The 57,671-nt window shown below is 52.1% G+C and carries 57 protein-coding genes and 2 tRNA genes (2 of these 59 only partly in view); 52 read left to right on the top strand and 7 right to left on the bottom strand.

Annotated features, from left to right (window positions below):
- The 22 genes from rarD to KNP06_RS08130 all read left to right on the top strand — a co-directional run.
- Positions 1–210, top strand: the final stretch of a protein-coding gene (rarD, locus tag KNP06_RS08235; protein ID WP_233004393.1) for an EamA family transporter RarD. Its footprint begins 669 nt before the window's first position; the window shows 210 of its 879 coding nt (coding positions 670–879); its start codon lies beyond the left edge, outside the window; it ends in the stop codon at positions 208–210.
- Between the two features lie 91 nt (positions 211–301).
- Positions 302–967, top strand: a complete 666-nt coding sequence (gene deoC, locus KNP06_RS08230) for a deoxyribose-phosphate aldolase (protein ID WP_214711407.1) — start codon at positions 302–304, stop codon at positions 965–967.
- Positions 968–1,044: 77 nt separating this feature from the next.
- Positions 1,045–1,239, top strand: a complete 195-nt coding sequence (rpsU, locus tag KNP06_RS08225; protein WP_029334745.1) for a 30S ribosomal protein S21 — start codon at positions 1,045–1,047, stop codon at positions 1,237–1,239.
- A gap of 33 nt (positions 1,240–1,272) precedes the next feature.
- Complete coding sequence (locus tag KNP06_RS08220; RefSeq protein ID WP_214711408.1) at positions 1,273–1,722, top strand: GatB/YqeY domain-containing protein; 450 nt, start codon at positions 1,273–1,275, stop codon at positions 1,720–1,722.
- 136 nt (positions 1,723–1,858) lie between these two features.
- Positions 1,859–2,371: an NfeD family protein gene (locus tag KNP06_RS08215; RefSeq protein ID WP_034778122.1), complete on the top strand. Its 513-nt coding sequence runs from the start codon at positions 1,859–1,861 to the stop codon at positions 2,369–2,371.
- Positions 2,368–3,348 (top strand): flotillin-like protein FloA, encoded by a 981-nt coding sequence (floA, locus tag KNP06_RS08210; protein WP_214711409.1) that lies wholly within the window; start codon positions 2,368–2,370, stop codon positions 3,346–3,348. The genes KNP06_RS08215 and floA overlap by 4 nt, the downstream gene beginning before the upstream one ends.
- Before the next feature lie 5 nt (positions 3,349–3,353).
- Positions 3,354–3,794: a hypothetical protein gene (locus KNP06_RS08205; protein WP_214711410.1), complete on the top strand. Its 441-nt coding sequence runs from the start codon at positions 3,354–3,356 to the stop codon at positions 3,792–3,794.
- A gap of 134 nt (positions 3,795–3,928) precedes the next feature.
- Positions 3,929–4,885 carry a PhoH family protein gene (locus KNP06_RS08200; RefSeq protein ID WP_034779973.1) on the top strand — a complete coding sequence of 319 codons (957 nt, stop codon included), beginning with the start codon at positions 3,929–3,931 and terminating at the stop codon, positions 4,883–4,885.
- An 18-nt stretch (positions 4,886–4,903) separates the two neighbouring features.
- Positions 4,904–6,985, top strand: a complete 2,082-nt coding sequence (locus KNP06_RS08195; protein ID WP_214711411.1) for an HD family phosphohydrolase — start codon at positions 4,904–4,906, stop codon at positions 6,983–6,985.
- Positions 6,963–7,439: an rRNA maturation RNase YbeY gene (gene ybeY / locus KNP06_RS08190; RefSeq protein ID WP_034778115.1), complete on the top strand. Its 477-nt coding sequence runs from the start codon at positions 6,963–6,965 to the stop codon at positions 7,437–7,439. Before KNP06_RS08195 ends, ybeY begins: the two co-directional genes overlap by 23 nt.
- Entirely contained in the window at positions 7,436–7,786 is a 351-nt protein-coding gene (locus tag KNP06_RS08185) for a diacylglycerol kinase family protein (RefSeq protein WP_034778113.1), read from the top strand. The genes ybeY and KNP06_RS08185 overlap by 4 nt, the downstream gene beginning before the upstream one ends.
- Before the next feature lie 35 nt (positions 7,787–7,821).
- Positions 7,822–8,730 carry a GTPase Era gene (gene era / locus KNP06_RS08180; RefSeq protein ID WP_029595225.1) on the top strand — a complete coding sequence of 303 codons (909 nt, stop codon included), beginning with the start codon at positions 7,822–7,824 and terminating at the stop codon, positions 8,728–8,730.
- Positions 8,731–8,733: 3 nt separating this feature from the next.
- Complete coding sequence (gene recO / locus KNP06_RS08175; RefSeq protein WP_034778111.1) at positions 8,734–9,483, top strand: DNA repair protein RecO; 750 nt, start codon at positions 8,734–8,736, stop codon at positions 9,481–9,483.
- 287 nt (positions 9,484–9,770) lie between these two features.
- On the top strand, positions 9,771–10,664 hold the full coding sequence (gene glyQ / locus KNP06_RS08170; RefSeq protein WP_371743415.1) for a glycine--tRNA ligase subunit alpha: 894 nt from the start codon (positions 9,771–9,773) through the stop codon (positions 10,662–10,664).
- Positions 10,657–12,711 (top strand): glycine--tRNA ligase subunit beta, encoded by a 2,055-nt coding sequence (glyS, locus tag KNP06_RS08165; protein ID WP_214711412.1) that lies wholly within the window; start codon positions 10,657–10,659, stop codon positions 12,709–12,711. Before glyQ ends, glyS begins: the two co-directional genes overlap by 8 nt.
- Positions 12,712–12,732: 21 nt before the next feature.
- Positions 12,733–13,362 (top strand): transcriptional regulator CcpN, encoded by a 630-nt coding sequence (gene ccpN, locus KNP06_RS08160; RefSeq protein ID WP_034778102.1) that lies wholly within the window; start codon positions 12,733–12,735, stop codon positions 13,360–13,362.
- On the top strand, positions 13,349–14,197 hold the full coding sequence (locus KNP06_RS08155) for a pyruvate, water dikinase regulatory protein (protein WP_214711413.1): 849 nt from the start codon (positions 13,349–13,351) through the stop codon (positions 14,195–14,197). The genes ccpN and KNP06_RS08155 overlap by 14 nt, the downstream gene beginning before the upstream one ends.
- A 107-nt stretch (positions 14,198–14,304) precedes the next feature.
- Complete coding sequence (gene dnaG / locus KNP06_RS08150; RefSeq protein ID WP_353048607.1) at positions 14,305–16,125, top strand: DNA primase; 1,821 nt, start codon at positions 14,305–14,307, stop codon at positions 16,123–16,125.
- Positions 16,126–16,160: 35 nt separating this feature from the next.
- The gene (rpoD, locus tag KNP06_RS08145; protein ID WP_034778096.1) at positions 16,161–17,255 is read left to right on the top strand and encodes an RNA polymerase sigma factor RpoD; all 1,095 of its coding nucleotides are present in this window, start codon (positions 16,161–16,163) and stop codon (positions 17,253–17,255) included.
- Between the two features lie 132 nt (positions 17,256–17,387).
- The gene (gene cccA, locus KNP06_RS08140) at positions 17,388–17,726 is read left to right on the top strand and encodes a cytochrome c550 (RefSeq protein WP_021065699.1); all 339 of its coding nucleotides are present in this window, start codon (positions 17,388–17,390) and stop codon (positions 17,724–17,726) included.
- A gap of 97 nt (positions 17,727–17,823) precedes the next feature.
- The gene (locus tag KNP06_RS08135; protein WP_034778092.1) at positions 17,824–18,540 is read left to right on the top strand and encodes a tRNA (adenine(22)-N(1))-methyltransferase; all 717 of its coding nucleotides are present in this window, start codon (positions 17,824–17,826) and stop codon (positions 18,538–18,540) included.
- Positions 18,540–19,652: a Nif3-like dinuclear metal center hexameric protein gene (locus KNP06_RS08130; RefSeq protein WP_214711414.1), complete on the top strand. Its 1,113-nt coding sequence runs from the start codon at positions 18,540–18,542 to the stop codon at positions 19,650–19,652. Before KNP06_RS08135 ends, KNP06_RS08130 begins: the two co-directional genes overlap by 1 nt.
- 48 nt (positions 19,653–19,700) lie before the next feature.
- On the opposite strand, the gene KNP06_RS08125 is transcribed toward KNP06_RS08130, so the two are convergent.
- The gene (locus tag KNP06_RS08125; protein ID WP_214711415.1) at positions 19,701–20,654 is read right to left on the bottom strand and encodes a 4-hydroxy-3-methylbut-2-enyl diphosphate reductase; all 954 of its coding nucleotides are present in this window, start codon (positions 20,652–20,654) and stop codon (positions 19,701–19,703) included.
- Between the two features lie 120 nt (positions 20,655–20,774).
- Between KNP06_RS08125 and KNP06_RS08120 the strand changes: the two genes are divergently transcribed.
- The 5 genes from KNP06_RS08120 (at position 20,775) to KNP06_RS08100 (ending at position 26,427) form a co-directional block, all read left to right on the top strand.
- Complete coding sequence (locus tag KNP06_RS08120) at positions 20,775–22,538, top strand: sensor histidine kinase (RefSeq protein WP_214711416.1); 1,764 nt, start codon at positions 20,775–20,777, stop codon at positions 22,536–22,538.
- Positions 22,535–23,473 (top strand): sugar ABC transporter substrate-binding protein, encoded by a 939-nt coding sequence (locus tag KNP06_RS08115; RefSeq protein ID WP_034778085.1) that lies wholly within the window; start codon positions 22,535–22,537, stop codon positions 23,471–23,473. Before KNP06_RS08120 ends, KNP06_RS08115 begins: the two co-directional genes overlap by 4 nt.
- A 52-nt stretch (positions 23,474–23,525) precedes the next feature.
- The gene (locus KNP06_RS08110) at positions 23,526–24,878 is read left to right on the top strand and encodes a DEAD/DEAH box helicase (RefSeq protein ID WP_308162295.1); all 1,353 of its coding nucleotides are present in this window, start codon (positions 23,526–23,528) and stop codon (positions 24,876–24,878) included.
- Positions 24,879–24,959: 81 nt separating this feature from the next.
- Positions 24,960–25,862 carry a deoxyribonuclease IV gene (locus KNP06_RS08105; RefSeq protein WP_214711418.1) on the top strand — a complete coding sequence of 301 codons (903 nt, stop codon included), beginning with the start codon at positions 24,960–24,962 and terminating at the stop codon, positions 25,860–25,862.
- Positions 25,822–26,427 carry a hypothetical protein gene (locus KNP06_RS08100; protein WP_251129694.1) on the top strand — a complete coding sequence of 202 codons (606 nt, stop codon included), beginning with the start codon at positions 25,822–25,824 and terminating at the stop codon, positions 26,425–26,427. Before KNP06_RS08105 ends, KNP06_RS08100 begins: the two co-directional genes overlap by 41 nt.
- A 32-nt stretch (positions 26,428–26,459) precedes the next feature.
- On the opposite strand, the gene KNP06_RS08095 is transcribed toward KNP06_RS08100, so the two are convergent.
- The 3 genes from KNP06_RS08095 to KNP06_RS08085 all read right to left on the bottom strand — a co-directional run bounded on the left by KNP06_RS08095 (position 26,460) and on the right by KNP06_RS08085 (position 30,417).
- Entirely contained in the window at positions 26,460–26,630 is a 171-nt protein-coding gene (locus tag KNP06_RS08095; protein WP_021065708.1) for a DUF1427 family protein, read from the bottom strand.
- Positions 26,631–26,722: 92 nt separating this feature from the next.
- Positions 26,723–28,888: an RNA degradosome polyphosphate kinase gene (locus KNP06_RS08090; protein WP_034778078.1), complete on the bottom strand. Its 2,166-nt coding sequence runs from the start codon at positions 28,886–28,888 to the stop codon at positions 26,723–26,725.
- Positions 28,885–30,417, bottom strand: a complete 1,533-nt coding sequence (locus KNP06_RS08085) for a Ppx/GppA family phosphatase (RefSeq protein WP_214711419.1) — start codon at positions 30,415–30,417, stop codon at positions 28,885–28,887. Before KNP06_RS08085 ends, KNP06_RS08090 begins: the two co-directional genes overlap by 4 nt.
- 189 nt (positions 30,418–30,606) lie before the next feature.
- Between KNP06_RS08085 and KNP06_RS08080 the strand changes: the two genes are divergently transcribed.
- Genes KNP06_RS08080 through KNP06_RS08065 form a run of 4 tightly spaced genes read left to right on the top strand, consistent with a single transcriptional unit; the run spans position 30,607 to position 34,079 of the window.
- Complete coding sequence (locus tag KNP06_RS08080; protein ID WP_034778073.1) at positions 30,607–31,365, top strand: metal ABC transporter ATP-binding protein; 759 nt, start codon at positions 30,607–30,609, stop codon at positions 31,363–31,365.
- On the top strand, positions 31,362–32,225 hold the full coding sequence (locus tag KNP06_RS08075; RefSeq protein ID WP_214711420.1) for a metal ABC transporter permease: 864 nt from the start codon (positions 31,362–31,364) through the stop codon (positions 32,223–32,225). The genes KNP06_RS08080 and KNP06_RS08075 overlap by 4 nt, the downstream gene beginning before the upstream one ends.
- A complete protein-coding gene (locus KNP06_RS08070) occupies positions 32,212–32,622 on the top strand; it encodes a Fur family transcriptional regulator (RefSeq protein WP_034778069.1) in 411 nt (136 codons plus the stop codon). The genes KNP06_RS08075 and KNP06_RS08070 overlap by 14 nt, the downstream gene beginning before the upstream one ends.
- Before the next feature lie 59 nt (positions 32,623–32,681).
- Positions 32,682–34,079 carry an NAD(P)H-hydrate dehydratase gene (locus KNP06_RS08065; RefSeq protein WP_214711421.1) on the top strand — a complete coding sequence of 466 codons (1,398 nt, stop codon included), beginning with the start codon at positions 32,682–32,684 and terminating at the stop codon, positions 34,077–34,079.
- A gap of 36 nt (positions 34,080–34,115) precedes the next feature.
- Here the strand turns inward: KNP06_RS08065 and KNP06_RS08060 are convergent, their stop codons facing one another.
- Together KNP06_RS08060 and ispG are read right to left on the bottom strand one after the other, a co-directional pair.
- Complete coding sequence (locus tag KNP06_RS08060; protein WP_233004382.1) at positions 34,116–34,697, bottom strand: hypothetical protein; 582 nt, start codon at positions 34,695–34,697, stop codon at positions 34,116–34,118.
- A gap of 71 nt (positions 34,698–34,768) precedes the next feature.
- Complete coding sequence (gene ispG / locus KNP06_RS08055) at positions 34,769–35,890, bottom strand: flavodoxin-dependent (E)-4-hydroxy-3-methylbut-2-enyl-diphosphate synthase (RefSeq protein WP_021065716.1); 1,122 nt, start codon at positions 35,888–35,890, stop codon at positions 34,769–34,771.
- A gap of 217 nt (positions 35,891–36,107) precedes the next feature.
- Here ispG and KNP06_RS08050 point away from each other — a divergent pair, with 217 nt between their 5' ends.
- The gene (locus KNP06_RS08050) at positions 36,108–37,793 is read left to right on the top strand and encodes a methyl-accepting chemotaxis protein (protein ID WP_214788445.1); all 1,686 of its coding nucleotides are present in this window, start codon (positions 36,108–36,110) and stop codon (positions 37,791–37,793) included.
- Positions 37,794–37,808: 15 nt separating this feature from the next.
- Here the strand turns inward: KNP06_RS08050 and KNP06_RS08045 are convergent, their stop codons facing one another.
- Entirely contained in the window at positions 37,809–38,285 is a 477-nt protein-coding gene (locus tag KNP06_RS08045; RefSeq protein WP_251131565.1) for a hypothetical protein, read from the bottom strand.
- Positions 38,286–38,466: 181 nt separating this feature from the next.
- Between KNP06_RS08045 and KNP06_RS08040 the strand changes: the two genes are divergently transcribed.
- From KNP06_RS08040 to KNP06_RS07945, 20 genes are all read left to right on the top strand, one after another.
- On the top strand, positions 38,467–40,113 hold the full coding sequence (locus KNP06_RS08040) for a Na/Pi cotransporter family protein (RefSeq protein WP_214788442.1): 1,647 nt from the start codon (positions 38,467–38,469) through the stop codon (positions 40,111–40,113).
- A 129-nt stretch (positions 40,114–40,242) separates the two neighbouring features.
- Positions 40,243–40,319 (top strand) — tRNA-Met (locus KNP06_RS08035).
- 4 nt (positions 40,320–40,323) lie between these two features.
- Positions 40,324–40,397 (top strand) — tRNA-Ile (locus tag KNP06_RS08030).
- 125 nt (positions 40,398–40,522) lie between these two features.
- The gene (locus KNP06_RS08025; RefSeq protein WP_214711425.1) at positions 40,523–41,992 is read left to right on the top strand and encodes an alpha-amylase; all 1,470 of its coding nucleotides are present in this window, start codon (positions 40,523–40,525) and stop codon (positions 41,990–41,992) included.
- Positions 41,993–42,076: 84 nt separating this feature from the next.
- Positions 42,077–42,685 (top strand): superoxide dismutase, encoded by a 609-nt coding sequence (locus KNP06_RS08020; RefSeq protein WP_214711426.1) that lies wholly within the window; start codon positions 42,077–42,079, stop codon positions 42,683–42,685.
- Between the two features lie 165 nt (positions 42,686–42,850).
- The gene (locus KNP06_RS08015; protein WP_214788439.1) at positions 42,851–44,908 is read left to right on the top strand and encodes a peptidoglycan D,D-transpeptidase FtsI family protein; all 2,058 of its coding nucleotides are present in this window, start codon (positions 42,851–42,853) and stop codon (positions 44,906–44,908) included.
- Positions 44,909–45,060: 152 nt separating this feature from the next.
- A complete protein-coding gene (locus KNP06_RS08010) occupies positions 45,061–45,999 on the top strand; it encodes a PstS family phosphate ABC transporter substrate-binding protein (protein WP_214788436.1) in 939 nt (312 codons plus the stop codon).
- 83 nt (positions 46,000–46,082) lie between these two features.
- Positions 46,083–47,027, top strand: a complete 945-nt coding sequence (pstC, locus tag KNP06_RS08005; protein WP_138859246.1) for a phosphate ABC transporter permease subunit PstC — start codon at positions 46,083–46,085, stop codon at positions 47,025–47,027.
- A 1-nt stretch (position 47,028) separates the two neighbouring features.
- Positions 47,029–47,940 carry a phosphate ABC transporter permease PstA gene (gene pstA, locus KNP06_RS08000; RefSeq protein ID WP_034778052.1) on the top strand — a complete coding sequence of 304 codons (912 nt, stop codon included), beginning with the start codon at positions 47,029–47,031 and terminating at the stop codon, positions 47,938–47,940.
- A 103-nt stretch (positions 47,941–48,043) separates the two neighbouring features.
- Entirely contained in the window at positions 48,044–48,805 is a 762-nt protein-coding gene (pstB, locus tag KNP06_RS07995; protein WP_052090224.1) for a phosphate ABC transporter ATP-binding protein PstB, read from the top strand.
- 15 nt (positions 48,806–48,820) lie between these two features.
- Complete coding sequence (gene phoU / locus KNP06_RS07990; RefSeq protein ID WP_034778050.1) at positions 48,821–49,483, top strand: phosphate signaling complex protein PhoU; 663 nt, start codon at positions 48,821–48,823, stop codon at positions 49,481–49,483.
- Positions 49,484–49,601: 118 nt separating this feature from the next.
- On the top strand, positions 49,602–50,369 hold the full coding sequence (locus tag KNP06_RS07985; RefSeq protein ID WP_214788433.1) for a DUF4912 domain-containing protein: 768 nt from the start codon (positions 49,602–49,604) through the stop codon (positions 50,367–50,369).
- Positions 50,370–50,383: 14 nt separating this feature from the next.
- The gene (locus KNP06_RS07980) at positions 50,384–52,585 is read left to right on the top strand and encodes a 1,4-alpha-glucan branching protein domain-containing protein (protein ID WP_214788430.1); all 2,202 of its coding nucleotides are present in this window, start codon (positions 50,384–50,386) and stop codon (positions 52,583–52,585) included.
- Positions 52,586–52,669: 84 nt separating this feature from the next.
- Positions 52,670–52,834 carry a 50S ribosomal protein L33 gene (gene rpmG, locus KNP06_RS07975; RefSeq protein WP_255313299.1) on the top strand — a complete coding sequence of 55 codons (165 nt, stop codon included), beginning with the start codon at positions 52,670–52,672 and terminating at the stop codon, positions 52,832–52,834.
- A 54-nt stretch (positions 52,835–52,888) separates the two neighbouring features.
- Positions 52,889–53,443, top strand: coding sequence for a 5-formyltetrahydrofolate cyclo-ligase (locus KNP06_RS07970; RefSeq protein ID WP_214788427.1), 555 nt, complete (start codon positions 52,889–52,891; stop codon positions 53,441–53,443).
- Positions 53,422–54,192 carry a DUF92 domain-containing protein gene (locus KNP06_RS07965; protein WP_214788424.1) on the top strand — a complete coding sequence of 257 codons (771 nt, stop codon included), beginning with the start codon at positions 53,422–53,424 and terminating at the stop codon, positions 54,190–54,192. The genes KNP06_RS07970 and KNP06_RS07965 overlap by 22 nt, the downstream gene beginning before the upstream one ends.
- A 169-nt stretch (positions 54,193–54,361) precedes the next feature.
- Positions 54,362–55,318, top strand: a complete 957-nt coding sequence (locus tag KNP06_RS07960; RefSeq protein ID WP_034778040.1) for an L-lactate dehydrogenase — start codon at positions 54,362–54,364, stop codon at positions 55,316–55,318.
- Positions 55,319–55,469: 151 nt separating this feature from the next.
- Positions 55,470–56,522 carry a rhomboid family intramembrane serine protease gene (locus KNP06_RS07955; RefSeq protein ID WP_214788421.1) on the top strand — a complete coding sequence of 351 codons (1,053 nt, stop codon included), beginning with the start codon at positions 55,470–55,472 and terminating at the stop codon, positions 56,520–56,522.
- A 15-nt stretch (positions 56,523–56,537) separates the two neighbouring features.
- Positions 56,538–57,560 (top strand): M42 family metallopeptidase, encoded by a 1,023-nt coding sequence (locus KNP06_RS07950; protein ID WP_034778036.1) that lies wholly within the window; start codon positions 56,538–56,540, stop codon positions 57,558–57,560.
- Positions 57,557–57,671, top strand: partial view of a YqgQ family protein gene (locus KNP06_RS07945; RefSeq protein ID WP_034778034.1) — the 5' portion only. It continues 80 nt past the right edge of the window; the window shows 115 of its 195 coding nt (coding positions 1–115); its start codon is at positions 57,557–57,559; its stop codon lies off the right edge, out of view. The genes KNP06_RS07950 and KNP06_RS07945 overlap by 4 nt, the downstream gene beginning before the upstream one ends.

The raw sequence follows: 57,671 nt of genomic DNA, 5'->3' as shown, positions 1-57,671 counted from the left end.
TTCGGGTACGGGGCGCAACACATCCCGTTCACGCTTGTCGGGTTTCTTCAATTCATCGCACCGACGCTCAGTCTCGCGATCGGGGTCATCCTCTATAATGAGCCGTTCACGGGTTATCACATTTTTGCGTTCACGTGCATCTGGATTGCGATTTTCTTCTTTAGTTGGAACAGCTGGATTCAGACACGAAAACGTCGTCAACTCGTCTGAATTGAAAGCTGTTACATTTCAAGAAAACATGATAATATGTTAGATGTCAGACCTATATGTCAGACCGATACATCAGAGGAGGAATTTTACGATGGAATTAGCACGTTATATCGACCACACAGCCTTGAAGGCAGAAACAACGAAAGATCAAGTCACGAAACTTTGTGCCGAGGCGCTCGAATACAAATTCGCAAGCGTCTGTGTCAACCCGACATGGGTGAAGTACGCGGCGGAACAACTCAAATCAGATGACGACGTCAAAGTATGTACGGTCATCGGTTTCCCACTCGGAGCCAACACGCCAGAAGTGAAAGCGTTCGAAACAAAAGACGCGATTGCCAACGGTGCAGATGAAATTGACATGGTCATCAACATCGGCGCCATGAAAGACGGCGACTTCGATCTCGTCGAACGCGACATCCGCGCTGTCGTCGAAGCGGCAAACGGGACGCTCGTCAAAGTCATCTTTGAGACGTGCCTCCTTACAAAAGAAGAAATCAAAAAAGCGGCTGAACTTTCAGTCAAAGCAGGTGCAGACTTCGTGAAAACGTCGACTGGCTTCTCAACAGGCGGCGCGACGGTAGAAGATATCCGCCTCATGCGTGAGACGGTCGGACCAGATCTCGGCGTCAAAGCTTCAGGCGGCGTACGTGATTTCGAAGGCGCACAAGCGATGATCGATGCCGGCGCGACGCGCATCGGTGCATCAGCTGGAATCGCCATCGTCACAGGCGGACGTTCAGATAACGACTATTAATAACTAGTGGTTGACCGCACGACTTACTTTCACTATAATATGTTATGACGTGTGAAACACGTTTCCTTAGTCGTGTAATTCGGAGGGAGGGAAAACTAGTGGAAACTCGTGTCCGTAAAAACGAATCGCTTGAAGACGCTCTTCGTCGTTTCAAACGCGGTGTTTCGAAAGATGGCACTCTTGCCGAAGTTCGCAAACGTCGTCACTACGAAAAGCCAAGCGTAAAACGCAAATTGAAATCAGAAGCTGCGCGTAAGCGTAAGAAATTCTAATTTCAGTTTCATTTGTAGAGAGGGTGTTAGCTCATGAGTCTTCAAGAACGCTTGACGGACGACATGAAGCAAGCCATGCGCGCAAAACAGAAAGATCGTCTCACGACGATCCGAATGGTCAAAGCGTCGCTCCAAAATGAGGCCATCAAATTTGGTCGACAAGATCTTACTGAGGAAGAGGAACTCACGGTGCTCAACCGAGAGATGAAACAGCGCAGAGACTCCCTCCGAGAATTCGAAAGCGCTGGTCGTGAAGACCTTGCATCTAAAGTAGCTGACGAGATTGTCGTACTAGAGGCCTATATGCCTGATCAACTTTCTGAAGATGAAGTCACGGCGATCGTGAAAGCAGCTATTGCTCAAACGAATGCCACAGGCCCGTCAGATATGGGTAAGGTGATGGGCGTCGTCATGCCTCAAGTTAAAGGCAAGGCAGACGGTGGTCTTGTGAACCGCATTGTCAAACAACAATTGACGAATTAATGAAAGAGACAGGAGCTTTTGGGTCAAACCAAAAGTTTCTGTCTTTTTTTGCGTATTCTGAAACCACAAGCAAACTTGTTTCGTATACACTAGAGATAAGAGGTAGCTTGTGAACTCGGAAGGGGGTTGCAATACGATGACATTTGGTCTCGGAGTGATTCTGACGGTGTTTTTTGTCGGGATCGTCCTTCTAGGAATTGAAGTGTTCGTTGCCGGTTTTGGATTGTTCGGCGTGCTAGGGATCGGGGCGGTCGTCGCCAGTTTGATTATGGCGGGCGCCACGATCGGGCAACTATGGTTGTCGCTCGGTTTAGCCACGGCCATCGTCGCTGGACTCGGATTTTGGGCATATCGTCGCCTGCAGTCCAATCGTTCGCTCATGTATAAAGGGTTGATTTTGACCGATTCGACGTCATCAGACAAAGGGTATCTGTCTCACGATGACCGCAAACGGTTACTCGGGAAAGTCGGGGTCACATTGACGCCGCTGCGCCCGGCGGGTACCGCTGAGATTGACGGAGAACGGATTGATGTCGTGACAGAAGGTAGCTATCTCGATTCGCAAACGAAAATTCAGGTGTATAAAGTCGATTCAGGGCGCGTTGTCGTCCGTAGCTTTATAGAGCCGAAGGAGGATGTAACAGAATGACACCAGAACTATTGACCACGTTACTCATCTCAGGTGGAGGATTGATTGCGCTCGCCGTATTCTTCACGTTCGTCCCGGTCGGGCTGTGGATCAGCTCGTTCGCCGCTGGCGTCCACGTCTCGATTTTCACATTGATCGGGATGCGACTCCGTCGCGTCGTCCCATCGAAAATCGTCAACCCGCTCATCAAAGCGGTCAAAGCCGGTATTGGCTTAAATACGAACCAGCTCGAGAGTCACTTCTTGGCTGGGGGTAACGTTGACCGTGTCGTCAACGCCTTGATTGCGGCCCACCGTGCCGATATCGAATTGTCGTTTGAACGTGCCGCAGCAATCGACCTTGCCGGCCGAAACGTGTTAGAGGCTGTTCAAATGTCCGTCAACCCGAAAGTCATCGAAACGCCGTTCATCGCCGGTGTGGCTATGGACGGGATTGAAGTGAAAGCGAAAGCCCGGATCACGGTTCGTGCCAACATCGACCGTCTTGTCGGGGGTGCCGGAGAAGAAACGATTATCGCCCGTGTCGGTGAAGGGGTCGTCTCGACGATCGGTTCGCAACATAACCATAAACACGTTTTGGAAAATCCGGATATGATTTCACGTACCGTATTGACGAAAGGTCTTGATTCAGGGACCGCGTTTGAAATCTTGTCCATCGATATCGCCGACATTGATATCGGTAAAAACATCGGAGCGGTTCTTCAGACCGACCAAGCCGAGGCTGATAAGAAAATCGCGCAAGCGAAAGCGGAAGAACGCCGTGCGATGGCGATTGCCCGCGAGCAAGAGATGAAGTCATCAGTCGAAGAGATGCGCGCGAAAGTTGTCGCGGCCGAGGCTGAAGTCCCACTCGCGATGGCAGATGCGCTTCGCCACGGCAAGCTCGGTGTCATGGACTACGTCAACTACTTGAACGTCCAAGCCGATACAGAAATGCGTAAAGCGATCGGTCACCCAGTCGAATCTGACAACGAGTGATCGGGATGGATGGACTTTGGGTACTACTCCTCGCCGCATTCGGGATCGCTTCGACGGTCATGAAGCGGATGGAGAAATCATCTTCTACTGGAGAACGGCCGCCGAGTACGGATTTGAAACGCTATCTCGATACGGTCGGTGACATGATGAAAGAAGTCGAGGCGACATTTGACGAGCCGCGCGATGGCAAGGAAAAACCGACGCCGCAAAAACTGCGTCGTCGTGTCGCTGCCCCAGCTGAATCAAGAGAGTCTCAGCCGCCGCGCCGGCGGGAAGAATTACCGCACGTGAGTGCGCAGTTCGAACAGACGGTCAAGATTCCGCCGATTTCGGAGGCAACCGAGTCGCGGCCGCAACCGCAACCGCGCATGTCGATGAAGCAAGTTCGGCAAGCTGTCGTTTGGAGTGAAATTTTGCAGCCGCCGGTGTCGAAACGCCGTCGCTAAGTCTGAAGCAGTGACATTGAGTCACTGCTTCTTTTTGTGGCCAAAACGGACGGTCTTTCTTTCACGAACGGCTTGATAGTGCTAAAGTAAAGAAGGAACAATCTACTGATGGGGAGGAGAAACAACCATTGATTATGACTGATAAGATACCGTTCGTCATGGAACATGCGAACGAAGCACAGGCACTCCTCGGGCCGAAAGACGAGGTCTTTCACGCTATCGAGGCAGAACTCGCGGTCGCACTCACTCCTCGTGGAGAAGAATTGATCATTCAGGCCGATACTGCTGACACACTTGAATTGACGAAAACCGTCATCAAGACGCTACAACAGCTTGTCAAAAAAGGGGCTCGCTTGAACGAGAGTGATGCCATCAGCGTGATTCAACATATTAAGGTCGGCAAAGGCGATGAACTGCTCGAGCATTATGAGCGGGTCGTCTTCACGACGAACAAAGGCAAACCGATCCGGGCGAAAACAGTCGGACAAAGCCGCTACGTTCGTGCCATTGAAAAACGCGATCTTGTCTTCGGAATCGGGCCGGCCGGGACCGGAAAGACCTATCTGGCCGTCGTTTTGGCAGCACGGGCATTGAAAGAAGGACAAGTCAAACGTATTATTTTGACGCGTCCAGCCGTCGAAGCAGGGGAAAACTTGGGTTTCTTGCCAGGCGACTTGAAAGAGAAAGTCGATCCATACTTACGTCCGCTCTATGACGCCTTGTTTGACGTCTATGGCGTCGAGCAGACGAATCGGTTGCTCGAACGTGGCACAATCGAAGTCGCCCCGCTCGCCTATATGCGAGGACGCACGCTTGAAGATGCGTTCGTCATTTTAGATGAGGCGCAGAATACGACGAAAGAGCAGATGAAAATGTTCTTGACGCGACTCGGTTTCGGGTCGAAAATGGTCGTCACCGGCGACTTGACGCAAGTGGATTTACCTAAAGGGAAGGCGTCAGGTCTTCAAGAGGCGTTACACCTGCTCGAGCGAGTCGAAGGGATTCATTTCGAACACTTCACGTCGTCCGATGTCGTTCGACATCCGCTCGTCAAGAAAATTATTAACGCTTATAGTACCGAACTCACATAACAAAAAGGGGGGGCACTGATGCAGCAAGCACGTCATTGGACGGTCGCGACAATCTCCGTCCTCTTTTTTCTCATTCTAGGCGCGATTCTCTATTTTACGGTGCGCCCATCTATTATTAGCGTCGAACCGCTCGGGATTGCCGAACAGGATATCCGCTCGCCCATCACGGTCGAGGACCGAACGGCGACGGAACGGTTGCAACAAGAGGCCGTCAATGGCGTCGGTAGTCAATTTTCGCTCCGACGCGAGTTTGCCGATCAACAAATCGCCAAAGTCGAGCAATTGTTCGCGGCGTTCGAGGAGACGGAAGAAGAGACCGAACTCTCGGATATTAAGAACCGGTTGAACTCGACCGAAGTGAATGGCTTTCTCGGTGACGACGAGTTGAATCTATTGCTCGAGGCGACTGAGAACACGCGTCGAACGGTCGAAGACGTCACCGTGACGGCGCTCCAAGAAGTAATGGGCAACCGCATCGAGACGAGCTCACAGTCGATTTCAGAAGCGAGAGACCGGGCCGAGACGCTCGTCGACCAATCCCCGCTCTCACTCGAGTTCCGGGCCATCGCCAACAGCCTGAGCGATCAATTGATCGTCCCGAACTACGTGTTCGACTCTGAGGCGACGCGCGAGAAAGAACAGCAGGCGCTCGACGCGGTCGAGCCGGTCATCATCCAAGAAGGACAATTACTCGTCAATCAAGGCGAGGTCGTGACACGTGAGATTTATCGGAAGCTCGAATTGACCGGTGCGATCGACCCGAACCGTTCGTTCGCACCGCTGTTCGGGGCTTACTTACTGAGCGGACTGTTGACGACCGGATTTCTGTTCATGTTGATCCGGTCGAAGATTCAACAGTTGTTGCTTCGTCCTAAAATTTTGATTACCGTTTACGGGTTGTTACTGCTTCAACTCGGCATCTTTTTCGGGGTCGGCTATATCGGCATCGAGTTTACGACGTACGCATACGTGCTCGCACCGACGGCGTTCGTTGTCCTCTTGCTCCGTATCCTTGTCGATGAGCGGGTCGCGCTCGCCTCGGCACTCATTACGATGATCGCCGGATCGATCGTGGCGAGTTTCGGGCAAAACACGAGCTTCATGACGGTCGTCTATTTTGCGACCGGTAGTTTCCTGGCTGTCTTCCTCGTCGAACCAAAGATTCAGCGGAAACGCTTATTCTTGTCAGGTGTCTTGCTCGGCATCATCAACATCATTATGGTGCTCGCGCTCTTGTTCCTGCGTAACACGGTAGTGACATGGGAGATGGTCGCGTATCTGTCAGGCTTCGCGATCACGAGTGCCCTGTTATCAATCGTGCTCACGTTCGGCTTCCTGCCGTTCCTCGAGCCGTGGTTCGGCGTCTTGTCAACGGGTCGCTTAATCGAATTGATGAGCCCGACGCACCCGCTGTTGCGGAAATTGTTGATGGAGGCACCGGGTACGTATCATCACAGCATGATGGTCGCCAACCTGGCTGAATCGGCTTGCGAGGCGATCGGCGCCGACGGACTGCTCGCACGGGTCGCTAGTTATTACCATGATCTTGGGAAGACCGAGCGGCCGCTCCACTTCATCGAGAACCAACAGAGCGGCGTCAACCCGCACGACCGGCTCACGCCGGAAGAATCGGCCGACATCATCATGGCCCATCCGTATGACGGTGCTGATCTGTTGCGCCGCTACAAGCTACCGAAAGAAATCATCGATATCGCCGAGCAACATCACGGTACGTCATTGTTGAAGTTCTTTTATGTGAAAGCGAAAGAGACACGAGATGTCACTGAGTCGCGCTTCCGTTACCCGGGACCGAAACCGCAGACACGCGAGGCGGCGGTCGTCATGATCGTCGATTCGATTGAGGCGGCGGTAAGGTCACAGAAGCAGCCGACACCAGAACGGATCCGGCAGCTCGTCAGCGCGATCATCCGTGACAAGTTGCAAGACGGACAGTTCGAAGACTGCGAGTTGACGACGAAAGAAGTATGGCGGGTCGGGGAGAACGCGTGTGAGACGTTGACCGGCTTGTTCCATGAACGGATCGAGTACCCAGAACTGAAGAAAGAAGGCGAATTACATGCAAATCATTTCGAACGATGAGCACGGGTTGTTGACCGATGCTCAAGTCGAGCTCGTCGAATCTATTTTGATGCACGCAGCGCTCGAAGAGGACATTGAAGAACCGAGCGAACTGTCGGTCACCTTTTTGACGAACGACGAGATTCAAGCAATCAATCGGGAATGGCGCGGGAAAGATGCGCCGACCGACGTGATCAGTTTTGCTTTTGACGAGATGGGCGAAGAAGAGATGGATTTCATGCTCGATGAAGACGAGCCTCGTCTCCTTGGCGATTTACTCATCTCGGTCGAGCGTTGCCGCGAACAGGCGGCCGACTATGGCCACTCGTTCGAACGAGAACTCGGATTTTTGGCCATTCATGGCTTCTTACATCTCCTCGGCTATGATCACATGACGCCTGAAGAAGAAGCGGAGATGACGGCGCGCCAAGAACAAGTGCTCGCTCACTTCGAGCTGAAACGAGGCGAAGTGTGAAACCGTTCTGGTTCGCCGTGCACGGCATCGTGCACGCAGTGCGGACCGAACGCAACATGCTGATTCATCTCGCATCGAGCCTGCTCGTCGTCGTATTTGCCTGGTGGCTCCCAACGACGAAACTCGAGAACTTGATTCTGTTCGGTTGGGTCGTACTCGTCATCGCGCTCGAGCTGATGAACACGGCAGTTGAGCGCACGGTCGACCTCGTCACGAAAGACATCAAACCGTTAGCGAAGCAAGCGAAAGACGTCGCAGCCGGATCAGTGCTCGTTGCCGCCATCGGGGCCGCCATCACGGCACTTTTCATTTTTGGCCCTTATGTAATCGACAAATTCGTTATATGATTGAACGTATTGGAAATTTAGAAAGCAGGTGCACTATGTATCAAGAAGATTTTAAATCAGGGTTTGTGTCCATCATCGGTCGTCCAAACGTCGGGAAATCGACGTTCTTGAATCGGGTCATCGGACAAAAGATTGCCATCATGTCAGACAAGCCGCAGACGACGCGCAACAAGGTCCAAGGTGTATATACGACGGATGATTCGCAAATCATCTTTATCGACACGCCAGGGATTCATAAGCCGAAACACCGCCTCGGCGATTTCATGATGAAAGTCGCGACGAACGCACTCCGTGAAGTCGACGCGATCCTCTTCATGGTCAACGTCACGGAACCGCGCGGCGCCGGCGATGAGTTCATCATCGAGAAGTTAAAAGGGCTCGATACGCCAATCATCCTCGTCATGAACAAAATTGATTTGATTCATCCGGACGAGATTCCGGCTGTCATCGAGCAGTATACGAACCAACTCGATTTCGCGGCGTACGTCCCGATCTCGGCACTTCAAGGCAATAACGTCGAACCGCTCCTTAAAGAAATCAAAAAGTTGCTCCCGGAAGGACCGATGTATTACCCGGCCGACCAAGTGACAGACCACCCGGAACGGTTCATCATCTCTGAATTGATTCGCGAGAAAGTGCTCCATAAGACGCGTGATGAAGTGCCGCACTCAATCGCGGTCGCCATCGAATCGATCAAGAAACGGGAAAACTCGGAAATGATTGATGTCGAGGCCGTAATCATGGTCGAGCGTGATTCGCAAAAAGGAATCGTCATCGGCAAAAAAGGTGCGATGCTCCGCGAAATCGGGACAGAAGCACGCCACGACATCGAGGCGCTCCTCGGGACAAAAGTGTATTTGAACCTATGGGTGAAAGTGCAAAAAGATTGGCGTAACAAGATGGGCCAACTCCGCGACCTCGGTTTCCGCGACGACGAGTATTAAGCCATGTTGCAAAAGGTCACGGGAATCGTCATTCGGACGGTCAATTACGGGGAGTCGAACAAAGTCGTCACGTTGTTCACCGAAGAACTCGGGAAAGTCGCCGTCATGGCGCGCGGTGCGAAAAAGCCGGGCAGTCGCCTGCATGCGTCGAGCCAGCCTTTCGTCGAGGCGGTGTATATTTTCCCGGCGAGCCGTGGCCTCGGTCAACTGAAGTCGTCGGATGTGATCACGTCCTATCCGGAAATCCGGAAAGATGTCGAGCGCATGGCGTACGCCATGTACTGGCTCGAGCTCGTCGACCGCACCGTCGAGGACCGGGTGCCGAACCGCCCGCTCTATCGCATCTTGAACGACGCCCTGCAGGCGCTCAATGCAGGGATGGACCCGGATGTGATCACGCACCACTTTGAACTGCGCATTTTGCACTTGCTCGGGGTCGCACCCGTTTTGACCGGGTGCATCCGTTGCAACGATGTGACCGACCCGATGTATTTTTCAGTGGCGGCCGGTGGTTTTCTTTGCTCGCGTCACCAAGAAGAAGGGTCGGCCCGGATGAGCGAACGTCTAGCGAAGCTCCTCTATTTGATGAGCCGACACGAGCTGTCCGAATTCAGTAATGTCCCGCTCACAAAAGAGACGCGGATTCTGCTCAGGCAGCTGTTCGACGCCTATATGGAATCATACAGCGGCTTGCGGCTGAAGACGAAACGTGTCCTCGATCAAATGCAGCGCCTTTACTTGAACGATGATTGACTTTTTCGACAAGATTCGATACCATAATCTACGATTAGACAAATGAAATAGCGTGCGCAATGAAGGAAACGAGTAGCTTTTACGCCATGGGTACAGCGAGTTCGGGGAGGTGGGAGCCGAACGCCAGGGGGAAGTGAATGGCAATTCCGGAGCGCCCACAGTCCAAAGAGTGGCCTCATCTCGAGGCAAGTAGGGTGGAACCGCGGGTAATCCCGTCCCTATGTGCATGGCACATAGGGGCGTTTTTTGTCGTTTCAATACTTTTGGAGGTGTCACATATGAAGCACATGACCGTGCAAGAAATTATTTTGACGTTACAAAATTTCTGGGCGTCGAAAGGCTGCTTGACAATGCAAGCGTATGACGTTGAGAAAGGGGCCGGTACGATGAACCCGATGACGTTCTTACGGAGTCTCGGACCAGAGCCGTGGAACGTCTGTTACACGGAGCCATCACGTCGTCCGGCGGATGGACGGTACGGTGAAAACCCGAACCGTTTGTATCAGCATCATCAGTTCCAAGTCATCATGAAGCCGTCACCGAGCAACATCCAAGAGCTTTACTTAGAAAGTTTAGAGTTGATCGGAATCAATCCGCTCGAGCACGATATCCGTTTCGTCGAAGACAACTGGGAAAACCCGACGTTCGGCGCGGCCGGTCTAGGTTGGGAAGTTTGGTTGAACGGGATGGAGATCACCCAGTTCACGTATTTCCAACAAGTCGGTGGCATCGAGTGTGACCCGATCGCCGTCGAGATCACATACGGTCTCGAACGTCTCGCGTCGTACATCCAAGAAGTCGAGAGCGTGTTTGACCTCGTCTGGACGGACGGATTCAAGTATGGGGACATCTTCTACCAGCCCGAGTATGAACACTCAAAATATACGTTCGAACTTTCAGACGTCGACATGTTGTTCACGTTGTTCGATACGTACGAAAAAGAAGCGAAGCGTGCCCTTGACGAGAACCTCGTCTTCCCGGCTTACGACTATATCCTCAAATGTTCGCATACGTTCAACCTACTCGATGCGAAAGGCGCCATCTCGGTGACGGAACGGACCGGTTTCATCCAACGTGTCCGCAACATGTCCCGTGCGTGTGCTGCCAAATTTATCGAAGAGCGGGAACGTCTCGGTTTCCCACTTTTGAACCAAGAGAAAGCAGGTGCCCTTGATGCGTGACCTTTTATTAGAAATCGGACTTGAAGAATTACCAGCGCAATACGTCCTCCGTTCGGAGAAACAATTGGCAGAGCGTGTGACCGCCTTCTTGACGGACGCCCGTGTCCAGTTCGGGACATTGACCGTCTATTCAACACCGCGCCGTCTCGCCGTTCTTGTCAAAGACGTCGAAGAGAAGCAACAAGACTTGACGGAGACGCTTCGCGGACCGGCGAAAAAGATCGCTCAAGACGCTGAAGGAAACTGGTCGAAAGCAGCCGCTGGGTTTGCCCGTGGCCGCGGTCTCTCGGTCGACGACTTGTACTTCGCTGAAGAGAAAGGTGTCGAGTACGTGTTCGCAGACCGTCACGAGTCAGGTCAGGCGACGGGCACGCTGCTTCCGGCACTCGAAGACGTCGTCCGTGGTATGACGTTCCCGAAAAACATGAAGTGGGGCACGAGCAGTCTCCGCTACATGCGTCCGATTCGTTGGCTCGTCGCGTTGTTCGGTGCCGAGCAAATCGATTTTGAAATCGAAGGCGTAAAGACAGGAAACGTGACACGTGGTCACCGCTTCTTGAGTAAAGGTGACGTCACGATCGCCGAGCCGGCCGCCTACGCCGAGACGCTCGAACGCGAATTCGTCGTCGCGTCATATGAAGACCGTAAGGCCCGCATCGAACGTCAAATCGACGAGTTGGCTTCTGAGCAAGGGTGGACGGTTCCGCTCGACGCGTCGTTGCTCGAGGAAGTGACAAACCTCGTCGAATGGCCGACCGCGCTGTTCGGTGAATTCGATGCAAGCTATCTCGAACTTCCGGAAGAAGTATTGATCACGACGATGAAAGAGCATCAACGCTATTTCCCGGTCTATATCGGTGAAACGCTTAAAAACTATTTCGTGACCGTCCGTAACGGGAACGCGGACCATCTTCAAAACGTTGCCAAAGGGAACGAGAAGGTCATCCGGGCCCGCTTGGCAGATGCCGTCTTCTTCTATGAGGAAGACCAAAAGACGAAGATTGACGATCAACTCGTCCGTCTCGACCGCATCGTCTTCCATGAGAAGTTGGGGACGACGGGAGACAAGGTCCGTCGGGTGGAACAACTCGCCGGAACGCTGGCGCCATTGTTCAATGCAAATGCAACCAAAGTCGCCCGGGCTGGAGCCATCCATAAGTTCGACCTCGTCAGCCAAATGGTGTATGAGTTCACAGAACTCCAAGGGGTGATGGGTGAGAAGTATGCGCTCCAACAAGGTGAGGACAAAGAAGTGGCCGCAGCCATCCGTGAACACTATATGCCACGCTTTGCGGGCGACGCGTCACCATCGACGCCAACGGGTGCGGTTCTCGCACTCGCCGATAAATTGGATTCGATCGCTGCATTCTTCGGAATCGGCATGATTCCGAGCGGTTCGCAAGACCCGTTCGCGCTTCGTCGTCAAGCCCAAGGGGTCGTCCAAATTCTAGCGGATTGGAAGATTGCGCTCCCACTCGACAAATTACTTTCACAAGTTGTCGATTCGCAACTTCAGGCAGGACTTTATGATGCCGATAAAGAACAAGTCAAGGCGCAACTAAAAGACTTCTTCATGCTTCGCCTGAAGTATCGTCTCCAAGAACGGCAAGTACGTTATGACGTCATCGACGCCGTATTGACGACAGAGCTCGCCATCAACCGGCTCGATGCCCGAGCGGACGCGGTTCAAGCCATGCTCGCAAACGATGCGAAACTACTCATTGAGCAATTGACGCGTGTCGTCAATATCGCCAAGAAAGGTGAGGCTGGAGAGGTCGATCCGGCATTGTTCGAAAACAAAGAAGAGAACGAACTCCATGTCGCCATCGAAGCGACGCTACCGGAAACGGAGCGAGCCGTCGAGGATGGGGATTATCATCAAGCGATCGCGTCATTGCGCGTATTGGAACAACCGATTAGCGCTTATTTCGAAAATACAATGGTCATGAGCGACGTTGAAGCGATTCGCGAGAACCGTCTGCGCGAGATGAAACGACTCGCCATGACAATCGAGAGCGTCGCCGACTTTAGCGCGCTCGTACTCTGACCAAACTTGAGGGGGTTGGCTATGCAGCTGAATGAACGCCAACAGAAGATCGTTGAGATCGTCAGGGTCAACGGACCGATCACGGGTGAGCAGATCGCGCAAGAGCTGTCGCTCACTCGCGCCACGCTCCGTCCGGATCTGGCCATCTTGACGATGACTGGAATACTAGAAGCCCGGCCACGTGTCGGCTACACGTTCGTCGGCAAACGAAACTCATCCCTGCTTCGGGAAAAATTGGATTCATTGACGGTCGGCGACTTCATGTCGTCCGCGAAAGTCGTCAGTGACGAGATGACGGTGTATGACGCCGTCGTGACCTTGTTTTTAGAAGACGTCGGTTCGCTGTTCGTCGTCGGCAAGGACAACGAGCTCGTCGGTGTCTTGTCACGTAAAGACTTACTTCGGGCCGCCATCGGCAATCAAGACTTGGATCAATTGCCGGTCAACGTCATCATGACCCGCATGCCGAACATCACGGTGTGCGAGAAGAGTGAGACGTTGATTCGGGCCGGGATGAAGCTGATCGAGAAACAAATCGATGCCATGCCAGTCGTCGAAGAGAAAGACGGCAAGCTGATCGTGCTCGGTCGCATGACGAAGACGAACATGACGAAAGTATTGATCGCACTCGCCAACGATGAGTCGTTCTGAGGAGGAATCTGGTTTGACACTGACACAAAAACAACTCGTATTTGTCGTGAGCGATTCGGTCGGGGAGACGTGTGAACTCGTCGTCCGCGCCGCGAGCATCCAGTTCCACGAGAATGCGATTGAGACGCTTAGAATTCCGTTCGTGGAAGATGAACAGACGATTCACGATGTCGTGACACAAGCGCGTGCCCAAGGAGCGGTCATCGCCTTCACGTTGGTCAACGAGGAGCATCGGGCCCTCCTCGTTCAACTCGGACGAGAGCATGACGTGAAGACGGTCGACTTGCTCGGCGACTTACTCGACGTGCTCGCCGGTCAACTCGGAGAGAGTCCACGCGAGAAACCGGGACTCATCTATCGTCTCGATGAGGATTACTTCCGGAAAATCGAAGCGATGGAGTTCGCGGTCAAGTACGACGACGGACGTGACCCAAGAGGCTTGAAAAAAGCTGATATCGTCCTCGTCGGCGTATCACGCACATCCAAGACGCCGCTCTCACAATATTTGGCGTTGAAGCGGTATAAGGTCGCCAACGTACCGCTCGTGCCGGAATCACGCCCGCCGGAAGAACTGTTCGATTTGCCGCCTGACAAGTGCGTCGGGTTGATCATCTCGCCGGATAAGTTGATTTCGATTCGGATGGAACGGTTGAAGTCGCTCGGTTTGAAACCGGAGGCCGACTACGCCCAACTCGAACGCATCAATCGTGAACTCGAGTATGCCCGAGGGATTTACGAACGAATCGGTTGCGAGGTCATCGACGTGACGAACAAAGCCGTCGAAGAGACGGCAGGCATCATTTTACGGATGCTCGACCAATCGAAAGACGATTGAGTACTCGGATTAGTAATCGACTGGTGTTAACGGTATAATAGAGTATTGACATTACAGTGAAACGGAACGTGGTGAGCGTTCCGTTTCGTTGCGAGTTTGGATAGGGAGTGGTCGAGTTGCCGCGAATACCGGATGAAGTCATTGCGGAAGTGAAACAAGCCACAGATATCGTTGATTTAATCAGTGAACGCGTTGAATTGAAGAAGCAAGGCCATCGCCTCGTCGGTCTCTGTCCGTTCCACTCGGAGAACAGTCCATCGTTCTCCGTGTCCCCGGAAAAAGGGATGTACCATTGTTTTGGATGTGGAGCCGGCGGGAACGTATTTACGTTCGTCATGGAGACAGAAGGTTTGTCGTTCCCTGAGACGATTGAACGTCTCGCGACGCGGGCGAACATCGCCATCGAGGGCGGGGTGTCTGGGGATGAGGAGTTGTCACGAGACCAAGTCATTCGTAAACAGATGCGCGATGCCCATCGTGTCGTGGCGGATTTGTATCATGAAGTGTTGATGAAGACCGAAGCGGGCGAAGTCGGATTGACGTATTTGCAAGCGCGCGGTCTACAGGAGACGACGATCGGACAGTATAAGATCGGTTATGCGCCTGATCATCGCCGTTTTACCGTTGATTCACTGGAACGAAGAGGTTTCGACCTCGAGGTCATGGTGGAGGCGGGGTTGATTTCTAAGTCGAGGTCCGGTGAATATTTTGACCGGTTCGAAGGCAGAGTCGTCTTTCCGATTGCGGATCGAGACGGCACCATCGTCGGATTTAGCGGACGGGCGATCGATGAGCGACAGCCAAAGTACGTCAACACGGCGGATACGCCCTTGTTCAACAAGAGCGAACTCCTCTTCGGCTTTTCACAGGCACGGGCCACGATGCGAAAGCAAAAACGGGTCGTGCTCGTGGAAGGGAACGTCGACGTCTTGCAAGTCGCGCAAGCCGGGACGAAGGAAGTCGTCGCGTCGCTCGGGACGGCGTTTTCGACGCAGCATGCCCGTGCGTTAGCACGCATGGTCGAAGAAGTGATCATCTGTTATGACGGTGATACGGCCGGACAAGAAGCGACGATGAAAGTCGTCCGCTTGCTCGAGGGCTACCCGCTCGATGTCCAGGTGCTGATGTTACCTGAGAAGACCGACCCGGATGATTATATTCGGACGAATGGGGCGGAGCAGTGGCACAGACTTGTCGAATCGGAGCGTTTATCCGTCCTCGATTTCATGAACCGGACGCTACGGCGTGGGAAAAATATGAATCGAGAAGGAGAACGGATTCGTTTTATTGAATCTATGCTTGTGGAAATCAGTAAAACGGACAATTCGATTCGCCGTGATTTATATGTGAGAAAGCTGGCCGACGAATTTGAGATTCCAGTCGAGACATTGTTGTCACGGATGCCCTCGACAAGACCGAAAGAAATCGCACCCCAACGAGTTCCGGAAGCTGAACCGGTTCGCCGGCGTTCATCTAAGACGAATGAACCGCGTTATGTCAAAGCCGAAAAGCTGTTACTTCGGGCCATGCTGAGTGGTCCGGAGCGGGTCCACTTCGTCAGGGACCGCCTCGGGCTAGCCTATCAGGACGAAGTGCATCGCATGCTGGCGACGGCCCTCTATGAGATCGTCTCGGAGGACATGACGCATGAAGAATTCGAACAAGTGGCGCCCCCGTTCATGGAGCGCTATTGTGACCAACGTCCGGACTATGCGAATCGGTATGCCGAGATTCGGCTCATGTCCGCACCGGACGAACTGACCGAAGAGGTTTTAGATGAATACATTAAGGTCATAAACAGTTATGAGGAACAGCGTCAAATCGAACGAGCGAAAAGGGAAATCGGACAAGATGCCGAAAGTATAGTAGACCAGGCATCCAAGTTACAAGAATTGATTACCCGGAGTCGTCGTCTTCGTGAACGATGAACGTGAAGGAAGTTTGGAAGGAGTTGAACTGCTAGATGGCAGAGAAGAAAAAAGAGGATTTATTTAACGCCATAGACGAACTCGAGAAATTAGGTAAGAAAAAAGGCGTCGTATCCATGCAAGCAATCCAAGATCGCCTCAGCCATTTCGAGGTGGATTCGGACTTTATCGATAACTTCATTGAAGACTTAGAAGGTAAAGATATCCGCGTCACAGAAGATGCGGCCGATGCCGAAGAAACACCAACCAAAAAAGAGGACGAAGAGGTCGATTTGAACGACTTGTCCGTCCCGCCAGGTATTAAGATCAACGACCCGGTCCGCATGTATTTGAAAGAGATCGGCCGCGTCGATCTCCTCAGTGCGAAAGATGAGACCGAACTCGCGAAACGGATTGAACAAGGGGACGAAGAGGCGAAGAAACGTCTTGCCGAAGCCAACCTCCGTCTCGTCGTCTCAATCGCGAAACGTTATGTCGGGCGCGGTATGCTCTTCCTTGACTTGATTCAAGAAGGAAACATGGGCCTCATTAAAGCCGTCGAGAAGTTCGACTACATGAAAGGGTTCAAGTTCTCGACGTACGCGACGTGGTGGATTCGTCAAGCAATCACCCGCGCCATCGCCGACCAAGCTCGGACAATCCGGATCCCGGTCCACATGGTCGAGACGATCAACAAGTTGATTCGTGTTCAACGTCAACTGTTGCAAGACCTCGGGCGCGAACCGGCACCTGAAGAAATCGCCAAAGAGATGGAACTCACACCTGAAAAAGTGCGTGAGATCTTGAAAATCGCCCAAGAGCCTGTCTCGCTCGAGACACCGATTGGGGAAGAGGATGATTCGCACCTCGGCGACTTCATCGAAGACCAAGATGCGATGGCACCCCAAGACGCCGCTGCCTATGAGCTACTCAAAGAACAGCTCGAAGACGTGCTCGACACGCTCACGGACCGCGAAGAAAACGTGCTCCGTCTCCGTTTCGGTCTCGATGATGGCCGTACGCGCACGCTCGAAGAAGTCGGGAAAGTGTTCGGCGTCACCCGCGAGCGGATTCGTCAAATCGAGGCGAAGGCGCTCCGGAAGCTCCGTCACCCGAGCCGTTCGAAACGCTTGAAAGACTTCCTTGATTAATTGTGTTTTTGAATAAAATGTGAAGTTTTAGAAGAAAGGAAGGAAAATGAGTGATTTTCCTTCCTTCTTTATTATTTTTTGAGTAAAATAGTGATGGGTAGAAATTTGGAATGAACATGAGGGGGAAATACAATGCGTAATCCATTGTTACCGTTTGCAGCGATCGCGATCGTCGCAATCATTGCCATGGTCTCATTATCGTATTTTGGCGTGAACCAAGCTCAGCAGGCTGCTGAAGGTCCGTCGGTCACTGAGATGAACCCGGAAGACTTGTATGCGGCGAAAGGCTGCACAGGTTGCCACGGTGGAAATCTCGAAGGTGGCGTCGGTCCTGCGTTGACAGGCGTCGGCGAACGTTTATCGGCGGAAGAGATCACAAACATCATCGTCAACGGTAAAGGTGCAATGCCAGCCGGTCTCGCGACTGCCGAAGAAGCAGACGTACTCGCGACTTGGTTGCTCGAACAATAAGGGTGAAACGTACTCCTTCTGGGGTACGTTTTTTATTGTCCTGGATATAAATATTCGTTACCCTAATAGTGAAGAAGTAGAAAAAGGAGTTGTCCCTATGCAAGAACAAGTGACGTTAGACCGCCGACTGAAGCAAGTCGTCGATTTCATTCCGAAAGGCAGTGTAGTGGCGGACATCGGCTCTGACCACGCCTACGTGCCATGCTATCTCGTTCAGCAAGGCATCGTCGACCGCGCCATCGCAGGCGAAGTGAACCGTGGACCGATGGAAGCGGCCAAAGCTCAAGTCGAGCTCATCGGAGCGACCGAAAACATCGACGTCCGTCTCGGTGACGGGCTCGCCGTCCTCGAAGCAGATGAGGCGACATGCATCTCGATTTGCGGGATGGGCGGAAGTTTGATTCGGTCGATTTTAGAGAGCGGCCGTGACAAGTTAGGTGCTGTCGAACGGCTCGTCCTGCAACCGAACGTGGACGGGCAACACGTCCGCGAATGGTTGCTCGACGCAGGATTCGTCCTAGTCGCGGAATCAATCGTTGAAGAGAATGACAAAGTATACGAGATTCTTGTCGGCGAACGTGGCACGGAGACATGCTATAGCCTAGATGACACAGAACGCGCGTGGCAGCTCATGTTCGGACCGTACTTGCTCACGACACGCCCAGAGGCGTTCAAAATGAAATGGGGCCGCGAGGCGGACAAGCTCGATTATGTGCTCGGTCAGATGGCAGCAGGTGCCCAAACCGAAGCGCTCATCCGCAAACAGGAGGAGTTCAAGACGCTACGTGACAAAATGAGAGAGGTGAGCAACTGATGGCGAACGGAAATCATGTCATTCAATTGTTTGAGGAGTTCGCCCCGAAACATCTCGCGGTCGAGGGCGATAAAATTGGTCTTCAAATCGGTACGTTGAATAAACCGGTACGACGAGTCATGGTGACGCTAGACGTTCTCGAGTCGGTCGTTGATGAAGCAATCGAGCGAGACGTCGATTTGATTATCGCCCATCACCCGCCCATTTTCAGCGCGCTTGCGCAAGTGAACGATCGCAGTGCCGCTGGCCGGATCGTTATGAAATGCATTCGGCATGACATTGCCGTCTATGTCGCCCATACGAACTTGGACGTCTGTCAGGGCGGGGTCAACGACTGGATGAGTGAGGCACTCGGGTTGGTCGATCCGACGGTGCTCATTCCAACTTATGAAGAACCGGTGTATAAGCTGTCCGTCTTCGTCCCGACGACGCATCGGCAAGCCGTGTCGGAGGCGCTCGGCCGGGCCGGAGCCGGTCGTCTCGGAGATTATGGGGACTGTCAGTTCACCGTCTCGGGAGAAGGTCAGTTCACACCACTCGAAGGGTCGGACCCGTATCTAGGCCAACACGGCAAGACGGAACATGTCGAGGAAGTGAAAATCGAGACGATTGTCACGGAGAGCCAAAAGAAAAGAGTGCTTAAGGCGATGACGGACGCGCATCCATACGAAGAGGTGGCCTACGATTTGATTCGTGACGACATTGACGGGCCCGTGTTCGGCCTCGGTCGTATCGGACGTCTCGAGGTGCCTCTCACACTTGAGTCGTTCGCCGAACACGTCAAGACGAGCTTTGACGTCGAAGCCGTCCGTGTCGTCGGCGATCCGAACCGGATCATCGAGAAAGTGGCGGTGCTCGGCGGGGACGGGAATAAATACGTATCGGCAGCCCATTTCAAAGGTGCGGATGCGTATGTGACGGGCGACCTGTACTTCCATGTGGCCCACGATGCAATGGCGCTCGGACTTTCTGTCGTCGACCCGGGTCATCACGTGGAGAGCGTGATGAAGCAAGGCGTCGTCGACGTGATGCGCGAGAAGTGTGAACGTGCGAAACTCGATGTCGAATTGTTTGTTTCGGAAGCCGATACAAACCCGTTCCGCTTCTACTGATGATTAAACGAAAAACCCCCGGACCTCATGAGAGGACGGGGGTTCATGTCATTTACGGAGCGCCTTCACTTTCGGAAGAATGCTGCGCAGTTCAAGATATGGCGTCTTATCGTGTGTGCTCAAATCGAGCGGGTCATATTGGGTCAAGAAGTCGATGACTTTTTTTGTGATTGGTGTCGGTGTCGACGCGCCTGACGTGACGGCGACCGTTTCGACACCTTCGAGCCAAGTCAGGTCGAGTTCGCTCAAGTCGCCGATGCGGTAGGCGTTCGTGCCTGCAATCTCTTTCGAGACCTGGGCTAAACGGTTCGAGTTGTTCGACTTCGGGTCACCGACGACGATCAATAGTTCACAGTCACCGGCTTGTTCAGCGACAGCTTCTTGCCGGACTTGGGTCGCGTTACAGATCTCGTTGTGGACCTCGACATGAGGATACCGTTCTTGAATCATCTCAATCAAGGCCGAGACGTCCCATTGGCTCATCGTCGTCTGGTTCGTGACGAGAATTTTTGCATCATACAGGTGAGCCGGGAGCGCCTCGAAGTCACTCTCGTATTGGACGAGGTGAACTTTTCCTGGAGCGACGCCCATCGCGCCTTCCGGTTCCGGGTGGCCATGCTTGCCGATGTAGATGACTTCATAACCGACAGCCGTCTTTTCGCGAATCAAATCGTGGGTGACCAGTACATCCGGGCACGAGGCATCGACAATCGTCAAGCCTTTCTCAATGGCACGCTTACGCACGAGCGGCGAGATGCCGTGGGCGGTAAAGACGACCGTTCCACGATCAATTGTCTCGAGCGCTTTCATTCGATCCTCACCGTCGACCGTCTTGACGCCGAGTTCCTCGAATGCTTGGGTGACATGACGGTTATGGACAATCATGCCAAGTATATGGATAGGACGCGGTAAATCTGGGTTGGCCACAGCTTCGTTGGCGAGCTTCATGGCATCGACGACGCCGTAGCAATATCCGCGTGGACTAATTTTTTTAACTTTCATTTTGTAAGGAACGCTCCTTTCGCGATGCTTTCATACGTATTAGTCTAACATTGTTTCGAAAATACGAAAAGATTTCCGTGTATTCATGCTATAATCTTAAGGTTAGAAAGGAGGGACACCGTGGAACGCCTAAGAACATTGCTTGAAGTTCGAAAATCGTACTTCTTTCAGATTACATTTATTATCTTCATTATACTAGGACTTGTCATCTCTTCATTAGCCTTCTCTGCCGACCGCGTGACGGTGTCCCGCGCGGAAGAACTGGCGAAAGAACAATTCGACTACGCGATTGACGGGAGTATCGAAAACCTGGAGACGCGACTCGGTAAACTATACGAAGACTTGGTCTATCTCGGTGCTTACGTCGGGAATGAGACGTATATCGAAGAGCGGATCCGCACCGGTTATTTGAATCAGCGGACGAGCTTCACCTCGATTTTTTATTACGATTTAGAAGGCGATGCGTTCACGTGGTACTCGCAACGCCAAGTACCGGCGCTGACGCTCAAGAGTGATCCGAAATTTAAAGAGGTGCTCACCGGCGGCAAGAATGACTTGTTTATGAGTGACCCGATTTCGATTTCGGGTGACGTTGGGACATATTTATACGTACCGGTGCTTGAAGACAACCGGATGATCGGGATGTTCGGCGGTAGTATCAGCGTGCTCAATTCAGATTTATATCGTCGGATGCTCGAATCGGCAAATGATGACATGATTCTCTACTTGTTGAATGAACGGGGCGAAGTATTGTCGACCTCGTTCAATCTCGTCACGGACGCAGAACGGCGTTTGTCCCGGTCCATCATCGAAGCGACGGACGCCTACGACGTCCGTTCGGTGTTCAGCACGAAAGACGATGTCCTCATGTTTGAGCCCGATGCGCGTGTCAACGGATGGAGCGTCCTCGCAAAGCATAGTACCGATTCGGTCTACGAAGCGGTGTACGCGACGCGTTGGCAATACTTGATGATTACGCTCGTGACATTCTTCTTGAGTATCATGGTCGGTCTACTGTTGTCGAAGACGTTGACAAGTCCGCTGCTTGAACTTGTGCAAAACATCAAGAAACAACAGTCGCTCGAACCGATCCAACTCGAACGGACCGGCTCCAAAGAAGTCGAGACGCTGCTCGATACGTACAACGATTATTCCCGCCGCATGGAGACGGCCCGACGCGAACAGCTCAGTCAACAGCAACTATTGTTGCAACAAGAGAAGCTCGCCTCGCTCGGACAGCTCGCGGCAGGGATTGCCCACGAGATTCGCAATCCGCTCACGCCGGTCCAAATCACGTTGCAGATGGTGAAAGAAGGGCACAGTAGCAGCGACATGCTCGATCTCGCGCTTTCAGAACTTGATCGGGCCAACCATTTGATCACGACGATGCTCACGCTCGCGAAGCCCGACCAGGCGAAGCTACAAGAAGAGTGGCTCGACATGACCGAGTTTGCGAAACGCCTCGAATTCTTGCTCGACGCCGAATGCTATAAGCGGGTCACGAACTGGGAGTTGAACGTCCCGAACGATATGCCGCCGTTTTACTGCTCGAACGACATGCTCGTCCAAATCATCTATAACTTGTTCAAAAACGCGGTCGAGGCCGTCGATACGAAAGGTGCCGACGGCGTCGTGACGGTCACGATTCAATTCACGGAACGGGACTACCGCTTCTTGATCGAAGACAATGGGATCGGGATGACCGAATCTCAAGTCAAGTCGGTCGGGTCCGCGTTTTATACAACGAAAGAGAACGGCAACGGCTTAGGGCTCTACATGATTCGGGAATACTTGAAAGCCGTGAACGGTCACATGGAAATTGAAAGTGTTGAAGGAGAAGGTACGGCCATGATGATTAAAATCCCAAGGCGGTCGCACCCATGACGAAAGGGTTCAAACATTACTGGCTTTGGCTGCCGATCGTCTGGGCGCTATCGATTCTATTGATTACGTCAATCCAATTACCGGAACGGGCGCGAGAAAATAATGAAGTCGGTTTCGTATTCGTCAGTGAAAAGCATGAGCATGCCAATAAACTGTTGGCCGCGTTCGTCCGGACGGCGAATCAAAAAGGTTTTATCCCTGTCCCGACGACGAGTGAGGATTCACGTGTCCTGGAGAAAGAAAAATTGGACGCGCTGATCGACCGCGGGGTCGAAGCGATTTTCGTGACGACGCTCGATGAAGCATTCATCCGGCCATCGCTCGAACGGGCCGAACGGGAGGGTATTCCGATTATCGCCATCGATCGGATGATCGACCATGACAGCGTCTTGACGTCGGTCATGTCCGATAACGTCGAGATCGGCCGGATGGCAGCGAACCATATCGCCGCCCAACACGCTGGGCTCGACCGTCCGATTCGTGTCGTCGAAGTGAGAGGGACCGCCAAAGTCCGTTCGACGATCGATCGGAGCCTCGGGTTGACGGAATATGACAAAGCCAACGACAACCTGCAAGTCGTCGCCTCGATCACGGGTAATTACGACACGTTCCAAGCCGAGATCGAGATGTCTCGGTGGCTCGATGCCGGTATTCCGTTCGATGCCGTCTTTTCTCACAATGATGACAATACGTTCGGTGTCGTCCGGGCCCTCGAAAGTCATGGCCTCAGTGACAAAACGCTCGTATCGGTCGACGGTGTGACCGGCATTTATCCGCTGATTCATAGCGGGAAAGTCGATGCGACCGTCGTCCAATCACCGAACGAAATGATCGAGGTCGGATTCAAGGCGCTCGAACATCATTTGAACGGCAAGAAAATTGCGTCACACTACTATTCGTCGAGCTATTTGTACGAAGGGCTCGCAAAAGATTAATTGACAAATGATTAGATTCCGCTATGCTAGGAAAAGTGGAAAGAAACAGGAGGTGTATCGATTGAACAGCTTCCAACAGTTCAAATTGTTACCGTTTATCGTCGATGCCTTGACAGAAAAGCGCATCACAGTACCGACGGACATTCAAGCCCGGATTATTCCGGCTGCGATGAATGGCCGCGATATCATTGGGAAATCACAAACCGGGACGGGGAAGACGCTTGCGTTCCTCTTACCTATTTTAGAAGCAATCGATCCGAAAGAAGAATCGGTCCAAGCCATCATCGTCGCACCGACGCGCGAACTCGCATGGCAGATTCACGAAGAGTTGAAAACGCTCCTCGTCAAACAGCCGGACTACATTAAAACAAGTCTGATTGTCGGAGGAACTGACCGGGAACGACAAATCGACAAGATGAAAAACCCACCACAACTGATCATCGGGACACCAGGTCGTCTACTCGACTTGTTGAAAGTCCAAGCGTTATTCCCGCACAAAGTCACGCATTTCGTCGTCGATGAAGCCGACCAAATGCTCGACATGGGCTTCTTGCCTGAAGTCGACCGCATCGCGCAGTCGTTGCCAGAGAAACTTCAAACGATGGTCTTCTCAGCGACGATTCCTGAGAAGCTACAACCGTTCTTGAAGAAATATTTGCATGACCCGCGTTACGCGGAAGCGAGTGAAGAGCACCGCGTCGTTCCGAAAATCAAGCATCACGTCATCCCGGTCCGTCACCGGGACCGCAAGGCATTGACGGTCGACATCGCAAAAGCAATCAACCCGTTCGTCTGTCTCGTGTTCACGAACACGAAACAAGATGCGGATGAGTTGGAGACGTCGTTCCGCGAGGCGGGACTCAACGTCGGCACGCTTCATGGGGACATGCAAGCCCGTCGCCGGAAGCAAGCGATCAAAGACATCAACGACGCGAAATATCAGTTCGTGATTGCTACCGACTTGGCGGCGCGGGGCATCGATATTAAAGGTGTGTCGCACATCATCAACTTCGGCATTCCGAAAGACCTCGACTTCTATACGCACCGTGTTGGCCGGACGGGCCGCGCTGGTGAGACTGGCGAAGCGTACACGCTGTATGAAGATCACGAGAACGGTCCAATCAATCGACTCGAAGAGCGTGGATTCACGTTCAAGCACGTCGATTTGAAGAACGGATCGCTTCAAGAGATCAAGACACGCAAACGCCGCACGACCGACCGGAAGATGAAAGTCTCGCAAACGGCGCACAGCCGGATGGCGGGTGAAATCAAGAAGGCGAAGAAAAAGGTCAAACCTGGTTACAAGAAGAAGTTCAAGTATAAATTGAAAGAGACGGCCTCACGTGAGCATATGCAGAGCCAACGTAAGGAACGTCGCGAAGTTCGTAAAAAGAACCGACGCTAAGCAAAAGAAGAATCGACTTCGTGGAGTCGATTCTTCTTTTTGTGTACACTAAGGACAGATGAGAATGAAGGAGAAATGACTATGTTAAAAATTGGTTCCCACGTTTCTGTATCCGGTAAGAAAATGTTGCTCGCTGGCAGTGAAGAAGCCGTCTCATACGGCGCTAACACGATGATGGTATATACGGGTGCGCCCCAAAACACACGGCGCAAGCCAATCGAGGATTTGAATATCGAGGCGGCGCTCGCCCATATGGCGGCGCACGACATCAACGAGATCGTCGTCCATGCCCCGTATATCATCAACTTGGGCAACACGACGAAACCGGAGACGTTCGAACTCGCCGTCTCGTTTTTGGCCGCCGAAATCAAACGGGCCGAAGCGCTCCAAGTCGCACGTCACGTCGTCCTTCACCCGGGCGCGCATGTCGGTGCAGGGGAAAACGTCGGCTTGGCCCGCATCATCGAAGGCTTGAACGAGGTGCTCACCGGTGACGAGACCGTGAAAATCGCACTTGAGACGATGGCCGGAAAAGGCAGCGAACTCGGCAAGACGTTCGAAGAACTGGCAACGATCATCGACGGGGTGACGCACAACGACCGGCTCTCGGTCTGTTTCGACACATGTCACGTTCATGACGCGGGTTATGACCTCGTCGGCGATTTGGACGGTGTCATTGAACAGTTCGACCAAATCGTCGGACTGGACCGTCTCGGCGTCATCCACGTCAACGATTCGAAGAACGTGCGCGGCGCGAAAAAAGACCGTCACGAGAATATCGGCTATGGCGAAATCGGCTTCGACACGTTGAACCGGATCATCCACCACGAGGCGTTCACCCACTTGCCAAAAATTTTGGAGACGCCGTATATCCCGATCAGTGAGAAAACGAAAGTGGCACCATACAAACAAGAGATCGAGATGTTCCGGGCGAACCGATTCGATGCCGAATGGCGCGAACAGTTCACGCTCGCGCACCAATAAGATGAACATCATCCGAATCGATCCGAACGAGTATGATGTCTGGTCCGCGCTCCCGATCTACTTTCAGGAAGCGAGCCCGTTCTATGTGGAAGGCCGGATCGAAGAGGGGACAGCTTGGATTGAGATTCTCGGATACGGTATCGTGGCTGAAGTCGAAGTCATGCTCGTCGAGATGACCAAGCGCCCGGCCGACCGCTATTGGCGGACGGAGGCGGGACCAGAGACGAAGGCGTATAGCCTCGTCGACGTGGTCGGTCTTGATTTCCATCATCCGTTGCTTCAATCAGGTATGTACGAGGAAGACACGGACGCTGTCATCCGCACCAAATGGGAGCAAGGGTACCGCGTCCCGTCTGCCAAGTGGACCCGGGAGACGTTCACTGCTCACTTGACCGAAGAGCAGGCAGTGTCACAGCTCGCCCCGACAGCCAGCTGTGAAGCGTGCGGGGATGACATGAACCGTTTCGGGCCGACCGGGATTCGTTTGATGGAGTACCATCTCGAAGCAGGGAGCGGCACGTGGCTCTGCCCGACGTGTCACAAAGCGAGACATTATGATCTATAAAAAAACGAAGCCCGCGGGCTTCGTTTTTTGAATTAAAAGGGCCAGTTCGCGAGTGCGAATTGATATACTTTCATCCCAAGAAACACACCGAAGATGCCGATGACGCCCGGTAAGACCGGCGGGGCAGGGAGCGGCAACTTCAAGGCCGTGAAAATCATGCCACAAATGAGACCAGCGAGCAATGACAATAGGATTTCTTGCATGAATGATTCCTCCATAATCGAAATGAAAACGCTTAACTAACAGGTAACCGAGTTCATTATACAATGTTCATTCTCGTTTGAGAAGTCTAACATCAGTCATCTGTCATTTTCTCGTTTTCGGCTCGCAAGCGGAGGACTTCCCGTTCGGCCCAGTTCGACGGTTCGCGCTCAAACACGCTCGGAATGTTGTTCCAACGTCCGCCCGTGTATTGATGGATGATGATTTGTGATTGGATGCGCTCTTGTCCGGCCTCTTGTTTCAAATAGACGTAACTGCCGTCAGCACGCTGGATTCTCGCTTTCACGTTATCGACGAGTTGCAGCGCGAGCATATCTTTGATGTATGACTTGTGTCCCGCGTCAAGAATCGGGAAGAGGATCTCGATCCGTTTGCGCATGTTGCGCGTCATCCAGTCGGCTGATGAGCAATACAAGTCTTCTTTCCCGTTTTGATAGAAGTAGAAGATGCGCGAGTGCTCCAAATACCGGTCGATGATGGACACGACGCGGATATTATCCGAGATGCCTTTGATCCCGGGACGTAAACAACAGATGCCACGGATGATCAAATCGATTTTGACCCCGGCCTGTGAGGCATCATACAGTTTTGTGATGATCGGCTTGTCGGTGATCGAGTTCATCTTGGCGACGATGCGACCGTTCCCGTATTTCTCATGCAGTTTAATCTCTTCGTCAATCTTTTGAAGGAAGAAGTCGTGCATGTCGTCCGGTGACGTCTCGAACTTGTGCCATGACGGGCGTTCGCCGTAACCGGAGAGCCAGTTGAAGAAGTTGGTCGCATCTTCGGCGAGTTCTTCATTTGTCGTCAACAAACCGATGTCTGTGTACAGTTTGGCGGTCGAGTCGTTATAGTTGCCGGTACCGAGATGAACGAACCGCTGCAGCACCCCGCCTTCTAAGATGCGGACGACGAGCGTGATCTTCGAGTGTGTCTTCAACTCTTTATAGCCATAAATGACGTGGGCGCCGGCCTTCTCGAGCTGTTTCGCCCATTGGATGTTCTTCTCCTCGTCGAACCGGGCCTTCAATTCGACAAGAACGGTCACTTGTTTCCCGCTCTCGGCGGCGTCGGTCAACGCTTTGATAATCGGTGAGTCACCAGAGACACGATAGAGCGTCTGCTTGATGGCGAGCACGTTCGGGTCTTTGGCGGCTTGGGCGATGAAGCGGACGATCGGGTCGAACGAATGGTACGGGTGGTGGAGCAAATAGTCGCGTTTGAGTAACGCTTGGAACAAGTCTTTCCCCGGCTCGAGTCCTTCTGGGACGAACGGGATGAGCGTCTCATTGATCATGTCATCGTATTCGATACCAATCTTGTTATACACCCCAAACAGGAACGTCAAATCGATTGGGCCGTCGACGAGGAAGATGTCGCGGTCATGCAAGTCGAGCACGTCTTGAAGCATGAACAATAGCTCTTTACTGAGCGACCGTTGCTGAACCTCAAGGCGTATCGCGACACCATAACGCCGTTTCTTCAACTCTTTTTCAATCTGTTTAAGGACGTCGCGGCTTCCTTCCTCATGGAACGGCATATCCGCGTTCCGTGTGATCCGGAACGGCATAGTCGACTCGACTTCAAAACCTTTGAACAGCGAGTCGATGAACTGGATGATGACGTCCTCGAGCAACATCAAATCGGTATGGTCCTCGTCCTCTGTCGGCAATTCGAGATAACGCGGCAACACGGCAGGTACCTGGACGAGGGCGAGCCGTTTTTTGCCTTCATCGGTCGAGGCGATCTCGACGGCGATATTGAGTGATTTGGACAACAGCATCGGGAACGGTCGATAAGCGTCGACGGCAATCGGCGTCAACACCGGGAAGACGTGGGTCCGGAAGTATAACTTGACGAAGTCGAGCTGTTCTTTGTTCAAATGTTTCGGCCGTAGGAAGCGGACGTTCTCCGAGGCGAGCTGTTTGACGATTTTCTTATATGTCGCGTACTGGACCTCCACGAGTTCCTGAGCTTTGATGGAGATGGCTTTGATTTGCTGTTTCGGTGTCAACCCGGCCTTGTCTTCCGGACGGTTGAAGCCGGCGAGCACTTCATCTTTCAATCCGCCGAAACGGACCATGTAAAACTCGTCGAGGTTCGAACTGAAGATGCCGAGAAACTTCAACCGTTCCATGAGCGGGTTGCGTTCGTCCATCGCTTCTTGGAGGACGCGTTCGTTGAAGCTCAGCCAACTGAGCTCGCGGTTATTGAAATGTTCGGGTAAGTAGATGGTCATGAATCTCTCTCCTCTACACGTAACTCGATGGTTTGGTCGATGGCACGTTCCAAATGTTTTTTATGACGGATGCCGCGCTGGACTTCAAAACGCGGCGAGCTGTGCGTATGAAGCGTGAAGACGAGTCCCTCGTCCGTCGAAGAGACGTCGATGTCCTCGACGACTTGACGTTCGGTCAAATCGAGCGCATCGACGAGTTTGACGATCGAGCCGAGCAGCTCTAAGCTCTTCAACATCTTCGAGTCGAACCATTCCGGGAAGCCCTCGATGTGTTGTTCGAGCAGGCGGCGCGATTTATATGACGTCACCAAGGCGAGTGCGAGCCGGTCCTCATGGTTCATCCCTTTAAAGTCGTTCGTCGTGATCAAGTGGAACGTGTGGTCACTCTTGTTGTTATGGTCGATATATTCCCCGAAATAAGCGAGCCGGCACGCCCCTTCTAAAAGACCGGGTTCGAACGGTTTCGGCTTAATCGTCTTCGTCTCAATCAAGCCGGTGTAAATTTGGCGGGCGAGATGAATCAAGTGTTGATGACGAACCGGGTCGACGGCATACTGCTTCTCGAAATGACGGAAACTTTCTTCTTTGACGTCACCGAAACGGACCAGATTGTTTTCCTTTAAGTAGTACTCATAGAACAAGCCCTCGCGTAGTCCGTTGTTGCTCATCATGAACTCGGGCACTTTCAAATATTTCGCCAGTTCATCGATGGCGGTCACAGCCGGGGCGATGATATCGATTCGGTCTTTCGACAACCCGTCAAGCCGGCCCAACTGTTTACTCGACATATCGATGAGCTCATCGACGACTTCATGCAAGCGGTCGGCTCCGATCGTGTATTGATGGATGCCTTCGAGCGGGAACAACGATAGCGACTGTTCGACCCGGACGAGGTTTCGAGCCGTGCCTCCGACACCGACGAGCGGTATACCGTGCGGCTCGAGCCAGTCGATCTCTTTGAACGACTTTTTCAAGAACGTCGTCAATTGTTTACGCTCGTCTTTCGTGAGCGTGTCACCCTTCATGAAGTCCTCGGTCAATGTGACGGCTCCGAACGGGAAGCTGTGATAGAAGACGAGTTCACGATCTTTGAAGTACGTCACTTCCATTGAACCACCACCGATATCGACTGAATAGCCGTCCTCGATATACGTCGAGTTGATGATGGCCGAGTAGCCGTAAAACGCCTCCTCATAGTCGCTCAACAACCGAATCTCCATGCCGGTCGCTTGCCGGACTTCTTCTAAGATGGCCTCGGAATTGCTGGCGTTGCGGATGGCGGCCGTCGCGACGGGCAACACTTCTTTCACTTCGTGATGCTTGTTCAAGCGATTAAAGTGATTCAGCGTCTCGATGAGCGCCTCGATGCCAGACTTGGACAGTTCATTGTCATCGGTGATATGGCTCGACAGCCGTGCCACTTCTTTCACGTTCAACCGTTCAAAATACTGACCGTGGCCGTTCACTTCAAAAATGACGTTACGAATCGAGTTGGACCCGATATCGATGACTGCTAGTTTTTTCTCCACGGAAAAACCCCCTCTGCGTTATCTCTAGTGTACAACGAAGATCATAAAATTACATACGGATTTCAGTTCGTGCGCCGCCAATCAGCTCGCATTGCCTCTATACTTGAAGCATAGACTGATATTCTGTATAATACAGACGCCAAGCAAGTAGAAATGATTACGATTTATAACACGAGAGAAGGGTAGCTTATGACGACATCCGTCGTAAAATTAAATCATGTTTCCTATCACTACGATGGGACCGCCGCGCTACAGGACGTGTCCATCGATATTAAACAAGGCGACTTCGTTGCTGTCGTCGGGGAGAACGGATCCGGGAAATCGACATTGATTCGAACGATTCTCGGACTGTTATCCCCACAAACCGGGACAGTGGAACTGTTTGGACGCCCTCAAGGCCAGTTCAAAGACAAGTCCCGTATCAGTTACGTTTCCCAAAAAGCGGCATCGTTTAACTCGGGTTTTCCGGTGACGGTCGAGGAAGTCGTTGCCATGGGCCGCTATGGACGGCTCGGTTTGTTCAAGCGTTTGAACATCGAGGATAAGGCGGCCATTCAAAACGCCCTTGAGACAGTCAACATGTGGCAGTTCCGACATCGGAAAATCGGCAGCCTGTCCGGCGGCCAGCAACAGCGCGTCTTTATCGCTCGAGCAATCGTCAACCAACCGGACCTGCTGATCTTGGATGAGCCGACGGTCGGCGTCGACCAGAAGCATTTGCGCGACTTCTACGAAGTGCTTCATCTGTTGCGTGAACATACGACATGTACGTTCATTCTGGTCACCCATGACTTGAACGTCGTCACCGACCTCGTCACGAAAGTCGTCCATCTCGACCATGGACGGATGGCGTGCAACTGTGGATTGAAAGAATATAGTGAACTCGGCGAATTGACCGCGATCAAGCCATATCCGGTCAAAGTGCTCGTCCATGAAGGTACGTCATGATTGCGGATCTGTTTACGTACAGCTTTTTACGTTATGCGTTCATCGCAGCCGTCGTCATCGGGTTCACCGCACCGCTCATCGGCTCATTTGTCGTCGTCAGACGGATGAGCCTGATTGCCGACGCGCTATCCCACATGACGCTTGCCGGAATATCGTTCAGTCTATTTCTCGGACAGTACGTTTTACTGTTCAACGAGTTGAATCCGCTTTACCTCGGGACGCTCGTATCCGTCCTCGCAGCACTCGGGCTGAACTGGCTTCGCGGGAAATATGTGCACTTCCAAGAGTTGTCGATTCCCATCATGATGTCGGCAGGGATGGGGCTCAGTGCCATCTTCATCTCGCTATCGCGTGGATTTTCAATCGATTTATCGACGCTGTTGTTCGGATCGATTTCTGCGGTCAGTCTGTCGGATATTTGGTTGATTTTGGCGGTGGCCGGTATCACCTTGCTCGTCATCGTCATGTTTTATAAACAGCTGTTGTTCTTGTCGTTCGATGAGGAACAAGCCAAAGTGTCCGGTTTGCCGAGCACGATGTTGCATGTGTTGTTCATGTTCGTCGTCGCACTCGTCATCGCCGTCAGCATGCGCATCGTCGGTACGCTTCTCGTATCGAGTCTCATTACGCTGCCGGTCGCGGCTGCACTCCGGTTCACAAACAGCTTTAAACAGACGATTCTTTGGTCGATCGTCTTCGGTGAGGTTGCGACAATCGGTGGGCTCGTGCTCGCCTATGAACTTGATGTCGCCCCAGGCGGTGTCATCGTTTTGCTCGCCGTCTTGATTTTGGCCGTCGTCATGTTGGCCGAGCGATTCGGGATCGCCCGGAAAAAGGAGGTTCGCTATGAAAGAAACTGAACAGTTGGCCCGCTTGCAGTCCTCGTCGCTCAAAGTGACGCCGAAACGGATCGAGATGTTTGCCTTTCTCGCAGCGGAAGAACGCTATGTCAGTGCGAAAGACGTCCTCGATTATATGCGCTCAAAGCATCCGACGATGAGTTTTGACACGGTGTACCGCAACTTGAAATCGTTCGCCGAAGAAGGTCTGCTCGAGGCGACCGAGTTGAACGGGGAAAAAGCGTTCCGTGTCACCTGCGGATCGAATCATCACCATCACCATCTCATTTGTCGAGGTTGTGGTAAGACGAAGTTGCTCGAACTCTGTCCGATGCGCTACGTCGAGACGCTCGACCCTGATTTTGAAGTCGTCGATCATAAATTCGAGATTTATGGGTATTGTAAACAATGTAAGTGACCAAAAAGGGATTGTTCATGCAATCCCTTTTTTGTCGAATCACGAGAGGGGGAGTCGGAATGATTTACACGGCAGCTGAAATCAAGCAGGCCGATGAGACGGCGCTCCGACATGGCATGCCGGCTGACGTCTTGATGGAACGGGCGGCCTCGGCCTTGGCGGCACGTCTTACCTTCAAGTCGAGAACGTCCGTCCTCGTCGTCTGTGGAGCGGGCAACAATGGGGGAGACGGTTGGGTCGTGGCGCGCGAATTGGCGCAACGAGGTCATGCCGTCACTGTCTATGCCCCGTTCGGTGAACCGAAATCGACAGAAGGCAGCAGGCATGCACAGTACGCGCGACAGTTTGTCACGGTCAGCGATGAGCCGCAAGACGCCGATCACGTCATCGATGCATTGTTCGGAGTCGGTTTCCATGGTCCGGTCACGGGTAAGGCCCGTGACGTGATCACATGGATACGCAAGCAACAAGCACCCGTCGTGGCAATCGATGTCCCGTCCGGAGTCCCGAGTGACGACGCAATCAACTTTGACGGTCACGCCGTTGAGGCGGAGATGACGTTTTCGCTCCACGGCTATAAGCGAAGCGCGTTTTTAAAACGGACCGCGCCGTATTACGGCAAGGTCGAGGTCGTTGAGATCGGACTGCCGCATACGTCAAGATGGCGCGTGCTGACCGGATTAGACTTTGACCGCAACCTACTCGAACGGGATTCCTATAGTCATAAAAATACGTATGGCCACGGTCGCTTGATTGGCGGAAGTCGTCATTTGATCGGCGCCCCGTTCTTGGCGGCACGGTCGGCGCTCCGGACGGGAGTCGGTCTGCTCGATTTGGCCATCCCGCATGAGGCGCTCGCGCTCGCCTCGAGTTTGCCGGAGGCAATGTATTACGACATCGACGAGTTGCCGGACAAGGACTACGCTGCCACGGCGATCGGTCCTGGCCTCATCGATGACGAGCGTCTCGAGCGATTGTGGCCACTCATCAGCAATGTGAGCGCGCCGCTCATCGTCGATGCCGGAGCGCTGACGAAAGAGCGTCTCGAGGCATCTGGCCCGCTCACGCTGACTCCGCATCCGGGTGAACTGGCGCGCTTGATCGATAAATCAGTCGACGAGATCGAAGCGAATCGATTTCAGGTTGCCTCAGAATTTGCGATGACGCACGGGATCCATCTCATCTTGAAAGGGACGTTTACCCTCATCGTCAATCCGGATGGTACCGGGGCGGTCAATACAGTCGAGGCTTCAGCGCTCGCGAAAGGTGGTAGTGGGGACGTGTTGACGGGGATGTTGCTCGCGTTATGGGCGAGAACGGACCGCTTACAAACCGACAAGTCCCCGAATGAGCAAGCGGTTCTCTGGCATGCGCTCGCGGCGAGAAAGGCGAGCGAACAGGTTCATCCGGCGAGCGTGCTCGCGACCGATGTCATCGAAGCGATCGGACGCATCTAAAAAAGAGGAACCCACTCGGGATTCCTCTTTTTTAGTTTAGATGGTGATCGAATTCGTCGTCTCGATGTGACGCACGATGTGTTGGGCCTCGCTCCACGTGGAGATCCGTTTCACGCCGGTCGGCAACGGCTTACGATTATACGGGGCGTCGAACAACAGCACCGGAATCGACGTCTGTTCATGGATGGAGATCGCGTTCTCATAGCGGTCTTCCATAAACAAGTCGAGGTCGAGCTGTTTGACGACACCGACCTTGTCATGACTCCCCGTCATGATGAGGGAGTCGAGTGGGAGTTCATGCTGTCGAATCCACTCCTCGGTGACGGCGCGCACGGCCTCGCTCCGAGCCGTGACGTAATGGAGGCGGTGCGACTTGCGCATATTCCATAAGACGGCGTTCACTTCGGAATGCGGAAGTGAGCGACGATAAATCGCTTCCTCATGACCTTGTTCAATCATGAAGCGCCAAAACGCTTCTTGTGTCATATCTGTATAAGTATGCAGCTCGTATTCGGTCGCCTGATGATAATCGATGGCGTATCCGAGCGCATCGTTCATATAATGAAAACAACTTTGCGGATCCGTGACGGTTCCGTCGAGGTCAATTCCAATGTGCATATTCGTCCCTCCTTGCTCATAACCCTTATTGTACCAAAAGCCCGCTCGGTTGCAACCGAGCGGGCAAAGGATTAGTTAGATTGGTTGGCGAGCTCTTGCTCTTCGAGTTCACGTGCGGCCAATTTTTCAGCGACGATGGCGTCGATTTCTTTTTTCAATTCTTCGACCATCGTGGCTTCGGGTACTTTCCGGATGATTTTCCCGTGACGGAAGAGAAGGCCTTCGTTGCGGGCGCCGGCGATCCCGATATCAGCTTCACGGGCTTCCCCTGGTCCGTTTACTGCACAGCCGAGAACGGCAACTTTAATGTTGACGTTGATGTTTTGGATATACTCCTCGACTTCTTTGGCGATCGAAATCAAGTCGATCTCAATGCGTCCACATGTTGGGCATGAGATGAGTGTCGCTGCGTTAGCCGCGAGACCGAACGATTTGAGCACTTCTTTGGCGACTTTGATTTCTTCGACCGGGTCGTCAGATAGTGAGACACGGACCGTCGAACCGATACCGAGCGAAAGAATTGCCCCGAGGCCGGCAGCAGACTTGAGTGATCCTGAGAAGAGCGGGCCTGATTCCGTGATTCCGACGTGGAGCGGGTAATCGAACGTCTTGGCTGCGAGCGTATATGCTTCGAGGGCGAGGTTTACGTCAGATGCTTTGAGCGAGATGATCGTGTTATAGAAACCGAGATCTTCCAAAATCTTGACGTGGTGCATGGCACTCTCGACCATTCCTTGAGCCGTCGGATAACCGTACTTTTCAAGGAACTGCTTTTCGAGTGAGCCGGCGTTGACACCGATTCGAATCGGGATACCTTTTGCTTTAGCAGCGTTGACGACCGCTTCGACTTTCTCGCGGCGGCCGATGTTACCCGGGTTGATGCGGATTTTATCGACACCGCTCTCGATGGCTTTGAGCGCCAATTTGTAGTCAAAGTGAATATCGACGACGAGCGGGATGTTGATGCGGCTCTTGATTTCAGCGAGGGCGTCAGCCGCACGCTCGTCAGGACAAGCGACGCGTACGACTTGGCAACCCGCTTCTTCGAGACGTAAAATCTCAGCGACGGTTGCTTCGACGTCATGAGTTTTTGTTGTCGTCATCGACTGGATGACGACTTCATTGGATCCACCGATGATGAGGTTGCCGACACGGATCGGACGGGTTAATGAACGATGCAAAATTTCTGACATATACGTAATCTCCTTCTTTTGGAAAGGTTCCAATCGATTTAAGATGAGTGGTTTCCTTATTATCATAACGAAATGTTTGTGAAAAAGCACCCGGCAAGCGCTTGATCGGTGTGCTCTTACAAAACGCTAACGTTATCTTAACAGATGCTTCATAATTTTCCACCGTCTCAGGACCGATATATTCAAAGAAATGACGTCTGAAAAGGTGGAATGTATGATGTTGGAACGATTGAAACGAATATGGAGTAGGAAGCAACAGGCGGAGAAGACGGTGAGCCATCGCTTGCTATGGACGTTGATGCCGGTCATGCTCGTCCTGTTTTTAACCGTGTTCGGCTGGTTCGCCTTGAAAGCGGAGCAGTTGTTGACGAGCGAGGTTGAGAAACGGCTACATCGTGAAGCGACCGTCGTCCGCGAAACGGTCAAGGCGACGTATGGGGCGTACGTCGCGAATGAGAAAGTGCTGAACCGGGCGTTGAAGTCGATGTATATGCAACAAGCTTCCATTTTATCGGCGGATGGTTTAGAAGCGAGTCAATATTTATTGCGCGACACACAAGTCGAGCAATTGAGCGGTCGACAAGTGGAGGATCGGTTTATGAACCGTATGGATGACATCATGGCGAACGATGTGAGTGTTAGCGAACAAAAAGACGTGTTTATCGTTACGGCACCGATTCCCGAGTTGAAAGCCCATTATGCGATTGTCGTCATGAAGCAGTCGGTGCTCGGCACGATGTGGAATTTAAGAGAACTTGTTTTCGTCGCAATCACGGTCATGCTCGTTATGATGATTGGCTTATTCTCGTTCATGATTCGGCGTGAAATCAAGCCGTTGACGGCATTTGCGGTCCGGCTTCGCGAATCAGTCGCCACGCGTTCGTTCTCAGAGGTTGAACTTCACGCAAAATCGTTTGAAATGCGAAGTTTGGAACGAGAGTACAACACGTTTATCGGACTATGGAAACGTTCGTTGTTGACGATGCTCGAGACGTCGACCGCTTTTGAATCGAGTCTACCGGTCTTTATGCGACAACTTGAAGCGAATCAACAACAAGTGACGGGGTTCAAGCAAGTTGCTGCGACCGTCGCGTCGACGAGTCAATCTTATCAGTCGTTCACGAACGAATCGACGCATCGTTTTACAGATTTGGCGGGACATGTCCGTTCGCTCGAACAAGAGATTGGTTCAATTGATCAGCGAGCCGAGACGTTGAAACAGACGATCACGACTGAGATTGAATCATTCTCGACCGTCAAAGGAGCCAGTGAACGATTCGCAAAGAAAGCGAGTGCGGTTCAGAACCGGTTGCTAGAAAGTGAAGCGACGTCTGAACAGGCGGATGACGCACTTCAGAAGATTTTGTCTGTCGCGGCTGCGACGAAGATGTTGGCACTCAATGCCTCGATTGAAGCGGCACGGGCTGGAGAACACGGCAAAGGATTTTCCGTCGTCGCCCATGAGGTCGGCCAGTTGGCGAAAGTAACGAACGAATCGACACTGTCAGCCGTGGCTGCCATTGAAGCCATTCGATTGGAGCGGGCCGAGATCTTCAATGAGATGAAACGCTTCGAAGAAGATATCCTTTATTTAGGCGAGACGTTGAGCCGGGTTGAAGGCGGGATTGAAACAATTGACCAGGAAATGAGAAGACAAATGACGCAGTTCCAATCCATCACCGAGCAAACAACTGCCACCGGACATCAATTACTACATATGGCGGAAGCAAATGAGCAATTAAAAGAAGTCGGCGTGGCGCTCGAACGCAAATTAGACGAATTATATGAAGGAGTCGAGGGTTGGTCGGACGTACAACAGACGTTACAAGGCGCAGGGGTCGACTTAGGCAAACAAAGTCAACGGCTTCAAACCGTATTATCTGATTTGGCACCGACGTTATAACGATAGAAAGCCGGTTCAACGCAAACGTGCGTTGTCCGGCTTGTTTGATGACTTCGATTTGACGGGGATATGACGCAACGGAACAATCAAATAGACGAGGGATAAGAGAACTCCGAGCCAAGTCAATGGAGGCGCGACATGGTACAAGATAACCAGGAGGAGGACTGGAAGCATCGTCATCGCGACTGCGTACGGCCAAGCCTGGCGATAGGGCCACGTTTTCTTCGTGCGCCATTTCGTGGCGAGTTGGACGAGAAGGGCACTGAGCGCGACGAACCCCATATAGAAGAAGAAGATGGCGAAGCCATGTAAAAATATCCACATCGGCCAAAAGAAATCGGGCTGTAATACGATGTAATCGAGCAACGTGATCACAACCGTCAAGACGAGACTCGCCAACATATAGGCGTGGAGTGGGGCGAGGCGCAACCGTAACGCCTGCTTGGACGGGAAGAGGCAGTGGCGTAGAAACTGGGCCGTCGTTTGGAACATAAAATCAAACTCCTATCTGTTATAGTACAAATCTAGTAAAACACACGTAAATCATACAGTGGTTTAATAAAACCTTAACATTAAACCTGTTTACATCGAATGGGGGATGCGGGCATAATGAGTAGGGCAATAAAAACCAAGCAAACACAACTAATTCACAATCAAAAGGAGTACAAAAATCGTGGAATACAATTTGCAAGAAATGTTATTCATGTTTTTTGGAGGATTAGGGATTTTCCTCTTCGGTATCAAATCGATGGGAGACGGCCTTCAAAAGTCAGCAGGTAACCGCCTGCGCGACATCCTTGATAAGTATACATCGAATCCGTTCCTTGGAGTACTAGCCGGGATCATTGTAACGGTCTTGATTCAATCATCGTCAGGTACAACGGTCATCACGGTCGGTCTCGTCAGCGCCGGCTTCATGACGCTCCGTCAAGCAATCGGTGTCATCATGGGGGCGAACATCGGGACGACAGTAACCGCGTTTATCATTGGTTTCGATGTCGGCGCCTACGCGTTGCCGATTATCGCTATCGGTGCGGTTCTCCTTTTCTTCTTCAAAAAAGAGAAGTTGCAACATTTAGGTCAAATTTTCTTCGGTTTCGGGATGCTGTTCTACGGTCTTGAACTCATGGGAAGCGGAATGAAGCCGCTTCGCTCGAGCGAATACTTCATCGATTTGACGCAATCGATGAGTGACAACCCGTTCCTCGGCGTCGTCGTCGGTACGGTCTTCACGGTCATCGTTCAATCGTCATCAGCAACGATCGGGATTTTGCAAGAGTTGTATGCCGGTGGCTCGATTCAACTCGACGCCGCACTCCCGGTCTTATTCGGGGATAACATCGGGACGACGATCACGGCAATTCTTGCTTCGATTGGTGCTTCGGTCGCGGCCCGTCGTGCAGCCGCTGCCCACGTTATCTTTAACTTGATCGGAACAACAATCTTCATGATCTTGTTGATTCCGTTCACGCAATATATTTACTGGATCACAGATCTCTTAGCAATCGAAGACAAGATGCAAATTGCCTTCGCTCACGGGACGTTCAACGTCGTCAACACGTTCATCCAGTTCTGGTTCATCGGAACGATTGCATGGATCGTGACGAAAATGGTTCCTGGTGAAGATTCAATCGTCGATACAAAAGCACAGCATTTGGATCCAATTTTCATCCAACAGTCGCCATCGATTGCTGTCGAGCAAGCTAAATATGAAGTCATCCGCATGGGCGATTTCGCGAAACTTGGTCTCGATGAAGCACGCAAATATATGGCAACTGGTGATAAGAAACATGCTGAGAAGTCGGCGCACATCGAAGACGCGCTCAACTCACTCAACTCAAAAATCACGGATTACCTCGTGAAGCTTGCCGCTGTCGATTTGACAGAACAAGAATCACAAGAACACAAGACACTCATGCATGCGATCAATGATATTGAACGAATCGGTGATCACGTCGAGAACATCATCGAGTTGATCGACTATAAGACGGCAACGCGCGTCAATCTCTCGGCCGACGCTCAAAAAGAGTTGACGGAGATGTACGATTTGACTCGTTCCACGCTTGAGAAGTCGCTTCAAACGCTTGCGAGCGGCGACATGGTCGAAGCCCGTCAAGTCATCGAGATGGAAGCGAAACTCGACATGCTTGAACGTCAATTCCGTAAAAATCACGTCGTCCGCTTGAACACAGGCGAGTGCGACGGTCAAGCCGGGATGTTCTTCGTCGATATGCTCTCGAACTTGGAGCGCATCGGTGACCACGCGATGAACATCACAGAAATCACGCTTGAAGATGCTGCCAATGAAGTAACGGTCTAACACATGATTGGTTCCTCTCGCTCATCTGAACGAGAGGGACTTTTTGGTTAGATGTGACTTTTTGGTTAGATGTGACTTTTGATTGACAGTGGGGACTTCATTCAGTATATTATTACTGTATAACAACGTGGCGGTGTAGCTCAGCTGGCTAGAGCGTACGGTTCATACCCGTGAGGTCGTGGGTTCGACTCCCTCCGCCGCTACCAATTAGGACCCTTAGCTCAGCTGGTTAGAGCAGACGGCTCATAACCGTCCGGTCGTAGGTTCAAGTCCTACAGGGTCCATTTGTGAACAGCTTTCAGATGAAAGCTGTTTTTTTGTTTTCATTTTTAGTTTTCAAATCCGAAGTCCTGGGTAAATATCCGTTAGCATTTTGTTTTTTGAAAAATATGAAATGAGGCGAAGCGAGATGGAACGAAATCATACGATGATGCAATTTTTTGAATGGCACGTCCCGGCTGACCAGAAGCATTGGAAGCGATTGAAAGAACGGGCTTCCGAGTTGAATGAAGCTGGAATCACCGCATTATGGTTGCCCCCGGTCACGAAAGGCCAGAGCGACGAGGATACGGGATATGGCGTGTACGATTTGTATGATTTAGGAGAGTTTGACCAAAAAGGAACCGTCGCGACTAAATATGGGACGAAACAAGAACTGCTCGAGGCGACAAAACACGCGCAAGAGCTCGGCATGCAGATTTATATGGATGTCGTCTTGAACCATAAAGCCGGTGCCGATGCGACCGAGAAGTTCGATGTGCTCGAGGTCGACCCGGAGGACCGTACGAACGTACTTTCAGAAGAGCCGTTCGAGATCGAAGGATGGACGAAATTCGATTTTGAAGGCCGCAAAGATAAATACTCTTCATTTAAATGGAACTTCCATCATTTCAACGGGACGGATTATGACGCTGCGAACGACAAGAGCGGCATCTTCTTCATCATGGGTGAGAATAAGAAGTGGAACGATAACGTCGACGACGAGTTCGGCGTCTATGACTATTTGATGTTCGCCAATATTGACTATCATCACCCAGAAGTGAAGGAAGAGGTACTCAGCTGGGGCAAATGGTTTATCGAAGAGACGAAGTGTGACGGGTTCAGACTCGACGCGATTAAACACATCAACTATGATTTCGTCAAAGAGTTCAGTCAGACGATGAAAGCTGAAAAAGGTGAGAACTTCTATTTGGTCGGTGAGTTTTGGAAGTCAGAGCTCGAGGCATGCCGTGAGTTCCTCGACAACATTGACTATCATGTCGACTTGTTCGACGTGCCGCTCCATTACAACTTGCAACGCGCCTCGACCGAAGGAGAATCGTTCGATATGCGGACCATCTTTGACGATACGCTCGTCCAGTCCCACCCGCTCCATTCGGTGACGTTCGTCGACAACCACGATTCACAGCCAGAAGAGGCGCTCGAGTCATGGGTCGAAGATTGGTTCAAACAGATTGCTTACGGGTTGATCTTGCTTCGCCAAGACGGTTATCCGTGTGTGTTCTACGGTGACTATTACGGGATCAACGGTCCGCATCCGGCCGAAGGGAAAAAACCGGCGATTGATCCGCTTCTTTATGCCCGTCGTGAAAAGGCATACGGCCAGCAAGATGACTACTTCGATGACGAGCACGTCATCGGCTGGGTCCGTCACGGCAGTGAAGAGATCGAGCGCTCAGGATGTGCTGTTGTGATTTCGAACAGCGAAGCAGCTGAGAAGCAGATGTTCGTCGGCGAACAACGAGCCGGTGAGAAATGGGTCGATTTGACGCAGACCGTCGATGAGGTCGTCGAGATTGACAAAGACGGAAAAGGGGTATTTAAAGTGGCGGCAGGGTCGATTTCCGTATGGGCGTTGCCGGAACAAGACGTCGAGTGAGGCATTACAATTGAGTCAGCCGTCACAAATCTGTTACATTTAAAGCGAACGTTGTTCAAACCAATTTTAAGGGGGATTTTAGTTATGGCTAAATTTGAATTACCACAACTTGATTACGCATACGATGCACTTGAACCACACATTGACGCACGCACGATGGAAATCCACCACACGAAACACCACAACACTTACGTCACGAACGTGAACAATGCACTCGAAGGAAAAGATGTGGAATACTCTTCGCTCGAAGACTTGCTCCAAAAAATCGATTCGCTTCCTGCTGACATTCAGACAGCTGTTCGCAACAACGGTGGCGGTCACTGGAACCACTCATTCTTCTGGAAATTGTTGAAGAAAAACGAGAACGGCGCACCGACAGGCGAACTCGCTTCTGCCATCGATGAGGCGTTCGGTAGCTTTGATGCCTTCAAAGAGGAGTTCACGAAAGCAGCAACAACTCGCTTCGGCTCTGGTTGGGCTTGGCTCGTCGTGAAAAATGGTAAACTCGAAGTCACATCGACACCAAACCAAGATTCACCGATCATGGAAGGCGTTCAGCCAATCCTCGGTCTTGACGTTTGGGAGCATGCGTACTACTTGAACTACCAAAACCGTCGTCCGGATTACATCCAAGCGTTCTTCCATGTCATCGACTGGGATTACGTCGCGAAGCTCTACGCAGACGCAAAATAATGACACTGTCCCGGGATTCTATTGAATCTCGGGATTTTTTCTACATTTCATTATTTTGTAAACAAATTATGATATAGTGAAAATCGAGTCTAAAAATAGAAATATCATCGACATATATGTCACCTATACTTATAGAAAGAACGAGCCAGGAAGGAGACAACTGAATTGGCCAGACACCGTGTGAAAGTGCCAAAGAAACGGCGCAACCACCTGCCCTTGCGATTGAACTTATTGTTTTTCATCGTGTTCATCTTGTTCGCGACGCTCATTTTTCGTTTAGGCGTCGTTCAAATCGTCAACGGCGAGTTGATCGCCCGTGAAGTGCAAAAGACGGAATCGAGTAAAATCAAATACGAGGTGCCGCGTGGCAAGATTTACGACCGGAACGGGCAAGTGCTCGCCGATACTATCTCAAACTATTCGGTCATGTACCGTCGTTCGCAAGTGACAAAGACGGAAGAACGGCTCGATGTCGCCATCAAGCTCGCTGAGATCGTCGACGTCCCAGAGAAAGACCGCAAAGTGACGGAGCGGGACCGCAAGGATTATTGGATCGCCATCGATCCTGAGCGCTCGCAAGAACGCGTCCAAAAGCTATTGGCCGATCTCCCGGAAGAAGAGCGGGCCGCCTTGTCGAACCAAGACGTCGACCAACTGCTGCTCGATTCCATCACAGAAGCGGAAATCACGTTCGATGATGCGACCGAGGAAATTATCGCCATCAAACATAACATGGAGTCAGGTTACGCCCTCGACCCGCAAGTCATCAAAATCGGGGCATCTCCGAAAGAGATGGCACTGATTGAAGAAAACTTAGAACTGCTCCCTGGCGTCAGCGTCGAACCGTATTATCAGCGGGATTATCCGTTCGGTGAGACGTTCCAAAGTTTCCTCGGAAGTTATCGTCAAATCCCGGCCGAGCAACGCGCCTCATATCAAGCGAAAGGCTATGGCTTGAACGACCGCGTCGGCACATCTTATCTCGAACAACAGTATGAGGACGTGCTACGCGGAACCCCGGCCTATGACGTCTTCACGACGTATAAAGGAGAGCCGGTCGGAGAACCGACTCGTGTCAGTGGGAACCCAGGGAAAGATATCATCTTGTCGACGGACATCGAGTTCCAAAAAGAAATCGATGAGATTTTGAAGAAAGCGATTCGAGCCGGCCGTTCTGGAAGCCCGAACTTTGACCGTGCTTTCGCCGTCGTCATGAACCCACAGACGGGTGAATTGCTCGCCCTATCGGGACAAGAGCTCGACTATGAAACGAACGAATTCAAAGATGTCTCGACCGGGACGGTCCTGCGAGCGAGTCAAATCGGCTCGACGATCAAGGGAGCGACGGTCGCGTTCGGCCTTGAAGAAGAAGTCATCCAACCGGGTGAATACATTTATGACACGCCGATTCGCATCGGCTCGTCGCTCAAGTCGTCGTACCGAAACATGGGGAACATCAACGACCTGGATGCCCTCGCTTTGTCATCGAACATTTATATGTTCCAAATTGCCCTACGGCTCGCCGATTATTACTCGACCGGCCAAATCGTCGGCGACAACGTGACCGAGGCGTTCAATACGATGGAACATTACTACAAACAGTTTGGCCTCGGAATCGAGACAGGGATCGACCTCCCGTATGAATCAATCGGATTCCGTAGTGTACCGGACCGTGTCACGCTCCTCATGGACATGTCGATCGGTCAGTTCATCTCGTATACGCCGATTCAATTGGCGCAGTATACGTCGACGCTCGCGAACGGTGGATACCGGATTCAACCGCATCTATTGAAAGAAATCATCGAACCGGGTTCGCTCGACGAGTCGAACAAGCAAGTCGTCAGCACGTTCCAACCGAATGCGCTCAATAAAGTCGACATCCGTGATGAATTCATTCAACGGGCGCGCCAAGGCTTCCGACAAGGGGTCGAGAGCGGAACGTCTCGTATCCTGCAACAGACAGGAATCACGGCGGCCGGTAAGACCGGTACCGCTCAAGCGATCGCAGAAGGGCCGGATGGTCAAGCGAAGCGCAACGCGAACGGGGAACCGATCAAGACGCTCAACTCGAACCACGTCGGCTGGGCGCCGTATGATGACCCGGAAATCGCCTGGGCCATCATCATGCCAGGGCTCGAGGCAGAAGGGATCAACACCCGTGTCGCGCACGACATCATGAAGGCGTACTTTGATTTAGAAGACGTCCAAGCACAGCTCCAGTAAAGAAGTCACTTCGGTGGCTTCTTTTTTTGTCTTTACAATTCTTTTACGTTCCGTTTATTTCTCGTTAATAGTAGTTTATTAGGATGTTAATTGTAGGACAGAGCAAGGAAGCTACAACACAAATCAAAGCAAACTCAAGGAGGACGTCAGAAATGTCTTGGATGAAAAAATCAGCTTTAGTCGCTTCAATCACTTCGGTGGCCATTATCGGTGCCGCGTGTGGAAACAATGAAGAAGGAAACGGCGCAGCCGAAGGTGAAGGACTTTCAGGTAAAGTCGTCATGGATGGTTCGTCTACCGTATTCCCAATCATGGAAGCTGTAGCGGAAGAATACTCAGCTGAACAGCCAGACGTTGAAGTGACGGTCGGGGTTTCAGGTACAGGTGGCGGATTCAAACGTTTCGTCACTGGTGAGACAGACTTCTCGAACGCATCACGTGAAATCAAAGAAGAAGAAGCGGCTGAAGCCGAGAAGAATGGCGTTGAGTACACACAACTCGCTGTAGCGCTTGACGGTCTCTCGCTCGTCGTCAACCCAGAGAACGATTGGGCCCAAGACATCACAATCGATGAACTCAACAAAATGTGGACTGATTCGAACGTGAAGACATGGAAGGACGTCCGTTCAGACTGGCCGGATGAAGAAATCTCATTCTTCTCACCTGGTAAAGATTCAGGAACGTATGACTTCTTCAACGAAGCAGTCCTTGAAGATACAGACATCCGCGAAGACGCACAATTGTCAGAAGACGATAACGTCCTCGTAACAGGTGTCGCCGGTACGAAAGGTGCGATCGGATTCTTCGGATATGCGTATTACATTGAAAACAAAGATACGCTTCGCGCGATGAACGTCGAAGGCATTGAGCCGACGACTGACACAATCAATGATCTTTCATACCCGCTCTCACGTGAAATCTACACATACGTGAACAACGCGTCATTGAAAGATAAGCCACAAGTCGCTGACTACACACGCTTCTTGAATGAAAATGCAGCAGCCCTTTCAGAAGAAGTCGGATATGTCGGAATGGAACAAGCACGATACGATGAGAACGCTGAAGTGATCGACGAGATCGCTGGCGAGTAATAGCGCAGAAGGCAGAAGGTGAGAGTCGCTCTCGCCTTCTCGCCGTGCTTTCTAGTATGAAGAGGTAGGGAGCGATACACGAGATGAATCAACCAAACAAAGGGCTGTCAATTCGAGAGATGATTGAAGCCAATAAGAAAAAGAAATATAGTACGACGAACGTGTTTGATAAAGTCATGCCGTTCTTATTATTCTTGAGCGCATTCGTTTCGGTCGTCACGACGGTCGGCATCGCGTTCACACTTGGTTTTGAACTGTTCAAGTTTTTCGAGCGCGTACCGGTCGCCGAGTTTTTAGGCTCGACCGAATGGTATCCGCTTAGTGCCGATCAACGGTTCGGCGTCTGGGCCCTCGTCATGGGAACACTCCAGATCACCGTCATTGCCATGATTGTCGCTGTCCCACTCGGTTTGGCATCGGCGATTTATTTGAGCGAGTACGCATCTGAGCGTGCCCGCACCATTTTGAAGCCGATTCTTGAAGTGCTCGCTGGCGTTCCAACGATTGTCTTCGGATTCTTCGCTTTGTCGTTCGTTACACCGATTTTGCAAGCGTTGATTCCGGGGCTTCAAATCTATAACGCACTCAGCCCGGGGATCGTTGTTGGAATCATGATTATTCCGATGATCGCTTCTATTTCGGAAGACTCGATGAGCGCCGTACCGAAAAAGATTCGGGATGGAGCCCTCGGTCTTGGCGCGACACGTCTCGAAGTCGCCATCAAAGTCGTTATGCCAGCCGCGCTCTCAGGGATTATCGCCTCAATCGTCCTCGGGATGAGCCGTGCCATCGGTGAGACGATGATCGTAACGATCGCTGGTGGGTCGCAGCCGAACTTCGAGTTCAACCCGCTCAACGCGATTCAAACGATGACGGCGTATATTGTCCAAATCGCCAAAGGTGATGCAGGATACGGGACAATCGAATACTACAGTATCTATGCGGTTGGTGCGCTATTGTTCGTCTTCACCCTTGTGATGAACCTATTCGCGAACTGGGTGACGCGCCGCTTCAGAGAGGAGTACTAATATGGCATTGCCGAACAGTGAGTTCAAGAATACGAAGAACTTGATGGATCGTGATTCGGTTTCACAACGAATCAAACGCCGTCTTCAATTGAATGAGATTTTTAAATATATCTTCTTAGCGGGGCTCGTTTTCGCCCTGCTCGTCTTGTCGACGTTGATTTATGACGTCGTTTCTAAAGGTGGCGGCTGGGTGAATTTGGATTTTCTCCGCAACTTCCCATCCCGTCGTCCTGAACAGGCCGGGCTGTATCCTGCCTTGATTGGGACGTTTTGGTTGATGCTTCTCATCGTCCCGATGGTGTTTGTCATCGGTGTCGGTGCCGCGATTTATCTTGAAGAGTACGCACCGAAGAACCGCATCACGTCGTTTATCGAAGTGAACATTTCGAACTTGGCCGGCGTGCCGTCAATCGTGTTCGGTTTGCTCGGATTGACCATTTTTGTACGTGTCATGGAACTCGGGAATTCGATTATGGCCGGAGCCTTGACGCTCGGACTGATGAGTCTACCGATTGTCATCGTCGCGTCGCAAGAAGCGCTCCGCTCGGTCAAAATGGAGTTGCGTCACGCATCGCTCGCGCTCGGAGCCTCGAAATGGCAGACGACGTTCAACGTCGTCTTGCCGTCGGCGATTCCAGGGATTATCACAGGGATCATCTTGGCCGTATCACGTGCGATTGGCGAGACGGCTCCATTGATCATGGTCGGAGCGGCGACGTTTATTTCGACGACGCCGAGCAGCGTATTCTCGGACTTCACAGCGCTCCCGATTCAAATCTATAACTGGACGAGCCGTCCGCAAGCGGAATTCCAAAACTTGGCCGCTGCCGGTATCATCGTTTTGATGACGATGTTGATCATCATGAACTCGGCCGCCATCTATATCCGTAACAAATATACGAACCGACATTAAGTCGTAGCAGTAAACGAGGAGGACTCTCGAGATGATGAAACAAAAAGAACTCAAAGGAGATCATGAAGTGAATACAACGACCACCCAACCGAACGAAACGGTGATGCAGAAAGACAGTGCCTATGTCGTGAACAACTTGAACTTATGGTATGGTGACGATCAGGCGTTGATTGACGTCAATCTCGACATCAAGCAAAACGAAGTGACGGCCATCATCGGTCCGTCGGGTTGCGGGAAGTCGACGTTCATCAAGACGTTGAACCGGATGGTCGAGCTCGTCCCTTCGGTGCGTACGAACGGTGAGATTCTTTATCACGGACGCAACATCTTTGACCGCGATTATCGGGTCGAAGATCTTCGGACGTCGGTCGGTATGGTATTCCAACAGCCGAACCCGTTCCCGAAATCAGTGTATGATAACGTGGCATACGGGCCGCGCACACACGGGATTAAAAACAAGAAAGTGCTCGATGAGATCGTCGAACGTTCGCTTCGCGGCGCGGCGATTTGGGATGAAGTGAAAGATCGTTTGAACGAGAACGCCTATGGCCTCTCGGGTGGTCAACAACAACGTCTCTGTATCGCGCGTACGCTCGCCATCGAACCGGACGTCATCCTCATGGATGAACCGACGTCAGCGCTTGACCCGATTTCGACGCTTAAAGTCGAAGAGCTCGTCCAAGAGTTGAAAGAGCAGTACTCGATCATCATCGTCACACACAACATGCAACAAGCGGCTCGTGTATCGGATAAGACGGCGTTCTTCTTAAACGGAGAAGTTGTCGAGTTCGATGCGACCGACAAAATCTTCTCGAATCCAACTGATAAACGGACTGAAGATTATATTTCTGGCCGGTTCGGTTAAGAAGGGGAGAGAATCATGGCACAAAATCGCACATTCTTTGATATGAAGTTAAACGAATTAGAAGATAAAGTCGTTCGCTTGGCGAACTTGACGATGCGCCAGACGGCGACCGCCATCGAGGTGCTTGAGAAACGTGACCTCGAGCTCGCCCAGACGGTCATCGACAACGATAATGAGCTTGACGACCTCGAGCTCGAAATCAACGACGAGGCCATTCTATTGATCGCGAAACAGCAACCGGTCGCAACCGACCTCCGCCGCTTGATCGTGACGATGAAATCGGCGACGGACCTTGAGCGGATTGCGGACTATGCGACGAACATCGCCAAAGCCGTCGGCCGTATCGAGCACGTCCCGTACGTCCTCGACATCAAACCGCTCAAACAGATGGCCGAGCAGTTGATCGACATGCTCGAGCTCGCGACGCGCGCTTACCGGAAGGGCGAGGTCAGCCGGGTGCGTGAATTGAATGAGATGGATAAAGTCATCGATGATTTGAACTTACAGACAATCAAACAATACATGGGATTCGTTCCGAATATGACGGTTGGAACGAACGACGTGTATGAGTTTTCGAACATCGCCCGTTATTTAGAACGGATGGGTGATCACGTGACCAATTTCGGAGAACATCTCATTTTCCTTGAAAAAGGGAAACATTATGATTTAAATCAGTGACAAGAGTGGTAAAGAACAACAGACCAGTTGTTCTTTACTTTTTTTTGTGCAGGAATTCACGGATAAGGAGCGAATAGTAGAACACATGGATTTTTTTTAGGAAGGGAGCCACACATATATGGAAGAGAAAATCGTTTCCTTGAAACAACAAGGACTGACGTTAAAACAGATTGCAGAACAATTAGATATGCCAATCGGGAAAGTCCAATACGCTTGGCGTAAATGGCGTTCCCAACATGGGGAGCCAGCGAAGCCGGTAGCCGCACCAAAACGAAAGACTGAAGGGAAGAAAGCAATGACATCTAAATCGAAGCAAGTACCCGCCTCGTCTGTGAAACAGGTCGCTTCGACACTGCAACATGAGCTGCCGGTCCAATCACCCCTGTTAGATAAAGGTCCAGACGGATTCTGGAAGCTCCCAGACCGCTACGATCAAGATGTGATGCATGCGGTCGTCCAATCGCCGAACGCGGTGTACGTCTTCTGGGAAGTGTCGGACAGCGTCAAAGAGACGTTGTCGATGCAGTTTATGCGTCCGTGGGAAGATTTGCCGAAGGCGTTCCGGATCCTCGACGTGACATTGCTCGATTACGCGAGCGGACATGCGAACCGGTCGTATACGTTCGAATTGCCGGAGATGACGAACAGCTGGTTCGTTCGACCGCTCGATCCGAACACGACGTACGTGTTCGAGTTTGGGATTCGGACGATGGAAGGGGAGTTCCTCCCGTTGCTCGCAACTTCACCGATCGACACGCCACGGGCGGAGCCGGCCGGACATGGTCGTTTCGCCGAACCGGTGCGACGTTGGCAATATGGGGAAGTCGAGTCTCCTGAATTACTCGATACGTTACCAAAATATTCCGCATACCGATTCGTGCGCTGAGGAGGATTTATTTGATGAAACCAGGTTATTTTTCACTCGTCCTTCATGCCCACCTTCCGTACGTGCGACATGAAGAGAAACACCGCTTAGAAGAGAGATGGGTGTATGAGGCCATCTCCGAGACATATATCCCAATTCTTTGGCAAGTCGACCGTCTGCAAAAGCCGCTTCATTGGACGGTCAGCATTTCACCGCCCGTCGTCGAGATGCTCGCCGACCCGCTCGTCCAAGACCGTTACGTGGAACATTTGGATGAGATGCTCGAATTGATCGACATCGAACTCGCTGAAGAGCGGAGCGAACCAGAAATCGAGACGCTTCATTTTTATCGTCAGCGCTACAATGACTTAAAAACGACGTTTCTTCATTGGGAGAAAAACTTGAACCATGCGTTCCGTACATATCGTGAGCAAGGGTTCATCGATATGGTCACGTGTACGGCGACACACGGCTTCAACCCGCATTTGTTCACGGAACAGGCCGCCCGCGCGGAAATCCGTACCGGCTTGAACTGTTTCGAGCGTCATTACGGGTTCCGCCCGACCGGAATCTGGTTACCGGAGTGTGCCTATACCCCGGGTGTCGACCGCATCTTGTATGAAGAAGGTGTCCGCTATACGTTCGTCGATGAGCACGCCTTGCTCGATGCCGATCCGACGCCGGACAAAGGCATTGGCGCTCCGGTCTACTCGCCACATGGCGTCGCCTTGTTCCCGCGTGACCAAATCATCTCCGGAAAAATCTGGAGCTCGATGATCGGGTATCCGGGCCATCCGGACTATCGCGAGTTTTATCGTGACCTCGCCTACGATCGCGACTGGGAGTATATTGAAAAGTTCATGCATCCGGAAGGAATTCGCTTCGATACGGGCTTGAAGATGCACCGCATCACGGGCGACTCGGATGAGAAAGACTATTATGTCCGCGCCTGGGCCGAACATCAAATCGACAACCACGCCCTCGATTTTGCACAGACGCTCGAAGGGCATCTCGAGGCCCACGGTGGACAGATGTTCCCGCCGTTCCTCGTGACGGCACCGTTCGATGCTGAGCTGTTCGGACACTGGTGGTTTGAAGGACCCGAGTTTCTCGGGAAAGTCGCCGAACGGCTCGAAGAGTTTGGCATCGAGACAATCACGCCAGCCTTGTTCCTCGAGCGTCACTTCCAAGACCTCGAGACGGTCCACGTATCGATGAACACGTGGGGACGTAAAGGGTACGGCGACGTCTGGATCAACGAACGCAACGAATGGATGCTACGTCACTTACACATGATGGAGACGCAACTCGTCAAAGACGTGGCCGACTATCGTCACAAGTCGCCACTCGTCGACCGGACACTGATCCAACTCATTCGCCATTACGTACTCGCTGTGTCGAGTGACTGGGCGTTTATCCTCGACGGGCAGACTACGGCCCAATATGCGGCAGAACGGTTCCGCGAGCATACGCGATTGTTCGCCGAGCTCGAGACGGCACTTTATCAAGACAAGCTATCGGACGAGTTGCTCGCTGAACATTATCGCGCGTATCCGTTCCTTGACGATGTGGACATCGACATCGACACGTTCTTGTCGCCACACGACTATTATGTGACTACGGAGCGTGGCCAAGAGGACGAGGCAATCCTCGTCTTGACGCCTGAATATACAGGCAACGTCGTCGGGGACCTCGGTCGTCGCGTCATCGACGAGGTCGAGGCACGAGCAGCGGACGGGGAGACAGTGTACGTCTTGACACCGTTCAAAGAAGGATTGCCGGAATATGAACGCCACAACCGTGTTCATGTGTACCGCGTTCGCCTGACGAGCCCGTTCTTGGAGCATGTGATGAACCAAGTTGCGGCTCAAAACGTGGCCTACGTCAAACTTGCACAAGAGCTTGTCTCGAAAGTCACCTTCAAAGCGATCCATCAATTCGATTGGATGACGATTACAGCGGCACGTTCACTTGCGAAAGCACTACAAGTTCCGTTATACTCAACTATGTTGTCATTTGAAACGACTCGCAATCCGCATGGACACGGCGGACTGTTCGACGCAATCCATCGAATCGAGAGCAGCATCCTCGCTGAAGCCGATACGGTCTTTATTTGCGAACAACTGTCGACCGAGGAAGTCGGAATGCGCTATCCGATTGGCGATAACGTAAAAACCTGCCTGCCGCTCGATGCTTCGCCATACGGGCAGAAACGTTTGAAAAAGAACACGAAATAACCTTGCTTTTTCAAATAAAACTTGGTAGGATAATTGAGTATGCTTAGACTGTAAAGCAAAAGCACTTGATACAACATCAGTAAGATGGGAGTGAAAGAAATGCGCGTTAAAATCACACTAGCTTGCACAGAAACAGGCGATCGCACGTACATCACGAAGAAAAACAAACGTAACAACCCAGAGCGCCTCGAATTGCGCAAATACAACCCACGTCTCCGTCGTCACACGCTTTACCGCGAAGTGAAATAATGAGACTGGCCGTCACTCATGTGGCGGCCTTTTTTTGAACAAGGGGGAATTGAAGTGATTGAAAAGAAACTACTCCGGCAAAATGTACATCGTCAAATCCGTGAACTCGACGACCGACCGGACCGGGACCGCGTCATCATACATACATTGACCGAACTGAAGGCGTGGCGAGAGGCGGATACGGTGGCCGTCACGCTCGCCCTCGATTTAGAGATTGATACGTTGCCACTCATTCGCTTAGCTTGGCAGGCAGGAAAATCGGTGTTCGTGCCGAAAGTTACAAAACAGGGACTTACGTTCCATGAAATTCATTCGTTCGAAGACCTTGAGCCGGGCGTCATGGGTATTTTAGAGCCGACGACGGTCGCGACGACGCGGACGATTGACGTCTGTATCGTGCCGGGACGTGTCTTTGACCGATCCGGGTATCGGATCGGTTGGGGTGGGGGGTATTACGACCGTTTTTTAGCGACGTATGAAGGTGTCACCATCTCGTTGGCCTATGACGTCCAACTGCTCGATGACATCCCGATCGAGCCACACGACATTCCTGTCGAATTTATCGTGACGGAAAGGGAAACGATTCTATGCTCGCCATCTTTCTCGTAACTTGTCTGGTAGCCTTCGCCGGCTATCGTCTGCGCTCACTGACCCGTTCTGGGGCTGTCTTGACGGTCGTGACGGGTACAGTCATTGGGTACGGATTCGGTTGGTTCGGGCTCTATTTGCTCGGTGTCTTCTTTTCGACGTCATCGCTCGCCTCGAAATACCGTTCCCGCGACAAAGCGCCTGTCGATGAGGTCGTTGAGAAATCGGGACCTCGTGACTTCGTTCAAGTGCTCGCCAATGGTGGTATCGGGATGGCGACGGCGCTCGGTATGTTGCTTACACCGAACGATGCCTGGTTATTCGCGTACATCGCTTCGATTGCGGCGGCGACGAGCGACACATGGGGCTCCGAGTTCGGGGTGCTCGCCAAACAAAAACCGCGCTCCATTTTGACGTTCCGCGAAGTGGAGCCGGGAACGAGTGGCGGGGTGTCTCCGTTCGGGACGTTCATGTCGGTCGCGGGGGCCACGGTCATTATCGTCGCTTCGTTGCCATTTATCGATATCAGCTTACGGTTCGCCGGCTTGTTGATTGCTCTCGGGTTGACCGGAAGCGTTGTCGACACTCTCCTTGGGGCGACGGTTCAACGCAAGTTTCGCTGTCGTGTATGCGGTAAGCTGACCGAGAAGAAAGTCCATCATCACGAGCCGACGACTTACGTTTCAGGCTGGCGCTTTCTCGGCAATGACGCCGTCAACTTTTTGGCGATCGCCTCGGCGGCGGCGATTAGTTTCCTCTTGCTGCGATGAGGGTAGTACAGTCAGTGAAGATGTTTCAAATGAATGTGAATATTGTCACAATATTGCCAAACTGAAAACGGTTTCCCTTGTAGTGAGTGTTTGTGAATGATGTTACAATCTTTATGTAACAGACAAAACAAAAACATGAAACAGATTGTTCGAAGGGTGGAGAATCAATATGGAAACATTAAATCATGCTAAAGTAACACGCGTCGCGCTCGTCGGGGCCGGAGCGGTCGGTGCCAGCTTTGCTTACCAATTGACGACAGCTAGTCTCTGTGAGGAACTTGTGATCATCGATATCAACAAATCGAAAGCTGAAGGGGAAGCAATGGACTTGAATCACGGTGTCTCGTTTGCCTCTTCACCGATGCGCGTCTGGGCAGGAGACTACACAGACTGTGGTGCAGCAGATATCGTCGTCATCACTGCCGGCGCACCGCAAAAACCAGGTGAAACACGTCTCGACCTCGTCGAAAAGAACGCCAAAATCATGAAGTCGATGATTGGGGACATCATGGCATCTGGTTTTGATGGCATCATCATCATCGCCTCGAACCCGGTCGACATCATGACCCACTTGGCTTGGAAATATTCAGGATTACCGAAGCATCGGGTGTTCGGTTCAGGAACGGTACTCGATACGTCACGTCTTCGCTACATGCTCGGTGATTACTTCAACGTCGATCCACGTAACTGCCACGCTTACATTATGGGCGAGCATGGCGACACAGAGTTCGCGGCATGGAGCAACGCCCGTATTTACGGAAAATCGGTCGAACAGTTGCTTGAAGAGAATGACGAGTACACATGGGAAGACCTCGAAGATATCTATGTCAACGTTCGTGACGCAGCCTACCATATCATCGAACGTAAAGGGGCGACGTACTACGCCATCGGTCTTGGTCTCCTCCGTCTTGTCAAAGCCGTGCTTCGCAACGAGAACACGTTATTGACGGTCGGTGCGCACTTGGACGGTGAGTACGGTTTGAACGACATCCACATCGGTGTACCAGCGATCATCAACCGTCAAGGTGTCCGTCAAGTCGTGGAAATCGAGTTATCAGAAGAAGAAAAACAAAAGATGCATCATTCGGCAGAAGTGCTCTTGAAAACGATGCAACCTGTCTTGTAAAACCGAGCAATCCTTCGCTCATCACCGTAGCCGGCTAACGCCGCTACGGTTTTTTTGTCTTCTGCTCTTCTCGACACGTTGCATAGAGGCTCTCTTTTGTCGCCAGCTATAATTTCCTTTAAAATAAAAGTATAGAAGGAGGTGACCATCGATGTCAGAGCCAGCTTGTTTTTGGGAAGACGTATATCGTGCGGTCGAATCGGGAGGGCGCATCGAGGGCATCTTAGAGCCGTCGCGGGCACTTTTATTGTTCGACACGAAAGCGGGGGACGTCTATCACCTCTACATACGGACAGACAAAGCCTGGGCGAACCATGTTGGCATGGACGTCGAAGCGGTCATGAACTCGTTTCGATTGGCCCGCATCGGTCGTGAGAAGTTACACGTCCACATTTACGGCGATTCGCTTGTCGATGAGGAGCGCCTATCGTCCCTCACGTTCCCGATCGCGGCGAAAGTGAGGCTCGGCATGAGACCGTGTGGGCAAACAGAAGAGTCGTACCGACCACGGGCCGTCGCGCTCGATCAACAACGGAAGAACGAACTAAAGCAACGGTTCTCCTTCGGGAAACCACAATTCGTCTATGGACTCATGTTCGTGACGTTTCTTGTCATGTGGTTCGCCGAATCGATCGGGTCGACGCTCGACCCGAATACGCTCATCCGCTTCGGAGCGAAAGTGAATCCGCTCATCGACGAAGGGGAATGGTGGCGCCTGGTCACACCGATGTTTCTCCATATCGGCTGGTTCCATTTCGCGATCAATATGTTCGCGCTTTGGTCGCTCGGTCCGCTCGTTGAACGGATGTACGGTTCGTCACGCTTCGTCACCATTTATTTGTTAGCCGGCGTCATCGCCACAGTCGCCTCTTACGCGTTCAGTGAAGCCATATCGGCCGGGGCATCGGGGGCGCTGTTCGGGCTCGTCGGGGCACTCCTCTATTTTGGCCTCCGAGACCGTTCCTTATTTATGAAGACGCTCGGTCCGCCGCTGTTTATTATGTTAGGATTAAACGTAGGACTCGCTTTCGTCCTTGGCGCTAGTTTGGACCATTCCGCACATGCGGGGGGGCTGGTCGGGGGTTTTCTGATGGCGGGAGTGGTCGGCTTGCCGGATGAGCATACGAAGAAGCGCCGCCTGTTGTTTGCGGTGATCGTACTCGTGGCATCTGGAGCGTTATTCTGGTTCGGCTATAATCGATGACAAAGGAGTAAGGATATGATTAATACGTTGAAGCAACTGGTTGAAATTCCGAGTCCGTCCGGCATGACGGATGAGGCGATTGGCTTCGTGGAGCAAGAACTCACGAATCTCGGCGTCGCCACGAAACGCTTGAATAAAGGAGCGCTCCTTGCGACGTTTGACGGGAAATCGGATCGGGCGCGCCTGTTGACGGCTCACGTCGACACGCTCGGGGCGATGGTGAAAGAGATTTTGCCGAGTGGCCGTCTACGGTTGACACAAGTCGGCGGCTACGCCTGGACCGCCATTGAAGGGGAGAACTGTTTGGTCCATGCGGAGGCCGGTGAACCTGTCGAAGGAACGATTCTTATCCATCAATCAAGCGTCCATGTGTATAAAGACACGAACAGTGCCGAACGGACGGCATCAAATATCGAGGTACGACTGGACGCTGACGTTCATTCGGCTGAAGACGTGCGTGCCCTGGGCATCGAGGTCGGGGACTTTGTCTCGTTCGATCCACGCTTTCGCCAGACGAACGCGGGTTATATCAAATCTCGACACCTCGACGACAAGGCGTCCGTCGCCATTTTGCTCGACTTGGCAAAAGACCTCGTCGGCGCCGACTTGCCACATCCGGTCCATTACTTGATCTCCAACTATGAAGAGGTCGGGTTCGGGGGCAATGCCGGGATCCCGGAGGCGGTGACCGAATATATCGCCGTCGATATGGGGGCGCTCGGGGACGGCCAGCACTCGGACGAATATACGGTTTCAATATGCGCGAAAGATTCATCAGGTCCGTACGATCTCGGATTACGCCGTCAGTTCACCGCGTTGTGCCGGGAACACGGTATCGCCCATAAAGTCGATATTTATCCGTATTATGGATCCGACGCCTCGGCAGCAATCAGTGCCGGCTACGATGTACGCCATGCACTCCTCGGACCAGGCATCGAGTCGAGCCATAGCTATGAGCGGACGCATACAAAATCGCTCGAGGCGACACGGGAACTGCTCTATCGTTACGTGCTCACGACGATGGGAGACGGACGATGAGAAATTTTTATGATGTCCAACAATTCTTGAAATCATTCGGGACGATCATTTATATCGGCGAACGCGATGCCGAGATTGGCCTCATGATGATGGAACTCGACGAGTTGCATG

The sequence above is a fragment of the Exiguobacterium sp. s21 genome (assembly GCF_018617975.1).
GTDB classification, from domain to species: Bacteria; Bacillota; Bacilli; order Exiguobacteriales; family Exiguobacteriaceae; genus Exiguobacterium; species Exiguobacterium mexicanum_A.
The sequence above is the reverse complement of the archived record's forward strand: the minus strand, read 5'-3'. Positions and strand labels throughout refer to the sequence as shown.

Excerpts from the sequence above, each read along its gene's own strand:
- deoC (WP_214711407.1), top strand. The coding sequence starts at position 302 with ATGGAATTAGCACGTTATATCGACCACACAGCCTTGAAGGCAGAAACA.
- KNP06_RS08220 (WP_214711408.1), top strand. The coding sequence starts at position 1,273 with ATGAGTCTTCAAGAACGCTTGACGGACGACATGAAGCAAGCCATGCGC.
- KNP06_RS08215 (WP_034778122.1), top strand. The coding sequence starts at position 1,859 with ATGACATTTGGTCTCGGAGTGATTCTGACGGTGTTTTTTGTCGGGATC.
- floA (WP_214711409.1), top strand. The coding sequence starts at position 2,368 with ATGACACCAGAACTATTGACCACGTTACTCATCTCAGGTGGAGGATTG.
- KNP06_RS08205 (WP_214711410.1), top strand. The coding sequence starts at position 3,354 with ATGGATGGACTTTGGGTACTACTCCTCGCCGCATTCGGGATCGCTTCG.
- KNP06_RS08200 (WP_034779973.1), top strand. The coding sequence starts at position 3,929 with ATGACTGATAAGATACCGTTCGTCATGGAACATGCGAACGAAGCACAG.
- KNP06_RS08195 (WP_214711411.1), top strand. The coding sequence starts at position 4,904 with ATGCAGCAAGCACGTCATTGGACGGTCGCGACAATCTCCGTCCTCTTT.
- ybeY (WP_034778115.1), top strand. The coding sequence starts at position 6,963 with ATGCAAATCATTTCGAACGATGAGCACGGGTTGTTGACCGATGCTCAA.
- era (WP_029595225.1), top strand. The coding sequence starts at position 7,822 with ATGTATCAAGAAGATTTTAAATCAGGGTTTGTGTCCATCATCGGTCGT.
- recO (WP_034778111.1), top strand. The coding sequence starts at position 8,734 with ATGTTGCAAAAGGTCACGGGAATCGTCATTCGGACGGTCAATTACGGG.
- glyQ (WP_371743415.1), top strand. The coding sequence starts at position 9,771 with ATGACCGTGCAAGAAATTATTTTGACGTTACAAAATTTCTGGGCGTCG.
- glyS (WP_214711412.1), top strand. The coding sequence starts at position 10,657 with ATGCGTGACCTTTTATTAGAAATCGGACTTGAAGAATTACCAGCGCAA.
- ccpN (WP_034778102.1), top strand. The coding sequence starts at position 12,733 with ATGCAGCTGAATGAACGCCAACAGAAGATCGTTGAGATCGTCAGGGTC.
- KNP06_RS08155 (WP_214711413.1), top strand. The coding sequence starts at position 13,349 with ATGAGTCGTTCTGAGGAGGAATCTGGTTTGACACTGACACAAAAACAA.
- rpoD (WP_034778096.1), top strand. The coding sequence starts at position 16,161 with ATGGCAGAGAAGAAAAAAGAGGATTTATTTAACGCCATAGACGAACTC.
- cccA (WP_021065699.1), top strand. The coding sequence starts at position 17,388 with ATGCGTAATCCATTGTTACCGTTTGCAGCGATCGCGATCGTCGCAATC.
- KNP06_RS08135 (WP_034778092.1), top strand. The coding sequence starts at position 17,824 with ATGCAAGAACAAGTGACGTTAGACCGCCGACTGAAGCAAGTCGTCGAT.
- KNP06_RS08130 (WP_214711414.1), top strand. The coding sequence starts at position 18,540 with ATGGCGAACGGAAATCATGTCATTCAATTGTTTGAGGAGTTCGCCCCG.
- KNP06_RS08125 (WP_214711415.1), bottom strand. The coding sequence starts at position 20,654 with ATGAAAGTTAAAAAAATTAGTCCACGCGGATATTGCTACGGCGTCGTC.
- KNP06_RS08115 (WP_034778085.1), top strand. The coding sequence starts at position 22,535 with ATGACGAAAGGGTTCAAACATTACTGGCTTTGGCTGCCGATCGTCTGG.
- KNP06_RS08105 (WP_214711418.1), top strand. The coding sequence starts at position 24,960 with ATGTTAAAAATTGGTTCCCACGTTTCTGTATCCGGTAAGAAAATGTTG.
- KNP06_RS08100 (WP_251129694.1), top strand. The coding sequence starts at position 25,822 with ATGCCGAATGGCGCGAACAGTTCACGCTCGCGCACCAATAAGATGAAC.
- KNP06_RS08095 (WP_021065708.1), bottom strand. The coding sequence starts at position 26,630 with ATGCAAGAAATCCTATTGTCATTGCTCGCTGGTCTCATTTGTGGCATG.
- KNP06_RS08090 (WP_034778078.1), bottom strand. The coding sequence starts at position 28,888 with ATGACCATCTACTTACCCGAACATTTCAATAACCGCGAGCTCAGTTGG.
- KNP06_RS08080 (WP_034778073.1), top strand. The coding sequence starts at position 30,607 with ATGACGACATCCGTCGTAAAATTAAATCATGTTTCCTATCACTACGAT.
- KNP06_RS08075 (WP_214711420.1), top strand. The coding sequence starts at position 31,362 with ATGATTGCGGATCTGTTTACGTACAGCTTTTTACGTTATGCGTTCATC.
- KNP06_RS08070 (WP_034778069.1), top strand. The coding sequence starts at position 32,212 with ATGAAAGAAACTGAACAGTTGGCCCGCTTGCAGTCCTCGTCGCTCAAA.
- KNP06_RS08065 (WP_214711421.1), top strand. The coding sequence starts at position 32,682 with ATGATTTACACGGCAGCTGAAATCAAGCAGGCCGATGAGACGGCGCTC.
- KNP06_RS08060 (WP_233004382.1), bottom strand. The coding sequence starts at position 34,697 with ATGCACATTGGAATTGACCTCGACGGAACCGTCACGGATCCGCAAAGT.
- ispG (WP_021065716.1), bottom strand. The coding sequence starts at position 35,890 with ATGTCAGAAATTTTGCATCGTTCATTAACCCGTCCGATCCGTGTCGGC.
- KNP06_RS08050 (WP_214788445.1), top strand. The coding sequence starts at position 36,108 with ATGTTGGAACGATTGAAACGAATATGGAGTAGGAAGCAACAGGCGGAG.
- KNP06_RS08045 (WP_251131565.1), bottom strand. The coding sequence starts at position 38,285 with ATGTTCCAAACGACGGCCCAGTTTCTACGCCACTGCCTCTTCCCGTCC.
- KNP06_RS08025 (WP_214711425.1), top strand. The coding sequence starts at position 40,523 with ATGGAACGAAATCATACGATGATGCAATTTTTTGAATGGCACGTCCCG.
- KNP06_RS08020 (WP_214711426.1), top strand. The coding sequence starts at position 42,077 with ATGGCTAAATTTGAATTACCACAACTTGATTACGCATACGATGCACTT.
- KNP06_RS08010 (WP_214788436.1), top strand. The coding sequence starts at position 45,061 with ATGTCTTGGATGAAAAAATCAGCTTTAGTCGCTTCAATCACTTCGGTG.
- pstC (WP_138859246.1), top strand. The coding sequence starts at position 46,083 with ATGAATCAACCAAACAAAGGGCTGTCAATTCGAGAGATGATTGAAGCC.
- pstA (WP_034778052.1), top strand. The coding sequence starts at position 47,029 with ATGGCATTGCCGAACAGTGAGTTCAAGAATACGAAGAACTTGATGGAT.
- pstB (WP_052090224.1), top strand. The coding sequence starts at position 48,044 with ATGCAGAAAGACAGTGCCTATGTCGTGAACAACTTGAACTTATGGTAT.
- phoU (WP_034778050.1), top strand. The coding sequence starts at position 48,821 with ATGGCACAAAATCGCACATTCTTTGATATGAAGTTAAACGAATTAGAA.
- KNP06_RS07985 (WP_214788433.1), top strand. The coding sequence starts at position 49,602 with ATGGAAGAGAAAATCGTTTCCTTGAAACAACAAGGACTGACGTTAAAA.
- KNP06_RS07980 (WP_214788430.1), top strand. The coding sequence starts at position 50,384 with ATGAAACCAGGTTATTTTTCACTCGTCCTTCATGCCCACCTTCCGTAC.
- rpmG (WP_255313299.1), top strand. The coding sequence starts at position 52,670 with ATGGGAGTGAAAGAAATGCGCGTTAAAATCACACTAGCTTGCACAGAA.
- KNP06_RS07965 (WP_214788424.1), top strand. The coding sequence starts at position 53,422 with ATGCTCGCCATCTTTCTCGTAACTTGTCTGGTAGCCTTCGCCGGCTAT.
- KNP06_RS07960 (WP_034778040.1), top strand. The coding sequence starts at position 54,362 with ATGGAAACATTAAATCATGCTAAAGTAACACGCGTCGCGCTCGTCGGG.
- KNP06_RS07955 (WP_214788421.1), top strand. The coding sequence starts at position 55,470 with ATGTCAGAGCCAGCTTGTTTTTGGGAAGACGTATATCGTGCGGTCGAA.
- KNP06_RS07950 (WP_034778036.1), top strand. The coding sequence starts at position 56,538 with ATGATTAATACGTTGAAGCAACTGGTTGAAATTCCGAGTCCGTCCGGC.